Genomic DNA, 57,671 nt, shown 5'->3' on the forward strand with positions numbered 1-57,671 from the left:
CGAATTTCCCAGTTGTGGGATAGGCTTATCTTTCGGAAACATCAACGCTTCGAAATTAGGGTGGAAGTTTGAGGTGACAAACAGTTCATGATGCGCGTCGAAAACGGCAATACTTCGAACCAGTTTCGAGTTTTTGCGGTGAGCGTAGCTGATAAGGCGTCGGACTGCTTCACGGCTTTCTGTCAGTAGGTGAGATTCACTGGCAATCGCTAGCGGTTCGATGATGCTATTACCCGTGGTGATAACTTGTTTCTCAAGATCCTGGTAGCGGTTAAATGAGAAAAAGCCGCTCAGCAATAAGCCAATAATGAGAGTGGGAGCGAGAGTCAGCGTAATTACACGTGCTCGTAAGCCATATCTGGTCATGTTATCTAATTACATCGGAGTCTGGATATGGGAAAATAACGCATTATTTCTCAAGCGCACGATAAGCCTTGAGTAAAGAAGTGACGTCACCGAATAAACGGTAAGCATAATCAAGTCACTCGAATCACACAACGGCTGCAATCAAGAATAGTGAAGCCGTAGGGCAATTAGACACAAATCAGGCACAGAGCATGGCACGCATCTTTCAACCGAAAAAGAAAACCCAACTCAACACTCGTCACCAGCAGGTGCACGTTGAACGTTTGGATCATCATGGCGCGGGTATCGCCTACCTAAAGAGAAAGCCGCTATTTATTGATGGCGCGCTGCCCGGTGAGGAAGTGGTGACACAGCTGGTGGAAGAGAAAAGTAAGTTTGCCCGCGGTAAGCTGATCAAAATTTTGCAGCCAAGTGACACTCGTGCTGAACCATTCTGTCCGCATTACCATGAGTGTGGTGGTTGTGATTTACAGCATTTGGATTATGACCAACAATTGACGCACAAACAGCAGACGCTGCGTCAGTTGATGCGAAAATTTGCCGGCAGTGATATCGAGCTTGATGCTCCAGTATTGGGGGAGCAGCGACAGTACCGACGTCGTGCTCGTGTAAGTCTGTTGGTGGATAAAAAGACTCGCCAACTGCATTTTGGTTTTCGCAAAAAGCAAAGTAAACAGATTGCTCAGGTGACCGATTGCCCTGTGTTAGCTCCACAGTTGAACATTTTACTTCCGGAGATTTACGCGGAGTTAAAGCAATTTAAAAAGCCAGAGCAGCTTGGTCACGTTGAGCTGGTTTTAGGCGATAACGGGCCTTGTATTACGCTGCGCCACATGAGTAATTTGACTGAACCGGAAGTTGAGGCTTTGGTTAAGCTTGCTGAGCGTCATAGCGCCACGTTGTACCTGATGCCACAGACTGATCAGCTTGATTTAGTTACAGGCGAAACGCCGTTTTATGAAGAAGCGGGCGTAAAAGTGCCATTTACGCCCAATAACTTTATTCAGGTCAACCAAGCGGTAAATCAAAAAATGGTGGCGCAGGCTATCCAGTGGTTAGACCCGCAAGACTGCGATCGAGTGTTAGATTTGTTCTGTGGGCTGGGTAACTTTAGCTTGCCAATCGCTAAGTTGGCGAAATACGTTGTGGGTATAGAGGGGGTCGCTGAAATGGTAGAAAAAGCCACCAATAATGCATCCTTGAACCAAATCAACAACGCACAATTTTATCACGCTAACCTAGAGCAGGACTTTGACGGTCAGGTTTGGGCGGCAGAGAAGTTTGATAAAGTACTGCTAGACCCAGCGCGTGCCGGGGCAAGCGGGATCATCGATCAAGTTTCCGCTCTTGGGGCTCAGCGCGTGGTTTATGTTTCTTGTAATCCTGCTACCCTTGCAAGGGACAGTCAGAGCTTAATCGAACAAGGCTACAAATTAACCAAGCTAGGTATGCTCGATATGTTCCCGCATACCAGTCATTTAGAATCCATGGCTTTGTTTGAAAAGTCCTAGCAATAGGGCGTTGGCCCTTTACTTGTGGTGGGGTCAAAAAGTCAGCATAAAATGCTGACGAAAGAACTAATCTGGACGGTGTTAGTCAAACCACACGAATATAATAATTAGGACGATGAGATGGTTGCGGTAAGAAGCGCGCATTTAAATCAAAACGAACAGTTTGAACTCGAGCAATGGGTGGCTAGCCTGGGGCAAGAGAAAAACACAGCAACCCGCTTAATTGAGGTTTACAGAGACTGCCAAAACATTTTGGCCGATCACAAGCAAGCGGAATTGTTGCTGTGGCGTGGACGAGAAATGATCGAGATTCTGATCACCTTGTCGATGGATAAAGCGACCTTAGTGGCCGCGCAACTGTTCCCATTGGTTTCAAGTGGTGCTTTCAATAGAGAACTGCTGGAAGAAAAATACAGTAAAGAAATCATAAAGCTGATTGATGGCGTAGAGGAAATGGCTGCCATCGGTCAGCTTAATGTCTCGATGGATGGCGACGAGGCGTCGTCTCAGGTAGACAATGTGCGTCGCATGCTTCTAGCCATGGTTGATGATTTCCGCTGCGTTGTCATCAAGCTAGCAGAACGCATCTGTAACCTGATTGAAGTTAAGAAAGCGCCGGACGAAGTGCGTCGTGCTGCGGCAAAAGAGTGTGCCAACATTTATGCGCCTTTGGCAAACCGTCTTGGTATCGGCCAGCTAAAGTGGGAAATAGAAGATTACGCCTTCCGCTACCAGCAACCAGAAACCTATAAACAAATCGCGAAGCAGCTATCTGAGCGTCGTATTGTTCGTGAGCAGTACATCAAAGATTTTGTTGAAGATCTCACCGAAGAGATGAAAGCCTCCGGTATTAATGCGGAAGTGAGTGGTCGACCAAAGCATATCTACAGTATCTGGCGAAAAATGCAGAAGAAGAGTCTGGCGTTTGACGAGTTGTTTGACGTCAGAGCGGTACGTATTATCGCCGATAAGCTACAAGACTGTTATGCCGCTTTAGGTGTTGTCCATACCAAATATAAGCACTTGCCAAGTGAGTTTGATGACTACGTCGCGAACCCAAAACCTAACGGTTACCAATCCATCCATACTGTGATCCTTGGTCCAGAAGGGAAAACCATCGAGATCCAGATCCGAACCAAGCAAATGCATGAAGAGTCAGAGCTTGGTGTTGCCGCGCACTGGAAGTACAAAGAAGGTGCGAGCGCTCGTAGCGGCTACGATGAAAAAATCACCTGGCTGCGTAAACTTCTGGATTGGCAGGAAGAGATGTCCGACTCGGGTGAGATGTTGGATGAGCTGCGAAGTCAGGTCTTCGACGACCGCGTTTATGCCTTTACGCCTCGTGGTGATGTTGTTGATCTGCCAATGGGCGCGACGCCGCTGGATTTTGCTTATCATATTCACTCCGAAGTGGGTCATCGCTGTATTGGCGCTAAAGTTGGAGGCCGTATTGTACCGTTTACCCATAAATTGCATATGGGCGATCAGGTCGAGATCATCACCTCGAAAGAGCCCAACCCATCACGTGACTGGTTAAATCCTTCATTAGGCTTCGTTCATTCAGGTCGAGCTCGCGCCAAGATCAATGCTTGGTTCCGCAAGCAAAGTCGAGAGAAAAACCTAGAGGCCGGTCGTGAAATCCTAGAACACGAACTGGTCAAAATTGGCGCGACCATGAAAGATGCTGAGCATTACGCGCTTAAGCGGTTCAACGTTAGGACGCCTGATGAGTTGTTCGTTGGTGTGGGTAGTGGTGATTTACGTATTAACCAGGTCATTAACCACATCAATGCGTTGGTCAATAAGCCAACCGCAGAAGAAGAAGATCAGCAAGCGCTTGAAAAGCTTCAGGAAGCTGAGCATAAATCACCGTCCCAGAGCCGGCCGAAGAAAGACGCGGTAGTGGTGGAAGGGGTCGATAACCTAATGACACATCTTGCACGTTGTTGTCAGCCAATTCCAGGTGATGACATCAGTGGTTACATCACTCAAGGTCGCGGTATTTCAGTACACCGTAGTGACTGTGAACAGTTAGAAGAACTGCGTCACCACGCACCAGAGCGAATCATCGATACGGTCTGGGGCAGTGGTTTTGTTGGTTCATACATTCTAACAGTACGCATAGAAGCAATGGAGAGAGGTGGCTTACTTAAAGACATTACAACTCTATTTGCCAATGAGAAAATCAAAGTCACCAGTATGAAGAACCGTGTCGATTACCGTCGACAACTAGCCATCATGGACTTTGATCTCGAAGTGACCAATATCGAGGTGCTTTCGCGCGTTTCTAAGCGGGTTGAGCAAATAAAAGATGTTATGTCTGTAAAACGTCTCGGCTAGTTTTTACGTCACATTTGGCTTTTTATCTGCGTTAGCTGCTCTTATATCGCTCCATCACATAGCGGGCTATGCTCAGGAGTCTCATAAGTTTGCTGCCTTGCTAAAAGAGTCAACTGTTTAGTAAAAACGTACCAATGAATCAATTTAAGGTGAGTGGTTATGCTGCTCGCCTTTTTGTTTATAGGAAGAGTTTGTTTAAGGGACTCTTTGTATTGAGGAAAAACATATGAGTCATCCAATTGAGCAGTTAGAACAAATCATGGCGCAATTGCGTGATCCGGAGGGTGGGTGCCCTTGGGATTTGAAGCAGAGCTTCGATACCATCGTGCCGCATACGATAGAAGAAACCTATGAAGTTGTGGATGCGATTCAAAATCGAGACTGGTCAAATTTAAAAGAAGAGCTGGGTGATTTGCTGTTTCAGGTTATTTTTTATAGCCAACTGGCAAAAGAGCAGGATCTGTTTGATTTTTCAGACGTGGTTGAAACCGTGAATGAAAAACTGACCCGTCGTCATCCGCATGTTTTTTCCGATGCTGAGTTTGAATCCGATGCTGAAATTAATGCAAATTGGGAAGCGGAAAAGGCGAAAGAAAAAGCACAAGTAGGCAAACAAGAAGAAAGTATTCTAGACTCAATACCAAACTCTTTGCCTGCACTTTCGCGTGCTACAAAGATTCAGAAAAAATGCGCTAAATTTGGATTTGACTGGGACTCGCTTGGGCCTGTTGTGGAAAAGGTTCAGGAAGAAATTGATGAGGTAATGGAAGAAGCGATTCAAGTGGACCCAGACGAAGAGAAAGTAGAACTCGAACTGGGTGATTTGCTTTTTGCGACGGTGAACTTAGCCCGTCACCTTGGTAAAGACCCTGAAGTGGCTTTAGGTAAAGCGAATCTAAAGTTTGCGCGACGCTTTAAGAAAGTAGAGATGAAGGTGGCTCAATCCGGAAGGGGATTAAAAGATTGCTCGTTGATTGAGCTCGATAAATTCTGGGATGAAGTGAAAAAAGAAGAGTAGAGTGGGCGTCAAGTGACAGGACGCGGTTTTGAGACCAGTTTGACGAAGAAGATAAATATGCGCTCGTCTTCTCTTTGTTCACTTTGATTTGAAGCAAAAAATAAAAAATTGCGGTGTGATAGATTTCACGTTGTGGCGGTAAGGAGCTTCTGGTATATTTATCTCCCGTCCAGAAGCACTCCATTTCCCTCATTCAACCAATTTCAGGTTAAACATGACGACAAATTACATTTTTGTTACTGGCGGGGTTGTATCCTCTCTAGGTAAAGGTATTGCAGCAGCATCTCTTGCGGCTATTCTAGAAGCTCGTGGTCTTAAAGTGACTATGATGAAGCTTGACCCTTACATCAACGTTGACCCAGGCACTATGAGCCCGATTCAACACGGTGAAGTGTTCGTCACGGAAGATGGCGCTGAAACTGACCTTGACCTTGGCCACTATGAGCGTTTTATTCGCACTAAGATGACCAAGCGTAACAATTTCACAGCAGGTCGTGTTTATGCCGACGTACTTCGTAAAGAACGTCGCGGTGACTACTTAGGCGCAACAATTCAGGTTATCCCTCATATCACTAACGCAATCAAAGACCGCGTGATCGCTGGCTCTGAAGGTCACGATGTGGCTATCGTTGAAGTTGGCGGTACTGTTGGTGATATCGAATCGCTACCGTTTATGGAAGCGATCCGTCAGTTGGCGATCGAAGTTGGTCGTGAAAATGCTATGTTCATGCACTTGACGCTTGTTCCTTACCTAGCAGCCGCTGGCGAAGTAAAAACTAAGCCAACTCAGCACTCTGTAAAAGAGTTGCTATCTATCGGTATCCAGCCAGATATTCTAGTTTGTCGTAGCGATCGCATGATCCCAGCAAACGAGCGTAAGAAAATTGCACTTTTCTGTAACGTTCCTGAGAAAGCGGTAATTTCAATGAAGGATGTGGATTCTATCTACAAGATCCCTCAATTGATTAAATCGCAAGGTCTAGATGATCTTGTGTGTGCTCGTTTTGGTATTGACGCTCCTGAAGCTAACCTTTCTGAGTGGGAACAGGTTATTTACGAAGAAGCAAACCCAACTGGTGACGTCACTATTGGTATGGTAGGTAAATACATCGAACTACCAGATGCTTACAAATCAGTAAACGAAGCGCTTAAACACGCAGGCTTGAAAAACCGTCTAAACGTAACCATCAAATACGTAGATTCGCAAGACATTGAAACCAAAGGTGTAGAGCTATTAGAAGGCCTAGACGCAATCTTGGTTCCTGGTGGTTTCGGCGACCGTGGTGTGGAAGGAAAAATCCGTGCAGCTCAATACGCACGTGAGAACAAGGTTCCTTACCTAGGTATTTGTCTTGGTATGCAAGTTGCCCTAATCGAATACGCGCGTAACGTGGCGGGTATGGAAGGTGCACATTCAACAGAATTTAACAAAGAAACCAAGTACCCTGTGGTAGGTTTGATCACAGAGTGGGTAGACGAAGCCGGTAACGTGGAAGAGCGTACTGAAAAGTCTGACCTCGGTGGTACTATGCGTCTTGGTTCGCAGCTTTGTCACCTACAGAAAGGGACAAAAGCTTACGAGCTATACGGTAGCGCGACGATCCATGAGCGTCACCGTCACCGTTACGAAGTAAACAACAATCTTCGTCCGCAAATCGAGAAAGCTGGCCTGAAAGTTTCTGGTCTGTCTGCGGACAAGAAACTAGTGGAAATGGTTGAGAACCCAGCACACCCATGGTTTGTCGCGGCTCAGTTCCATCCAGAATTTACATCGACGCCTCGCGATGGACATCCATTGTTTGCAGGCTTCGTTAAAGCCGCGGGTCAATTCTCACGCGGCGAGTTCGAGAAGTAAGTAAAGGGATGCGGGCAGCGGCGAAGGTTGTGCTGCTGCCCTTTAAAATTGACATTTATATTTGAAACGAGAGGAAACATTAATGTCTAAGATCGTTAAAGTTCTAGGTCGTGAAATCATCGACTCACGTGGTAACCCAACAGTAGAAGCTGAAGTACACCTAGAAGGCGGTTTCGTAGGTATGGCAGCAGCTCCATCTGGTGCATCTACTGGTTCTCGCGAAGCTCTTGAGCTACGTGACGGTGACAAAGCACGTTTCCTAGGTAAAGGTGTTCTTAAAGCAGTTGAAGCTGTAAACGGCGCAATCGCTGAAGCTCTAGTTGGTAAAGATGCTAAAGACCAAGCTGCAATCGACGCAGTAATGATCGAACTAGATGGTACTGAAAACAAATCTAAATTCGGTGCTAACGCTATCCTAGCTGTTTCTCTAGCAAACGCTAAAGCTGCTGCAGCAGCTAAAGGCATGCCTCTATACGAGCACATTGCTGAACTAAACGGCACTCCAGGTCAATTCTCTATGCCTCTACCAATGATGAACATCATCAACGGTGGTGAGCACGCAGACAACAACGTTGACATCCAAGAGTTCATGATCCAACCAGTTGGCGCTAAAACTCTAAAAGAAGGTCTACGTATCGGTGCTGAAGTATTCCACAACCTAGCTAAAGTTCTTAAGTCTAAAGGCTACAGCACTGCAGTTGGTGACGAAGGTGGTTTCGCTCCTAACCTTAAGTCTAACGCTGAAGCTCTAGAAGTTATCGCAGAAGCTGTTGCAGCTGCTGGTTACGAACTAGGTAAAGACGTTACTCTAGCTATGGACTGTGCTGCATCTGAGTTCTTCGACAAAGAAGCTGGCATCTACAACATGAAAGGCGAAGGTAAAACTTTCTCTTCTGAAGAGTTCAACCACTACCTAGCTGAGCTAGCTAACCAATTCCCAATCGTTTCTATCGAAGATGGTCTAGATGAGTCAGATTGGGATGGCTTCAAGCACCAAACTGAACTACTAGGTGACAAGCTTCAACTAGTAGGTGACGATCTATTCGTTACTAACACTAAGATCCTTGCTGAAGGTATCGAGAAAGGCGTAGCTAACTCTATCCTTATCAAGTTCAACCAAATCGGTTCTCTAACTGAGACTCTAGCTGCAATCAAGATGGCTAAAGACGCAGGTTACACAGCAGTAATCTCTCACCGTTCTGGCGAAACTGAAGATGCAACTATCGCTGACCTAGCGGTAGGTACTGCTGCAGGTCAAATCAAGACTGGTTCTATGAGCCGTTCTGACCGTGTTGCTAAGTACAACCAACTTATCCGTATCGAGGAAGCTCTAGGTGAGCGCGCTCCTTTCAACGGTCTTAAAGAAGTTAAAGGTCAAGCTTAATTCTTATTGAATTAGTTTAGCTAAATAGCTTTTTGAAACCCTCGCTACGGCGGGGGTTTTTGTTTATTGGGGTATGTTTAAAAGCAGAGGCTTAAGAGCAATGAGCCGTTCTGACCGTGTTGCTGCTATACCTAAAAGAAAGCAACCAACTTATCCGTATCGAGGAAGCGCTAGGTGAGCGCGCTCCCCCTTTTTTCACAAGAAAGCGGTCTTAAAGAAGTTAAAGATCAAGCTTAATTCTTATTGAATTAGTTTAGCTAAATAGCTTTTTGAAACCCTCGCTACGGCGGGGGTTTTTGTTTATTGGGGTATGTTTAAAAGCAGAGGCTTAAGAGCAATGAGCCGTTCTGACCGTGTTGCTGCTATACCTAAAAGAAAGCAACCAACTTATCCGTATCGAGGAAGCGCTAGGTGAGCGCGCTCCCCCTTTTTTCACAAGAAAGCGGTCTTAAAGAAGTTAAAGATCAAGCTTAATTCTTAAATGAATAAAGTTTAGCTTTAAAGCTTTCTAAAAACGCTCCACTTCGGAGGGGTGTTTTTTTATCTGAAGAATCTTTATGTGAACACGATTCCAAAAGCTTTTCTTTACACTCTTTCATGTGAGGAGTCTGTGAGTCTTCCTTTCTGCCCTAGAGGCAGCACCGCATTTATGCTATATATAGCATCTTATCTAATTCCTTCCGGTACAGAATGTTAGCAACGATATGCGAATCTTTGTTATAGCCCTTACGTTACTGTTTGGCTTACTTCAATACACGCTTTGGTTCGGTAAGAACGGGGTGTCTGATTACTATGCAGTAGAAGATGAAATCGAAGTACAGCAGCAAGTAAACAGCAAGCTACAAGCTCGCAATAATGAAATGTTTGCTGAAATTGATGACCTAAGACAAGGGATTGATGCCATTGAAGAAAGAGCACGCCATGAACTTGGCTTAGTCAGAGATGGTGAAACTTTCTACCGAATTGTTGGTGAGGAAAACCAGTAAGATGTTGGATACTGTCCCGTCTCATATTGCTATTGTGCCCGCTGCCGGTGTCGGTAGTCGAATGAAAGCCGATCGTCCCAAACAGTATTTGTTGATTGATGGAAAGGCGGTGTTAGAGCATACCGTAGAGAAGCTTCTCTCCCATCCTAACATCGCGAAAGTCGTGGTGGCGGTGACCGAAGGTGACCCTTATTATCCAGAGTTATCCATAGCCCGTCATCCAGATGTGATTCGAGTAGCCGGCGGTAAAGAAAGAGCCGACTCGGTACTTTCAGGGCTAAACTATGTAAGTGCTCATCTTGTCAGTGAGTGGGTGCTGGTTCACGACGCTGCAAGACCGTGCGTTACGTTATCTGACATAGACCGTTTGATTAATGCGTGTGTTGAGCATCCCACGGGGGGCATTCTAGCGTCACCTGTGAGAGATACGATGAAACGTGCCAACTCAGTACAAAACATTGATCATACTGTCGACAGAGAAGCATTGTGGCATGCATTAACCCCACAAATGTTTAAAACTCAGCCCCTAAAAAATGCTCTGAGCGACGCTTTACAGCAAGGCATCGCCATTACTGATGAAGCCTCCGCTTTAGAGTGGAGGGGCGAAGCGCCCGCTTTAGTCCAGGGCAATGCGAGCAATATAAAAATTACTCAACCAGAAGATCTCGCATTAGCTGAGTTTTATTTAAGCCGTGAGCGCGGCGAGTAAGTAAGGATAGAAAATGATTCGAATTGGTCACGGTTTTGACGTACACAAATTTGGTGGTGAAGGCCCAGTTATTATCGGCGGTGTCTCTGTACCTTATGAACAAGGGCTTATCGCGCACTCAGATGGCGATGTGGCCTTACATGCGTTGAGCGATGCGTTGCTTGGTGCAATCGCAGCTGGTGATATTGGCCGTCACTTTCCTGATACTGATGACAAGTGGAAAGGCGCTGACAGTCGCGAGTTGCTGAAAGATGTTTACCGCCGGGTAAAAGAACAAGGGTATCGATTAGGTAATGCAGACATTACCATCATGGCTCAAGCGCCTAAAATGGCACCACATATTGAAGCCATGTGCGAAGCCATTGCTCAGGATCTTGAAACGGATATCGGTAATATCAACGTCAAAGCAACCACAACCGAACGACTGGGTTTTACCGGACGTAAAGAAGGTATCGCTACAGAAGCCGTCGTGCTTTTGTTTAAGCAACAATAATTAACTTGTTCCCTAATGCTGCAAGAGCAGTGGAATTGAATCATGTCAGACATTTTATCTTCATTGGCTTATCTTACGGGTAAGCCAGTCGCATCTGCGAAAATCAAAGCGCAACCAGAACACTTTCAGGTTAGCGAAGATCTCGGCTTTGCCTTTACTGGCGAGGGCGAGCATTTGATGGTGCGTATTCGTAAAACGGGTGAAAACACCAGCTTTGTTGCTAACGAGTTAGCGAAAGCGTGTGGTGTGAAATCTAAGGATGTGAGCTGGGCTGGCTTAAAAGACCGCCATGCGGTGACAGAGCAATGGCTGAGCGTTCATTTACCAAAAGGTGACACACCAGACTTTTCCGCGTTCTTAGCGCAATACCCAAATATTGAAATTCTGGCAACCGATCGTCACAACAAAAAGTTACGTCCGGGTGATTTGGTTGGCAATGGATTTGTCGTCACTTTGTCTGAAGTGACAGACATCGCGGATGTAGAGCGTCGTCTTGAAAAAATAAAACAAGTTGGTGTACCGAACTACTTTGGTGCTCAGCGCTTTGGCAACGATGGGAATAACCTGGAAGAAGCGCGTCGTTGGGGACGTGAAAACGTACGTACGCGTAATCAAAATAAGCGCAGTATGTACCTGTCTGCTGCGCGATCATGGATTTTTAACCGCATCGTCTCTACGCGTTTAGAACAGGATCTATTCGATAAGTTTATCGATGGTGATATCGCACAGACTTCAACAGGTAACGTCACGGTGGATGCGAGCAACATCGCAGATATGCAGGCTCAGTTTATCGACGGAGACGCGGCTATCACTGCTGCACTTGCCGGTGATAATGCATTGCCGACCCAAGCCGATGCTTTGGCATTAGAGCAACCGTTCTTGGATGAAGAGCCTGACTTAATGGCACTTATTCGTGGTAACCGAATGCGTCATGATCGCCGTAATATTGCATTAAAGCCGCAAGATCTTGCCTGGAGTGTTGACGGTAACAATATTACCCTGACTTTCTCATTAGATGCAGGCTCGTTTGCTACATCCATTGTTCGTGAGTTAGTCAACGAGGTAAAGGTAGAAAGAGAATACTAATGGAACAAGATTCACCAAACGCTAAGTCATTGCGAATTCTGATTAGCAATGACGACGGTGTTTATGCTCAGGGAATTCATGCTCTTGCAGATGAATTGAGAGACATAGCCGAAGTGACAATTGTTGCGCCAGACCGAAACCGTTCTGGTGCTTCAAACTCGCTGACCTTAGAACAACCACTTCGCGTAACCCAGATTGCACCAAACACTTATTCTGTTCAGGGAACACCGACGGATTGTGTTCATTTTGCTTTAAATGAGTTAATGAAAGATGACCTGCCAGACCTTGTTCTGACTGGTATTAATCATGGGGCAAATTTAGGTGATGACGTCCTGTATTCCGGGACTGTCGCTGCCGCAATGGAAGGGCACTTTCTCGGTGTTCAGTCTGTTGCATTTTCATTGGTTGGAAAGCGCCATTTTGAGTCTGCAGCAAAAATTGCTCGTAAGCTCGTACAACAACATCTCGCTATGCCAATTCCAACCAACCGCTTGTTGAACGTTAATGTCCCTGATCTTCCTTTGGAACAACTGGGCGAAATTGAAGTCACCCGTTTAGGTGCACGTCATCACGCAGAGAACATGATAAAGCAGAAAGATCCAAGAGGGCATGATATTTACTGGTTAGGGCCTCCTGGTAAAGAGCAAGATGCCGGTGAGGGCACTGACTTTTATGCAATTGAGCGCGGTCGGGTTTCTATTACCCCGTTGCAAGTTGATCTTACGGCTCATGAGTCACTGCGCGCTATGGATAGTTGGTTGAAGGAAGAGAAGTAATGAGTAACCCACATGCTGACCGGTTGATTGAATATCTCATCGCCAGTGGCATTAAAGATCAACGTGTTCTGGATGCGATTCATCACTTGCCGAGAGAACGGTTTGTCTCTCAAGCGATGATGCACCAAGCCTACGACAACAATGCGTTACCGATTGGTCAGGGACAAACGATTTCTCAGCCTTACATTGTTGCACGTATGACGGAGTTATTAGAGCTCGAGCCTTCCAGTAATGTATTGGAAATTGGCACTGGCTCTGGATATCAAACTGCGGTATTGGCTCAACTTGTTGAACGTGTTTACTCTGTTGAACGCATTAAGTCCTTACAGTGGGAAGCCAAGCGTCGCCTCAAGCAACTTGATATCTACAATATCTCGACTAAACATGGAGATGGGTGGCTTGGTTGGGAAGCGAAAGGTCCATTTGATGCCATTCTTGTCACTGCTGCTGCTGAAGTCATTCCCCAAGCACTTTTAGCGCAGTTGAAAGACGGCGGTAGGATGGTTATCCCTGTCGGTGAAACGGAACAACAACTATTGAAGATTGAACGTCAAGGAGCAGAGTATCTTTCTACCGTGGTGGAGATGGTTCGGTTCGTTCCTTTAGTGGCGGGTGATTTAGCGTAAGGGTTAAGGATAGGTGAGTAAGTTACTACGTCGTACTGGTATTAGCTTTATGTTGGTTGCGGGACTCTTCGGTTGCGCGGCCCACTCACCTGCGCCTGTTTCTAGCCTAAAAAAAGATTACTCAAACGTTGAACGGGGGAGCTATAGAGGGAGTTACTATGAAGTAAAAAAAGGAGATACACTTTATTTCATAGCATACGTCACGGATAAAGATGTAAATGATCTTGTTCGTTACAATGAGCTGTCCCAGCCTTATACTATTTACCCTGGCCAACGCCTAAAACTTTGGGCTCCGAAATATATTGCTCCTAAATATGGGCAAAAAGTGGAACCCGTTGTGGCACCTATAGTTACGAAGACTCCGGCTCCAGTGACTAAAATATCGACAGTATCTAAACCCGACACTTCAAGTAAAAGCTCTACCCCAAAAGTGCAGCCGACTAGTCCTAAAGTGGTGCAAAAACAGCCGCCGAAGAAGGTTGAACAATCCAAAACAAAGGAGTATGTTGGTTCAAAAGATAACCAAAATGTGAAGAAAAATCCGTCTACAACGACTGCTAAAAATGCCAACGTATCGAAGTGGTTGTGGCCAACAAAAGGGAGAGTAATCAAGAACTTTTCGGCGGGAGAACAGGGAAATAAAGGTATTGATATCGCAGGACAGCGTGGTCAGCCTATCGTTTCAACCGCAGCCGGCACTGTTGTTTATTCAGGCAATGCACTACGAGGTTATGGCAACCTAATTATAGTGAAGCATAATGACAATTATCTCAGCGCATATGCCCATAATGACAAGCTGCTGGTATCCGAAGGACAAAGTGTCAACAGTGGACAAAAAATCGCAACCATGGGTAGTTCTGGTTCGAAATCCGTCAAACTGCACTTTGAAATTCGCTACCAAGGTAAATCAGTGAATCCAAAACGCTATTTACCGTAAAACTTTGAAAAACAACTTGCGAAACCATTTAGCGACATAATGAGTTGTCATGTCTTGCTAACTCGCCAGGGGGAGGCGTTATGAGTATCAGCAACACAGTAACCAAAGTTGAAGAGTTTGAATTTGACGATGAGTCAGTGAAGACCGTTGCCAGTCAACTCGGAAAATCATCATCCACAGAAAGCAAAGCTGCTCCGCGTGAAGAATTTGATGCGAGCAACAAAAGCTTAGATGCAACCCAATTGTATTTAGGTGAAATTGGCTTCTCACCTCTACTCACCGCGGAAGAAGAAGTGCTGTATGCCCGACGTGCATTACGTGGCGATGAAGCTGCCCGTAAGCGCATGATCGAAAGTAACTTGCGCTTGGTGGTAAAAATTTCTCGCCGTTACAGCAACCGTGGTCTGGCGCTTCTGGATCTTATCGAGGAAGGTAACCTAGGCTTGATCCGCGCCGTTGAGAAGTTCGATCCTGAACGCGGTTTTCGATTCTCTACTTATGCGACATGGTGGATTCGACAAACGATCGAACGTGCGTTGATGAACCAAACCCGTACTATTCGTTTACCGATTCACGTTGTGAAAGAGCTGAACATTTATCTACGCACCGCAAGGGAACTTTCTCAGAAGCTCGATCACGAACCAACTGCCGAAGAGATTGCAGCGCAACTCGATATTCCAGTTGAAGATGTCAGCAAAATGCTTCGCCTGAATGAGCGTATAAGTTCTGTTGACACGCCAATCGGTGGTGATGGTGAAAAAGCACTACTCGATATCATTCCTGATGGAAATAACTCAGATCCGGAAGTTTCGACACAAGATGACGATATCAAGTCATCTCTGATTCATTGGCTTGAAGAGCTGAACCCGAAACAGAAAGAAGTGCTGGCTCGTCGTTTTGGTTTATTAGGTTATGAACCTTCAACGCTGGAAGAAGTAGGGCGTGAAATTGGACTCACTCGTGAACGCGTTCGCCAGATCCAAGTGGAAGGTCTACGTCGTCTACGCGAAGTATTGATTAAACAAGGTCTGACTATGGAAAACTTGTTTAACGTCGAAGATGATTAGTCGATATCATCTATAAATCAAAAAGATATGTGTAAGATGCCGTTCGTTTAATAGCGAACGGCATTTTTATCTTTCCACCTTATTGGACAGCAAATTAATTATCCTGCCATCCTGAACCATAATGAAGGCGTATGATTCAGGATCGACACTCAGAGTGCTTTATAGCAGACCTAATCCCTAATACTTCTCAACACTCTGATATGAGATTCCTAGTCTCGCTAAAGCTCGCTGGAATGACGATAGCGAGTGAGAACAGCAAAAGGTCATTAGCATAGTGGTTTATCGTATAGATATTTAAAGCATTTTTTTCAAACGATACAGCTCTTCAAGTGCCTGACGAGGTGTCATTTCATCGGGGTCGATGTTTGACAAGGCTTGCTCCACTTCACTTGGCTCAGGAATAAGGCTGAGCTGATTCGCCACATCGACCGCTCCCGGGCGAGGGGAGTCGTTACCATGACTTAACTGTTCAAGTTGAGATAACTTCGCGCGCGCATTTTTGATTACTGTTTTTGGGACACCAGCTAAACCAGCAACCGCAAGACCGTATGATTTGCTGGCTGCACCTTCTTGAACTGCGTGCATAAACGCAATGCTGTCTCCATGCTCGACCGCGTCTAAGTGGACGTTTGCCAGATTTGGCAACTGACTTGGTAGTTCAGTCAGCTCAAAGTAGTGGGTGGCAAACAGTGTCATCGCGCCGATTTGTGTTGCCAGCCACTCTGCACTTGCCCATGCCAAAGACAGACCATCATAAGTACTGGTGCCTCGACCAATCTCATCCATCAGGACTAAGCTGTTTTTCGTTGCGTTGTGCAGAATATTGGCGGTTTCCGTCATCTCAACCATGAACGTAGAACGTCCGGAAGCTAAGTCGTCAGAAGCGCCAATACGAGTGAAGATGCGGTCTAACGAACCAATCTGAGCCGATTCTGCGGGAACGTACGAACCGATGTGAGCCATCAGCGCGATCAATGCAGTTTGGCGCATGTATGTCGACTTACCACCCATGTTCGGACCCGTAATGATCAGCATCTTACGCTGTGGGTTTAGCTCTATTGGGTTGGCGATAAATGGGTCACTGGTGACTTGCTCTACAACAGGGTGGCGACCTGATTGGATCTGGATTCCCGGTTCTTTTACTAACGTTGGGCGGCAGTAATCGAGTGAATCAGCACGTTCTGCCAGGTTTTGCAGAACGTCCAACTGAGAAATCGCTGAAGCCAGATTTTGTAGCTTTTCAAGATTCGGCATCAAAAGATCAAACAGTCCTTCCCAAAGCTGCTTTTCTAACGCGAGTGCTTTTGACTTAGAGTTAAGCACTTTGTCTTCGTGTTCTTTCAGCTCAGGAATGATGTAGCGTTCTGCGTTTTTAAGGGTTTGGCGACGCACATAGTGTGGCGGTACCAAATGGCTTTGACCACGGCTAACCTGAATGTAGAAGCCATGCACATTGTTGTAACCCACTTTTAGCGTATCAATGCCATGACGCTCACGTTCGTCCGATTCGAGTTTTTCTAAGTATTCTGTTGCGCCATCAGCGAGTTTACGCCACTCATCCAGATCTTCATTATATCCCTCTGCAATAACGCCACCGTCGCGAATCACAACAGGCGGGTTTTCTTTGATTGCACGTTCGAGTAATTCGCACACATCATCGATTGGTGCTGCAAACTGAGCCAGCTTCACTAGGTATGGATGAGTCAGTGAGGTGGTAGTGGCTTCCAGCTCAGGCAGTTGCTGCATAGCATGACGCAGACGAGCCATATCACGTGGACGTGCTGAGCGTAACGCCAGACGCGCCAAAATACGCTCAATATCTCCAATCTGTTTTAAAGTTGGCTGAAGATCGGCAAACACGCCTTGATCTTTTATTTCACCAATTGCATCAAGACGGTTATTTAGTGTATCGACACAACGCATTGGCTGATGGAGCCAACGCTTGAGCATGCGGCTACCCATAGGGGTGGCACAGTGATCGAGAACTGCGGCCAACGTATTGTCTGTTGCGCCTGCAAGGTTTTGAGTAATTTCGAGATTACGACGAGTGGCGGCATCCAGAATGACAGAGTGATCCTGACGATCAAAAGTCAAAGAACGAATGTGTGGTAGCGCGGTACGCTGGGTGTCTTTTACATACTGGATCAAACAACCTGCGGCACATAATCCGAGTGAGGCGTGTTCTACGCCAAAACCAACTAAGTCTTTAGTACCAAACTGTTGGTTGAGCTGTTGCTTGGCGGTATCGAGTTCAAATTCCCATACCGGACGACGACGATTACCGTTGCGGCTCGACATCAAATGGACGGGTTCAAAATCTTCAGGAAACAGTAACTCACGTGGTGCGGTGCGTTGCAGTTCAGCCGCCATTGCCTCTTCGGTTTCTGGTTCCGTTAATTGAAAACGGCCTGAAGTGACATCCAGCGTCGCGTAACCAAACTTCCCGTTATGGTGATAAATCGCCGCAATCAAGTTATCGAGGCGCTCAGAGAGAAGAGCTTCGTCAGTGACGGTACCCGGAGTAACAATGCGTACGACTTTACGTTCTACTGGACCTTTACTGGTCGCGGGATCACCGATCTGTTCACAGATTGCGACAGACTCACCAAGCTGAACAAGTTTGGCCAAATAGCCTTCTACGGCATGAAATGGCACACCCGCCATAGGAATAGGCTCTCCTGCCGATGAACCACGCTTAGTCAATGAGATATCAAGCAGTTGAGAGGCTCGCTTAGCATCATCATAGAAGAGCTCGTAGAAATCGCCCATGCGGTAAAACAGCAAAATATCAGGGTTCTCAGCCTTTAGCTTGAGGTATTGCTGCATCATCGGAGTGTGTTTTTGTTCAGCTTTCACAGGTAAGTTCTTTTGTTTATTTCCGGAGCGGCTTAGGATACGTGAATCCCTATCAAGTAAAAAGAGACAAAGGGCATTTTGGCTATGGAAAGAACAACAAAATTAAGCGCAGATTTAGGTGTGTTACTTGGGCAGCACGGACATGTGATGACGACCGCGGAATCCTGTACCGGAGGCGGTGTGGCTGCCGCCATTACTGATATTGCAGGCAGCTCGGCTTGGTTGGATCGTGCCTTTGTGACTTACAGCAATGAAGCGAAAATGGAAATGCTGGGTGTTAATGCAAAGACACTGGATGAGTACGGTGCAGTCAGTGAGCCAGTTGTGATTGAAATGGTTCAGGGGGCGCTTGAGCATTCGAATGCAACAATAGGCGTCTCGATCAGTGGCATTGCCGGACCTGGTGGTGGCAGTGAAGAAAAACCGGTCGGGACGGTCTGTTTTGCATTCGCAGACAATCAACACTGGCTGTTGGTTGAAACCATGCATTTTAACGGTGACCGGGCAGCTGTTCGTGAACAAGCCGTGTTTCATGCACTGACTCGAATCTATCAGCATTTGGATGAGAAAATTTAAAAATACCTTAGCCCAGACGTGATAAGCTCTGCGGCAAAGTTATACGTAGATCAGCTAAAGTTTTTTCTATACAGGTATAGACACTGTATGAATCAACAGTATAATAACTTTCATTGCTGAGCGATTAACTGCTCAAGAAAAGTTTAATGACTATTCGTCGCCCAAAAAGATGAATAAATCGGAGAAAGTAATGGACGAGAACAAACAGAAAGCGCTCGCCGCTGCGCTAGGTCAAATTGAAAAACAATTCGGTAAAGGCTCTATCATGCGCCTTGGCGATAACCGCGCAATGGATGTAGAAACCATCTCAACGGGTTCTCTTTCTCTTGATATTGCTTTGGGTGCTGGTGGCTTACCAATGGGTCGTATTGTTGAAGTATACGGTCCAGAGTCTTCAGGTAAAACAACGCTGACGTTGGAATTGATTGCAGCAGCACAGCGTGAAGGCAAAACTTGTGCGTTTATCGATGCGGAACACGCTCTGGATCCTGTATACGCGAAAAAACTTGGCGTAGATATCGATGCGCTATTGGTTTCTCAGCCTGATACGGGTGAGCAAGCGCTGGAAATTTGTGACGCATTAGCGCGCTCTGGTGCTATCGACGTAATGGTTGTCGATTCAGTTGCTGCACTAACGCCAAAAGCGGAAATCGAAGGCGAAATGGGCGACAGCCACATGGGTCTTCAAGCGCGTATGCTATCTCAGGCGATGCGTAAGCTAACAGGTAACCTGAAGCAGTCAAACTGTATGTGTATCTTCATCAACCAAATCCGTATGAAGATTGGTGTGATGTTTGGGAACCCAGAAACCACCACTGGCGGTAACGCACTTAAATTCTATGCATCGGTTCGTCTTGATATCCGTCGTACTGGCGCAATCAAAGAAGGCGACGAAGTTGTGGGTAACGAAACTCGCATCAAAGTGGTTAAGAACAAGATTGCGGCTCCATTTAAAGAAGCAAATACACAGATTATGTACGGCCGAGGCTTTAACCGTGAAGGTGAGCTAGTGGATTTGGGTGTGAAGCACAAACTGGTTGAGAAAGCGGGCGCTTGGTACAGCTACAATGGCGACAAGATCGGTCAGGGTAAAGCAAACGCTTGTAATTACCTGCGTGAGCATACAGAAGTTGCTCAGACTATCGACAAGACACTGCGTGAGATGCTTTTAGCTCCGGCAGTAGCTGAGCCAGAAGGCGGTGAAGTGCCAGAGCAGAAAGAAGAAGAGTTTTAAATTCTACTCTGAGTAAAAGACATAAAAGCCCTGCGATGCGGGGCTTTGTTGTATCTGCTATATCTAAAGTTACCGGGCTGTTCATACCGTCTGTACAGGAAAAATAGGTTTAGGATCATCATGTACCAAAAGCGTCAAGCGCCAACCTTATCTAGCAAAGAAGCGGCTATTCAGTTATTGAGCCGTCGCGACCACGGACAGTATGAGCTATCTCAGAAGCTAGCTTTGAAAGGGTATGAAGAGTCCGATATCGAAGCCGCGATCAATTTTTGTTTGGACCACAACTATCTCGATGATCTACGTTACGCCAAAAGCCAGATTCGCCAACATGTCTATAAAGGTCATGGTGAACGCAGGATTCGCCAGGAATTAACTCAAAAGCGAGTAGCGGAATCGCTCATTGAGGAAGCGATGATGGAAGAGCCGCAAGACTGGTTTGAACTGGCAAGAATGGCGGCTGAAAAAAAGTTCAAAGGCATAAAAGCCAAAGACCAGAAAGAGTACGCCAAACAGGTGCGTTTTATGCAATATCGTGGATACAGTTTTGATCAAATAAGCTATGCACTGAGCTTTGACGAACACGATTGAGCGGGATTCTCCAGCATTTCTTTTTGTTTTTCTGCAAAATTATTCCTCTAAGACCTCTTTTCCGTAAGAAAACTAGTCGTAGCTGATTGCTTGATCTACAATACGGCGAAATTCTAACTCGACTATTTTCAGGAAGAGCTGCATGTACATGAGCACTGACGAGGTTCGTAACTCGTTCCTCAAGTTCTTTGAAAGCAAAGGACACCAAATCGTAGAAAGTTCATCGTTAGTACCACATAACGACCCAACCCTGCTGTTCACAAACGCGGGTATGAACCAATTTAAAGATTGTTTCTTAGGCTTGGAAAAACGAGCCTATACTCGAGCGACTACGGCTCAACGTTGTGTACGTGCTGGCGGTAAACATAATGACCTGGAAAACGTAGGTTTCACTGCTCGTCACCATACTTTCTTTGAAATGCTAGGTAACTTCAGCTTTGGCGACTACTTCAAAGAAGACGCGATTTCATTTGCTTGGGAATTTTTAACAGAGGTACTGAAACTGCCTCAAGAGCGTCTACTGGTTACCATCTACGAAACCGATGATGAAGCATTTGATATCTGGAACAAAAAGGTAGGCGTTCCAGCAGACCGTATCATCCGTATTGGTGATAAAGAAGGTGGTAAACCATACGAGTCAGATAACTTCTGGCAGATGGGTGACACAGGTCCTTGTGGTCCATGTACTGAAATTTTCTACGATCATGGTGAGCACATCTGGGGTGGTCGTCCTGGTACACCTGAAGAAGATGGTGACCGTTTCATCGAGATCTGGAACAACGTATTTATGCAGTTCAACCGTCATGCTGACGGTACTATGGAGCCGCTACCAAAACCATCTGTAGATACAGGTATGGGTATTGAGCGTATCTCTGCGATCATGCAAGGCGTTCACTCCAACTACGAAATCGACGTATTCCAAACTCTGATCAAAGCAGCGGCTGAAGTAGTTGGCTACGAAGATCTGTCTAACCAGTCTCTACGTGTTATCGCTGACCATATTCGTTCATGTTCATTCTTGATCGTTGATGGCGTCATGCCTTCAAACGAAGGTCGTGGTTATGTTCTGCGTCGTATTATCCGTCGTGCTGTTCGTCACGGTAACAAGCTCGGTGCACAAGGTACTTTCTTCTACAAACTGGTTGGTGTACTTGCAGAAGTCATGGGCAGTGCTGGTGAAGAACTGAAGCGTCAACAAGCGGTTGTAGAAAAAGTACTGCGTATCGAAGAAGAAAACTTCGGTCGTACGCTTGATCGCGGTATGACAATCTTGAACGAAGCGCTAGATAACCTCGATGGTAAAGAGCTAGACGGCGAAACGGTATTCAAGCTTTACGACACCTACGGCTTCCCTGCTGATTTAACTAACGACGTTGCTCGTGAGCGCGAGTTCACTATCGACGAAGAAGGTTTTGAGAAAGCAATGGAAGAGCAGCGTCAACGCGCTCGCGAAGCTGGCCAATTCGGTACAGACTATAACGCGACAATCAAAGTGGATGCGGACACTGAGTTCTGTGGTTACACAGGCACAAAAGGTTCAAGCTCTGTCGAAGCTATGTTCGTTGAAGGCAACGAAGTTGAATCACTGTCTGCAGGCGATAAAGCCATCATCGTACTAGGTGAAACGCCATTCTACGCTGAGTCTGGTGGTCAGTGTGGTGACGCTGGTGAGATTCGCACTGAGTCTGGCGTATTCCGTGTTGAAGACACTCAAAAGCTGGGCAACGCAATTGCACACTACGGTGTCATGGCTGAAGGCGTTCTTGCGAAAGGTGATGATGTTGCAACTATCGTTGACGCTGAGCGCCGAGCTGCAACTTCACTAAACCACTCTGCTACACACTTACTGCACGAGGCACTACGTCGCGTATTGGGCGAGCACGTGTTACAGAAAGGCTCTCTAGTTCGACCTGAAAACCTACGTTTTGACTTCTCACACCTTGAAGCGGTAACGGCAGCAGAGCTAAAAGAAGTGGAGCGTCTGGTTAACGCTCAAATTCGTCGTAACCACGCTATCGAAACCAATATCATGGACATCGAGTCTGCGAAGCAGAAAGGTGCGATGGCATTATTCGGTGAGAAATACGACGATGAAGTTCGCGTACTATCAATGGGTGACTTCTCGACAGAGCTTTGTGGTGGTATCCACGCATCTAGCACGGGCGACATTGGTTTGTTCAAGATTACGTCGGAAAGCGGTATTGCTGCGGGTATTCGTCGTATTGAAGCGGTAACAGGTGAAGCAGCTCTAGACGTGATAGAAGCTCAAACAGCTAAGTACGAAGAGAAACTGGCAGAATCTGCGCAAAAATCGAAATCGCTTGAAAAAGAAATTCAAAAGCTGAAAGACAAGATGGCTGCGGCAGAAAGTGCAAACATCATGGGTAAAGCGGTAGAAGTTAACGGTACAAAAGTATTGGTTGCGGCTCTAGAAGGTGCTGACAGCAAAAACCTACGTACTATGGTTGATGACATCAAGAACCAAATGGGCTCTGGTGTTGTACTTCTGGCTAACATCACGGGTGACAAAGTTGGTTTGATCGCTGGTGTAACTAAAGATCTGGTTGGCAAAGTCAAAGCGGGTGATTTAGTTAAAATGGTAGCAGAGCAGGTTGGTGGTAAAGGCGGCGGTCGTCCTGATATGGCGCAAGCTGGTGGTACTGACGTAGCGGCACTTCCTGAAGCAATCAAAACTGTTCAGCCTTGGCTAGAAGAGCGCTTGTAACAAGCTATAAATAACAAATATACGCTCAATCAATTTGTTTTGATTGGGCGTAATTTTTTTAAGTTGACCAAGTGGTTTAATGGACCAGAGATTAAGCTGGCCCACTAAGCTGCTTGGTTTTTCTTGTAACTACCACTTATATAAACAGAATGTATGTGGTCCGAATGAGACTTTGGTCTTGGGAAGGTGAAGACTGGTGAAAAAGCCCCTTATCGTGCAAAAGTTTGGCGGAACCTCTGTGGGTTCAATTGAAAGAATCCACCAAGTTGCTGAACACATCATTAAGGCGAAAAATGATGGTAATCAAGTTGTTGTCGTTGTGTCTGCTATGTCAGGCGAGACAAATAGGCTTATGGACCTAGCTAAACAGGTAGATAGCGTTCCTACAGCCCGAGAACTTGATGTTTTGCTCTCTGCTGGTGAGCAAGTGTCGATGGCACTGTTGGCGATGACACTGAACAAATTAGGTCATCCTGCACGTTCACTTACCGGAGCACAGGCGAGCATTGTGACGGATAACCAACACAATGACGCAACGATTAAGCACATTGATACCACGAACGTAATGTCACTGCTTGAGCAAGAGCAAATAGTTATCGTCGCGGGTTTTCAGGGTGTGAATGAAAATGGGGATATCACCACATTAGGTCGAGGAGGCTCAGATACGAGCGCAGTGACACTGGCAGGTGCACTACGCGCGGACGAGTGCCAAATCTTTACCGACGTTGATGGTATTTATACTTGTGACCCACGTGTAGTAAAAACGGCGCGAAAAATGGCGGTGATTGACTTTCCTTCAATGGAAGCAATGGCAAGCCGTGGCGCTAAAGTTTTACATTTACCTTCAGTGCAATATGCATGGAAGAACAATGTACCACTACGCGTGCTTTCTACATTCGATGTGAATGAAGGTAGTTTAGTTAAGGGAGAGACAGGCACACAAGCCATCTCTGGTATAGCTATTCAACGTGACCTTGCCATTATTGAAGTAGATAAAGAACATTTATCCAGTGCTACAAAGCAATGTCAGATGTTAGGTATCGAGCTTTGGAATGTGATCGAGGAAACAGAACGGGCAGGTATCATGATAAAACAAGATGCATGTGACAAGTTCGATCTGGTGTTCAGCGATAAAATCCGTAATAGTGAAATGGTAAGCCTGTTGACCGCAGTAGGGCTTGAGGCCAATGGAATGGTAGAGCATGCGTGCGATTTGCTGGCTGAGCAAGGCGTTGCGATCAACTTCTGCGCAACGAATGCACTCACCATGATGCTAGTATTATCACCTGACTGTGTGGATATGGCGGCAAACATTCTTCATAATGCTTACATTACGGCTAATGAAGCTTTAAGCATTCAACAAAAACATGCCCTATTAGGATAATTTTCGCTAACAAGGTAGTTTACGAAAATATAACTTTTGTTGGATAATAGCTTTGATAGTAAGAAAATTTAGAGATTACTCAAGGAGCATAGAATGCTAATTTTGACTCGTCGCGTAGGCGAAACACTGATGATTGGTGATGAGGTAACTGTAACTGTACTGGGTGTTAAAGGTAACCAAGTACGCATCGGCGTTAACGCTCCGAAGGAAGTATCAGTTCACCGTGAAGAAATCTACATGCGCATTCAAGCTGAAAAAGGTAATGGTAACGTTGCTTCAGGTAACTACTAAGACTCCTCTGTTACAGAGCTTAGTTTGAATGAAAAAGGCTAGCCAAGGGGCTGGCCTTTTTAGTTGATTGATAAATGTTATTTTTTTATCGAAGACTCTCTTTTTTTCATCATAATAGGGTGGTAAAGTTCGTTTAATAGTCACTTTGATTAAATCGGCAACGGTTAGGTGTTTTTGACGGTTTTTTTTAAAGAAAGTGTTTGACATATTTTCGGTAAAACGTAATATGTGCCTCCGCAAGACGGTGAGGTGGCCGAGAGGCTGAAGGCGCTCCCCTGCTAAGGGAGTATACGGTTTGTAGCCGTATCGAGGGTTCGAATCCCTCCCTCACCGCCATTCTTGCAAACTGAAAAGTGTATTACGCGTCCTTAGCTCAGCTGGATAGAGTACCTGGCTACGAACCAGGCGGTCGGAGGTTCGAATCCTCCAGGACGCGCCACTCTTTAGAACAAATAAAACGGTGAGGTGGCCGAGAGGCTGAAGGCGCTCCCCTGCTAAGGGAGTATACGGTTTGTAGCCGTATCGAGGGTTCGAATCCCTCCCTCACCGCCATTTATTGACGTAGCGGTCAATTTTTTTGTTCTTAAAGAAAGGCAGTGTGATACGCTTCACAAATTGCGCGTCCTTAGCTCAGCTGGATAGAGTACCTGGCTACGAACCAGGCGGTCGGAGGTTCGAATCCTCCAGGACGCGCCACTTTCAAATAAGTCTGACTTTTTTGAAAAAGAATTTAGGGTATTGCCCTGATATTGACTAAAGTTGATATCGAAACGTGTGCGTCCTTAGCTCAGCTGGATAGAGTACCTGGCTACGAACCAGGCGGTCGGAGGTTCGAATCCTCCAGGACGCGCCACTTATTGAGGGTAATGCCCTGATGTTGATTTCCTGTTTACAGGCATTGACGTCGAAAACTGCGCGTCCTTAGCTCAGCTGGATAGAGTACCTGGCTACGAACCAGGCGGTCGGAGGTTCGAATCCTCCAGGACGCGCCACTTATTGAGGGTAATGCCCTGATGTTGATTTCCTGTTTACAGGCATTGACGTCGAAAACTGCGCGTCCTTAGCTCAGCTGGATAGAGTACCTGGCTACGAACCAGGCGGTCGGAGGTTCGAATCCTCCAGGACGCGCCACTTATTGAGGGTATTACCCTGATGTTGATTTCCTGTTTACAGGCATTAATATCGAAAACTGCGCGTCCTTAGCTCAGCTGGATAGAGTACCTGGCTACGAACCAGGCGGTCGGAGGTTCGAATCCTCCAGGACGCGCCACTATTTCTTTGAAAATGAAAGACAGGGTAATGCCCTGATATTGATCTCCTGTTTACAGGCATTGATATCGAAAACTGCGCGTCCTTAGCTCAGCTGGATAGAGTACCTGGCTACGAACCAGGCGGTCGGAGGTTCGAATCCTCCAGGACGCGCCACTATTTCTTTGAAAATGAAAGACAGGGTAATTCCCTGATATCGATTTCCCGTTTACAGGCATTGATATCGAAAACTTCGCGTCCTTAGCTCAGCTGGATAGAGTACCTGGCTACGAACCAGGCGGTCGGAGGTTCGAATCCTCCAGGACGCGCCATTTATTAAAAACCTCGCATCTGCGAGGTTTTTTTGTTTAGCTTCATACAGTCATCTCTGCTTACTTTCTCCTCACTCATTTTTTTGTGCGCCAGCCTGAAAGTCGTTGATTTATTTCGTTGAGTTATTGCTAATCCATTGGTTCTGACCTATTCATTTATAATCGCCAAAGAAAAGGAGGTTATTATGATACGGAACACTCTGTTGGGAAGTACTCTTGGCTTAGTATGTATGGTTCCCATGGCTCAAGGGGCGGAAGGTGATGAGCTTCCGCAACGAGCCCAAACGGTTAGTGACGTTTTTGAACGGCCAGGCGTCCTTACCCCTAAAGGAAGCTGGTCATTTGATACTTCTCTTAATTACACGCAAAACTCTTCAAATAAGGTCTCAGTGGTTGGTTACACCATCTTACCGACGTTAATTGTTGGACGTATTGAGGTAAGTGATTCTGACCGAACGACGATTACTGCAGGCCTCACTACTCGTTATGGCTTAACCAATGCGACAGAGTTAGAACTTCGTATTCCCTACGTCTATCGCAACGATCAAGTCGCAACGCGTCCTATTCAAGATGGTGCGAACCAAGAAATCGTAAATACCACCGTTGATGGTGGAGGGCTGGGGGATGTTGAGCTTGCTCTAAGGCATCAGTTCAACTTTGAATCAGTCCCTTATTGGATTGGTGGTTTAAGAGTTAAGTCCGATACAGGTCGCTCTCCCTACGATGTATCTATTGAACCAGACAGTAACGCGTTCAGTGATGTGCCAACAGGATCGGGCTTTTGGAGCATTGAACCAAGTCTTACTATGATCCATCCCGCTGATCCTGCAGTTTTATTTGCAAGTCTCAGTTATATTTACAATTTTGAAGATGATGTCTCAATTGGAGAAGGCGAAGAGGAACAAAAGGTAGAAGTTGAACTTGGTGATACCATTGCATTGTCGGGAGGTATGGGCTTTGCGGTCAATCCAGACCTGTCTTTTTCTCTCGGCTTGAGCCATAAGACCATACTGAAGAGTAAGATAAATGGCAGTTATTCAGAAGATGCCAAATTGCTGCAGTTGGATTCATTCATCTTTGGTATAAACTATGCGTTTAGTGAGAGTTCTTCGCTCAATGTCAGTGCTCAAGCGGGATTAACTGAAGATACGCCAGATTTCCAACTAACCATTCGAGTCCCTTATAATATTTAATCTAGGCTCGGAATAAGAAATAGAAAGGAATTAAAAGCGGCTTATGTGATCAGACCTTTCGACCAAGAATGGCTCCCCACAAAGGAGCCAATCACGTACAAACAAACTAGCAGAATTCTTTGTTATATTGACCTTGCACCAGTTGTAGTAAACAACTGTTCAAACTAGCTTATTATACCAAGCTACATAAGTATCTGATCACTCTTGCTAATTAATACCGCTGACAACTGTGTTATAGGTTTTGTTTTACAATTAGAATCACGAGTGAAGGAAATCTATACCTGACCTGCTTGCTTTAATCGGTTTTACTGCGTAATAATTATCTAGATTGGTATTAAAGTGGATTAATATCTTATTAACTAAAAAAAGAAAAGCCACCGCTTAATATCATTCCTAGTGAAAACTAGATTTGATGACGATGACTTTTACCGATCTCAGAGTATCTGTCTGTTACTTTTTAACACTTTAAATGTGAACTAAAAAGTGGCACCTTTACTGCTACTGTAGAAGGTGCACTCGTCACTAGTCAAGATGATTAAGTAAGGCATCTTCCAGCCGACTGTTCGCTTGAATTTGTTGAATCACTCCACTAACTTGCGCATCTATGTCGATAATAGTGCTCAGCCCTATGACGCTGTTATCGGTTGTATTCTGAATAATATTAACAATACTTGAATTGATAAATTCGGAGTTAATAATATCCGATTGTTGGAAGTTAGGGATTTGTGGCATACCCGTTATCTGGTCCGAGATGGTTTCATCTTCGATGCTGTTCCCTTCTCCAATCTGAACTATGTTAATCAAACTTTGATCTAAGGCACCTTGGTTTGCATTGATGTTGGATAAGTTGCCATTTTCAATGACTAAATTAGCGATGCTGGAATTGAAAATGTCTTGTCCATTGATGCTTGTAATGACGCTCAAACCAATGTTGATAACGTAGTCGCTGGTGACCTGAAATCCACCTCGATATTGCTCGAGCGAACTTTGAGGTAATGGTTCTAATCCTTTTAGTTCAATAACTTCTCTTGCACTCACTGCTTGACTAAAGCAGTGTGTCAATATAAGTAGGCTCAGTGCGACTAGGTTCTTTTTAAGGAACAGAATCTGATTTAAAAATAGACCCTTTTTGAAAAACATGTTATCCAGCCTTAACCGTTCGTTAGTTTTCACCTGATACTGAAGTTTTCACCTGATACTGGTACGGTGGTACTAAAGATCCCTAATGAGTCTCGTGACACTCCTGTATCTAACGGTGAGCGTTGATAAACGGCAAATTTGTCGTCTGTGATGAAACTAGAGCGTCCGGCTTTAGCTTCGCTACGCACGAGTAGAACAATGCCTTGGTAAAACTTCTGAAATTGTTCAAGCTTCATGACCATAGTGCCCCTTGAAGGATCGCCTAAAATGACGGAATGACTATTAATGCCTTTGATAACGACAAAGTGCAAATAGCCATCAAAGTTAACCAAAGTTATCCCTGGTACACCAAGATCGCGGACTTTTTCTATGCTCACCTGAAAACCGTCTGAACGTAAACCGATCGACTCTAGGTAGAGCTTCATGTCAAGTAAAGAAAAGCCTTTCTCTTTAATCTGTTTTTTGTCACCTCGCTCATACATTGATTTAAAAATCTCTTGTTCTGATGATTTGGTGTCGTAGTGATAATTCAGTAGTGATGCCAAAGCCGCAGAGCCACAGCTGAAGTCATACTGTTGACGAAAGATATCGCCAAACACCATCTCTTTGTAGCTTTTTACCGGTACCGAATAGTGTGCTCGGGAAGGTAAAAACTCTAACGAATTGGCTGATACCGAAAAGAAAATGAGTATCAGCCAAGAATAGTTACGCAAAAGGTTCATATTATCTACTTGAGTGTTAGATTAACGACGGTTGCGTTCTGGATAACGACATTGTTCCCGGTATTTTGAATCACACTAGAAATCCCAGAACTCCCTGCAAACGCTCCTGGCGCAAGAATGTTATTTCCGCTCACTGTATTTAACGCGAGATTATCTGACGAAATACCGGTCATATCTGTGTCTGAGTAAATCGAGTCGATCTCTATTTCTACTAGACGACCCCCTCTCGATTCACTCAGAACATTCGTACCAATCACTTCTTCGTCAGATAATTCTAGGTCGTCAGCGAATGCAGAAACGGCAATGATCATACTCAAGGTAAAGACTGCCAAACGCATCGCGATCTCCAAGTTATAAATGACTATTCACCAGTAAATAGGTTTGCATTGGTTACGACAGATTGTTGCACAAGTGAGTTTGAACCAGCGATTTGACCCACAGTAGTAATACCAGCTACACCATCCATACCATCTAGGCTGTTGATATTGGTAACGTCGACATAGGCTTCGTCATCCCATGCTGTATTAATTACCAGACCAGCAGCAGTACCGCTTAGAGTCGAACTTGCTACGACCATATCAGTACTAACAGATAGTGTGTTGTAGCTGTTGCTAGTATTGTAGCTGTCGTCAGTACTGTTATCGTTAAAGCTGTCATCAATACCTACGTTCAACGTGTCACTGTTATCAGTGTAATCGTTATCGTATGATTTAAAGCTATCTGCAATACCAATACCTAAGTCATTGTCATTAGAAGTATTGGTGGTTGTATTGGTTGTAGTATCGATGTCATCATTAAAGCTACCGTTGAGACCGACATCAGTACTGTTATCAGTGTTGTCTGTAGCTTTAAAGCTATCGTTGACACCGAGATCAGTACTGTTATCAGTAGCTTTGAAACTGTCATTGACAACGTTAGTTGTGTTTAGGCTGTCATCCCACTGCGCATTACCGTCACCGTCGTCGACCCCATTAAAAGCTAAAGATGAGCCACTAAATAGAAGTGCAGATACTGCGATAGCTAATCCTGTTTTGCTAAGAATCATAATGATTACTCCATTTTCATTTTTGAAAAGACTGTACAACTTCTGTTTGCTTACTAATGATTTCTGATTGCTTCCTGATGTTCTCTAGGGCAGCGTTGATATTATAGATAAGATAATTCGCGAGCATTTTGGGGGGAGGAAGGGTTTACAGATAAAATGGGCCTGAATTGTAGTGGAAATTGTTTGTAATCATTTAGTTATATAAGCCTCGAACGATAGTGCATAATAAGTATGAAAGTAAATTTATATTAAGGCTTAAATAGTATGAGTTCTTTGGTATCAGCAGTAGGTAGGAATTTATGGGGTATTTTTGTTTGTAAATATGAGTAGGGTTGAATTTTAGTATTAAAAATTAATGGGTTGATAAAATGTAAGTGGGTAAATGGTTGGTCATGGCTGAGTGTCTTTTAATACTTTTTAATGACTCAATTGTTTTATTTTAGGCCTCATCCTCATTATCATCTGCTATAGTTCCTCGTATTAAATCTCTTGTTATAAAGAGGCAGGAGAAAAGCAAGGCACCTTAAATTTCATTAAAAAAACCAATGTAATTAATTAATTAAGAATAAGTGGTGGAAATTATGGGAACTAAACACCTATTCATACTTTCAGAAGATAACTTGCAGAGCAGACTTATCGAAGAGCAGTTATCTCTAATACCTAACGTGAATGTAAAAACGCTGCTACCTGAGGATGTTGTTTTTAATTGTCACTCCTTAAATGTTGACCTGGTTCTGATGGATTATGACTTTATTCATCAATTAGAGTTGAGCAATCAAATACCTGATTTTGATGTACTTGGCTGGCCATTAATGATCCATAATGTCCCTAACCAGGGCGTTCATGCGAATATACTGCGTTGGACTTTGCTGAAAGGCGTGTTACTTCGAAATGCCCCCGTCACTGCTATTCGTGACTGTGTGGAACATATTTTCAATGGTGGCTTATGGTTACCGAGAAGCTATCTAGAGAAGCTGGTTAACGATTATCGTTGTGCCAACTCAAATAAAGATTCTCAACATGACATGTTGACATGCAGAGAGCGGCAAATCTTAGCGCTACTTGTCTATGGCGTATCGAACCAAAAAATCGCGGAACATTTGTTTTTATCGGAGAGTACCGTGAAAAGCCACATATACAAGCTGTACAAAAAGCTTGATGTCCACTCTCGACATGACGCGGTAAAGTTAGCTCGCTTGAATGGCGGGTTGACTGCGCAGTAAGTGGAGAAGATCAATCTAAATAATTTTAATTTTAACTTAAATAAGCAGTTGAACACTTTTACTGGTTAAAATCGCTAATAGGCGATGTTGCTAAGGGCATAGGCTTTCTGCCTTAATAACTCTTGGCTGCAATGGCATGTTGTTGTTAGCGACTTTTCTGACACGATACTGTGATGTGTCTTTTATTTTGCATTTCTGTTAATTCCTTAACATCCCCTTCTTTTGGTTTGCACCCGAAATGTGATCTGGGTAGTGAATGAATAATCAATTGTAGGGATTACTACAAACCTTCCTTAAACAAAATTGACAAAGTTTAACCAGTCGAGATAATCCTTTGGTCGGGAAATGACACAATTAAAGTCCTGTGCCTGTCAGGATGACAACGAAAGGAATCAACATGACTAATATAGGAAGCCTGCTAGTAGATGCGGCCACTCTCATGATTACGGGGATGGCGGTCGTGTTTATTTTCCTCACTATTCTTGTTTTTCTCGTGAGGCTCATGTCGAGATTAGTACCAGAAGAAGTACTAGAGCCGATCGCTACACCAAAAATAAATACCAATAATCAATCAACCTCTTCCGCTGTTAGTCCACAAATCGTGGCGGCGATATCGGCTGCGATTCATCAACATCGCACCTCTGTCGCGAAGTAGCCGAAATAGGATTAAAAAGGAGTTTAAGAGTATGTCTAAACCACTAGCGATTACGGATGTGGTCCTGAGGGACGCCCATCAATCATTGTTTGCTACGCGAATGCGTATCGACGATATGCTGCCTATTGCGGCTGAACTGGATAAGATTGGTTATTGGTCTTTAGAGACTTGGGGTGGGGCAACGTTTGATTCGTGCATTCGATTCCTTGGAGAAGATCCGTGGGAGCGTCTGCGCGAGCTGAAAAAAGCGATGCCAAATACACCAATGCAAATGTTACTACGTGGTCAGAACCTTTTAGGATACCGCCATTATGCTGATGATGTAGTAGAGAAGTTTGTTGAGCGTGCGCATGCCAATGGTATGGATGTTTTCCGTATTTTTGATGCGATGAATGATGTGAGAAACTTCCAAAAAGCCGTTAAAGCGACTGTGGATGTTGGTGCTCATGCACAAGGGACCTTGTCTTACACAACTAGCCCTGTACACAACGCAGACACGTGGGTTGACTTAGCAAAACGTCTGGAAGACTTAGGCTGTCATTCTTTGTGTATCAAGGATATGTCGGGTCTTCTAAAACCTTATGAAGCCGAAGAGCTGATTACGCGTATCAAAGCGTCGTGTGATGTGCCACTTGCGCTGCATTGTCATGCAACTACTGGCCTATCGACCGCAACTGCAATTAAAGCGGTTGAAGCGGGTGTGGACATTCTTGATACTGCGATTTCATCGATGAGTAGTACCTACGGCCATACGCCAACAGAAACTGTGGTTGCAATGCTGCAGGGTACAGAGCGTGACACTAACCTGAAACTGGAAGAGATTGAGCCAATTGCCGCTTACTTCCGCGAAGTTCGGAAGAAATACGCGAAGTGGGAAGGTCAATTAAAAGGCGTAGACTCTCGTATCCTGATTGCTCAGGTTCCTGGTGGCATGTTAACCAACATGGAAGGCCAGCTTAAAGAACAGGGCGCTGCCGATCGTCTTGATGAAGTACTAGAAGAGATTCCTCGTGTTCGTGAAGATCTTGGTTTCATTCCATTGGTAACACCAACTTCGCAAATTGTCGGCACTCAGGCGGTTATCAACGTACTGACTGGCGAGCGCTACAAGAGCATTACCAAGGAAACTGCGGGTCTGTTGAAGGGTGAATACGGCCAAGCGCCAGCTTCAATAAACGCAGAGTTACAAGCTAAAGTTCTGGAAGGTAAAGAGCCTATCACTTGCCGCCCGGCTGATTTGCTAGAGCCAGAAATGGAAGCGCTGACAGTTGATCTGATGGATAAAGCGAAATCTGAAGGCATCAAACTGGCGAGCGAAAGAGTTGATGACGTATTAACTTACGCACTATTCCCTCAAGTTGGTCTTAAATTCCTGAAAAACCGTGGTAACCCTGAAGCGTTTGAGCCAGCTCCTACCTTAGAATCTGCTCAACCTGCTCCGGCACCAGTTGCTCAAGCATCAGCAGGCGGCGTAGAAACATACAGTGTTCGTGTTGACGGACAAGTTTATGAAGTAGAAGTAGGACCGCAAGGTGAGCTGACGTCGGTAACACCTTCAGCAGCGCCAGCGAAAGCAGCGGCTCCAGCAGTACCACCAGCTAACACTTCTGCTGAGTCAGTTCCAGCTCCACTCGCTGGCAACATCTTTAAAGTCAATGTACAGCCAGGTGCTGAAGTTGCTGAAGGTGACGTGCTACTGATCTTAGAAGCAATGAAGATGGAAACGGAAGTTCGAGCTGCGCGTGGTGGTGTCGTTCAGGAATTAAATGTCAAAGAAGGTGATGCCGTGACCGTAGGTGCACCTCTTCTTAGCCTGGCATAAGGGAGTATCATGGACGGATTGATGACCCTATGGTTAGAAACAGGGATCGCTAACTTTCAGTTTGGCCAAATCTGTATGATGTTGGTTGGCTGTACTCTGCTGTTTTTGGCGATTCGAAAGGGTTTTGAACCCCTGCTTCTACTTCCAATTGGTTTTGGTGCGATTTTAGCTAACATTCCTAATGCGGGTTTCACCGAACCGGGTGGTTTGCTGTACTACGTCTACTACATCGGGATTGAGTCGGGTGTATTCCCGCTGTTGATCTTCATGGGCGTTGGCGCAATGACGGACTTTGGTGCGTTGATTGCCAATCCAAAAACGCTTTGGTTAGGCGCTGCGGCGCAGTTCGGTATTTTTGCAACGCTATTTGGCGCAATTTTGCTTAACTATGTACCTGGCATGGAGTTCTCCATGGCAGACGCATCGTCAATTGCGATTATTGGCGGCGCTGATGGCCCAACCGCAATCTTCCTGGCAAGTAAACTGTCCCCAGACTTACTCGGTGCGATTGCAGTTGCGGCATACAGCTATATGGCGTTGGTACCGATTATTCAGCCACCAATCATGAAAGCGCTAACCACTCAGGAAGAACGTCAGGTGAAAATGGCTCAGCTGCGCCATGTCGGTAAGTGGGAAAAGGTGATTTTCCCGATGGCAGTGCTTCTGATGACGATTCTGTTTTTACCTTCTGCAACGCCTCTGGTCGGGATGTTCTGTTTAGGTAACTTGATGCGTGAAGCTGGGGTTGTAGACCGTTTATCTAAGACGGCACAAAACGAGCTGATCAATGTCGTGACCATCTTCCTTGGTCTTGGTGTTGGCTCTAAGTTACAAGCGGATAAGTTCCTCAACTTAGAAACGCTTGGTATTCTGGCTTTGGGTGCGGTCGCTTTCAGTATCGGCACAGCAGCTGGCGTACTAATGGCGAAGTTACTCAACAAGTTCTCGAAAGAAGACATCAACCCACTGATTGGTGCGGCTGGAGTTTCTGCTGTACCAATGGCGGCGCGAGTGGTGAACAAAGTGGGCTTGGATGCAAACCCGCAAAACTTCTTGTTGATGCACGCTATGGGTCCTAACGTAGCGGGTGTTCTTGGCTCTGCAGTAGCGGCGGGTATTCTGCTTGCACTGGTCGGTTAGTGTGTAGGTAACCCACGAACGCAGTGAGTGCGTCGGGGATTAAATTATCCGCTTACAGCCATTAACTTAGCTAAACAAAATGGTTTATAGTCAAAGGGATGCTTCGGCATCCCTTTTTTATATCAATCACAGTAAAAAAGTGGTCAGAAATAGCGTAGGAAAAAGGCTTGAGAACAAGGCACCATTTTTCGATAAGTAGTTATTCTACATTCAAAAATGGTAACGCAGTTATCGAGTATTTTAACAAGCTAGAATGAGCAATTATTTACTACGATTGGTATCACTTCTAAGGAATGGTTTATGGAACACAAACAGATAGTTATCACTGAATTTGGAGATGCAAGCGTACTTGCGATTCAACACGCCCCAACACCGTCACCACAGTCAGGTGAAGTGTTAATAAAAGTCTCTTTTTCCGGTATTAACCCTATTGATGTAAAGACTCGTGCAGGTCTGGGCTGGGCTGCAGAACAAAACAAAGATAACCTGCCTTGGGTTCCGGGATACGATGTTTCAGGTGAAGTCGTATCATGTGGTGAGCAAACTTCCCGTTTTGCTGTTGGAGATAAGGTTGCTGGTTTCATTGGTTTTCCAGTAAGAGGTGGCGGATACAGTCAGTATGTCTGTGTGCCTGAAGCAGAGCTGAGCCACGTTCCAAGTAATGTCAGTTTGGAATCGGCGGCAGTACTTCCTCTTGCCGGCCAAACCGCGGCTCAGGCACTGGAGAAAGCTAACGTCACAGAAAGTGATCGTGTTTTAGTGCTTGCTGGTGCGGGTGGCGTAGGACACATTGCGGTGCAACTGGCTGTGGCAAGCAAGGCTGAGGTTTTTACAACCTGCAGTGAACGAAATGTCGATTATCTCACTTCACTTGGTGCCCATGCAGTGAACTATCAACTAGGGCCAGTGTCAGAACGTGTTGAAGACATAGATGTTTTAATTGATTTAGTGGGTGGAGATGCGGCTCTGGACGCTCTCAAATGTCTAAAGCCTAATGCTAGGATTGTTACTATTCCTACGATTACCGCGGAGCAGATTTGCGAACAAGCGAAACAGTTGGGCTTAGAAGCGAATGGTATGTTGGTTGAGCCTAAGCCAGAGCAGTTAGATTCATTGCTGTACATGGCGGATGTAGGGCTACTCAAAACAGAGGTTCAACATGTGTATCCAATGGACGAGGTCGTCGCAGCTCATGAACAAGTGGAGTCTGGGCGCACTCGAGGCAAGGTTTTGCTTGATATGACATGTTAGAAGCATTCAATGCTGGCTTTGAGAACATTGCGCTGTGGTTTTCTGGGTCAGCATTATGGGTGCTTTTCATGACAGGTTTTCTCAGTGCTACCTTACTTCCTGGTGGCTCTGAGGCTGGTCTCATTGCTACTCTCTCTCTAAATCAATATTCCGTCTTTTCCATCATCACTGTAGCTACGATTGGTAATACCCTGGGCGGTTTGACCAACTACTGGCTTGGATTATGGATTCCAAATAAAACCCAGGATGAAAAACATGGCCATACTGCATTAAAGTGGCTAGCAAAATATGGTTACTGGGCTTTATTTTTCAGCTGGTTACCTATTATTGGTGACCCGCTGTGCTTAGCGGCAGGATGGTTACGGATGAAATTCCTGCCGTGTGTAATGTTAATATTATTTGGAAAGGCCGCTAGATACAGTCTTCTAGCCGCCATCTATCTTGGATTATTTTAAGGAAAGTACATGAGAATGTTTTGGGTTGGCGCGTGTTCACTGCTAGTGATCACGGGTTGTGCATCACAATCCCCTGTTTCTTCACTGCCAGAGGGGGTTACTTTCGTCGAGTCATCACAAGCGGAAGAAGGCAAAGTTAAAATCCCATACCAAAAATACAAGCTTGATAATGGATTGACCGTCATTCTCGCACCAGAAGATTCAGATCCGCTGGTTCACGTTGATATGACTTATCATGTTGGCTCTGCCCGTGAAGAAATCGGTAAGTCTGGGTTTGCGCACTTCTTTGAGCATATGATGTTCCAGGGCTCAGAGAACGTTGCTGATCAAGAGCATTTCAAAATCATCACTGAGGCTGGTGGAACACTCAACGGAACGACCAACCGAGATCGCACTAACTACTTTGAAACTGTGCCAGCCAATCAGCTGGAAAAAATGCTTTGGCTCGAATCTGATCGTATGGGCTTTTTGCTTGATGCGGTATCACAGCATAAGTTTGAAATTCAACGCTCAACGGTTAAGAACGAACGTGCTCAACGTTATGATAACCGCCCATATGGTTTGATCTGGGAACGCATGTCAGAAGCGTTGTATCCAGAAGGCCACCCATATTCATGGCAAACCATCGGTTATGTAGAAGATTTAGATCGCGTTGACGTGAATGATCTGAAAGCCTTCTTCTTACGTTGGTATGGCCCAAATAACGCCACGCTGACGATAGGTGGCGATCTGGATGTTGAAAAGACGCTGACTTGGGTTAACAAGTACTTTGGCTCTATTCCTCGTGGTCCCGAAGTTGAGAATGCGCCAAAACAGCCCGCAACACTGGCTGAAAGCAAATACATTACGTTAGAAGATCGTATTCAGCAGCCAATGGTGATGATCGCGTGGCCAACGACTTACGATGGTGAAGCAAGCCAAGCGTCACTGGATACCTTATCCGAAGTACTTGGCGGCGGGACCAACAGCTTACTTTATCAAGATCTGGTGAAAACCCAGAAAGCGGTTGATGCAGGTTCATTTCATGATTGTGCGGAGCTGGCATGTACCTTCTTTGTCTATGCGATGGGAGACTCTGGCGACAAGGGAGATTTATCTAAGCTGTACCAAGACCTGGCTCAATCTTTAAATAAATTTGCTGAAACCGGTGTAACGGAAGATCGTTTGGAACAGCTCACTGGTAAGGCAGAAGCCGATGCGATTTTTGCCTTGCAAAGTGTCAAAGGTAAAGTGACTCAGTTAGCCTCTAACGAAACGTTCTTTGGCCAGCCAGACTTAATTGAAAAGCAGCTAGAACAAATTCGAGCTGTGACCCCGGATTCCGTTGATAAAGTTTACCGTGATTTTATTCAGGGTAAGTCTAAAGTGACGCTGAGTGTGGTACCGACGGGTAAAACGGATTTGGCTGTCAAACCAGCAACTTTTGTTACGCCTGAGCGCACACTCCCTGAATATAAAAAGATCACTGATGATCAACTCGCTTACCGCCGAGCGACGGATGATTTTGACCGTTCTGTGCAGCCACCAATGGGTGAACCGGTGAAAGCCACTATGCCAGATCTATATGATGTCCATTTCGACAATGGTTCTGAGCTTCTAGGCGCTGTGAGCGATGAAACGCCTACCGTTATGATGCAATTCAGCTTGCCTGCAGGCACGCGTTATGTGGAGAAAGGCAAAGAAGGGTTGGCACAGCTCACCGCATCAATGCTTCAGGAAGGCACGACAAAACGCACTATGGAAGAGATTCAGGCTGAGCTCGATAAACTGGGCAGTGTTATTTCCGTCGATGCAACCGGATATACCACCAATATCAGTGTTTCTGCTTTGGAGAAAAACCTAGCGCCAACCTTAAAGATCGTCGAAGAGATGTTGCTGTCTCCTGCTTTCAAACAAGAAGATTTTGAACGCGTGAAACAGCAAGCGCTGGAAGGACTGGTTTATGAGCATCAAAGCCCGAGCTGGATGGCTTCGCAAGCAAGCCGTCAGGTACTTTACGGTGATTCCATTTTCGCTCGCCCTAAAGACGGCACTCAAGCGGGGATGAAAGCTCTGACACTCAATGATATCCGCGAGTTTTACACAACGCACTACACGCCACATGGTGCTCAGATCACGGTTGTCGGCGATGTGAGCAAACAAGATATCGAGCAAAAGTTAGCGTTCTGGACGAACTGGCAGGATGATGCAGCACCGCTGTATGCTCCACAAAGTATACCAGCGTTAGGCCAGCAGAAAGTTCACCTTGTGGACAAACCGGGAGCGCCGCAAAGCGTAGTTATGATGGTCCGTCAAGGCGTGCCATACGATGCGACGGGGGAGTTTTTCCTAGGTCAGTTGGCTAACTTCAATTTATCGGGTAACTTCAATAGCCGCATCAACCAAAACTTACGTGAAGACAAGGGGTACACGTATGGTGCGTATGGTTACTTCTCTGGTAACCCTGAAACTGGATCTGTTGTATTTACCGCACAAGTCCGTGCTGATTCGACCGTTGCTTCAATTATAGAGATGAAAAATGAACTGAATGAATTCTCTCAAGCCGGTATGACGGATGATGAGTTGAACTTTATGCGTCAGGCGGTGGGGCAAAAAGATGCTCTAAAGTATGAAACTCCGACACAAAAAGCGGAGCTCATCAGTAACATCTCTAAATACAACCTCGATAAAGACTATCTTCAGCAGCGAAATGCGATTGTAGAAACAGTGGACAAGCAGACACTAAATACATTGGCACAGAAGTGGTTTGACCCTAATGATTATCAAATCATTGTAGTTGGCGATGCTAAATCACTTCGCCCTCAATTAGAAAAGTTGGGGAAAGACGTAGAAGAGCTTGAAATCATTCGATAGAGTACACATCTAATAGCGGAGGGCGTGCTCTCCGCTATACATCTAGATAAGTAACTTTTCATGGGTTCTTTATCTAGATGAACTGAATATCAATAACTTAGCTTTCACTTGCTTCGGATGGCAAGTGGCCTGCTCCTAACATAAGCGAACCTCATTTTGACTGATTTTGCTGCGCGACTGGAAAAAGTTGCATCAAACCCAGAAGTATTTAAGCAGTTTGGACGCGGTGTTGAGCGTGAAACTTTACGCTATCGTCAGGATGGACAGCTAGCAACAACACCTCATCCAGAGGGGTTGGGCTCAGCGTTCACGAACCAATGGATTACTACGGACTTTTCTGAATCACTATTGGAGTTTATCACTCCGGTTTCTCATGATATTCCGGAGCTAATGGCCCAACTGAAAGATATCCACCACTTTACTCAAACGAAAATGGCTGAAGAAAAAATGTGGCCACTTTCGATGCCATGTTATGTCGCCAGTGAAGAGAATATTAATCTCGCACAGTATGGTTCCTCTAACTCAGCACGAATGAAAACACTCTACCGAGAAGGGCTAAAACGCCGTTACGGGAGTTTGATGCAGATCATCTCAGGAGTGCACTTCAACTTCTCATTCCCTGAATCGTTTTGGGATGCCCTGTATGGCGAGCAGGATGAAGAAGCTCGTCAGGAAACGAAATCTGATGCGTACTTTGCCCTCATTCGTAATTACTATCGTTTTGGTTGGATGATTCCATATTTCTTCGGTGCTTCACCTGCGCTGTGTGGATCGTTTATTCAGGGGCGGGAAACGGATTTGCCGTTTGAAAGTTTGGGTGGCACTTTATTCCTGCCGAAATCGACTTCTTTGCGTCTGAGTGATCTCGGATACACGAATAATGCACAGAGCACGCTAAAAATAGGCTTTAATAGTATTGATCAGTACCTAGAAGGTTTAAGTGATGCTATTCGTCGTCCGTCAGAAGAGTTTGCAAAAATTGGCGTGAAAGTGGATGGTGAGTACCGTCAACTTAACTCAAATATTTTGCAGATTGAGAACGAATTGTACGCGCCAATTCGCCCTAAACGCGTGGCAAAAAGTGGAGAGAAACCATCAGAAGCATTGAAGCGTGCTGGCGTTGAATATATTGAAGTTCGCTCTCTTGATGTGAACCCATTCAGCCCAGTAGGTATCACAGAAGAACAAGTGCGCTTCCTGGATCTGTTCCTGACTTGGGCAGCCTTGTCTGATTCAGACCCGATGGATAACTGCGAGCTGGAGTGCTGGCGTGATAACTGGAACAAAGTCATTGTTTCTGGTCGTGAAAAAGGCTTGATGCTTCAGATCGGTTGCCAAGGTGAGCGCCTGCCTCTGCAAGAGTGGGCACATCGTGTGTTTGCCGAGCTACGCCAAATTGCCGTGATGATAGACGAGGTAACTGGTGGCAGTGCTTACCAACAGGTTTGCGATAAGCTAACTGGCTGGATTGAGGAGCCTGAACTAACGACTTCAGGTCAATTATTGGAACTAACAAAAGAGTTAGGCGGCTTAGGTAAAGTGGGTTGTTCATTAGGTATGAAGCATCGTGAAGACAATCTGCATCACGGCTACCAATATTACTCACAAGAAATAATGGAGCAGGAAGTCGCTGCATCTGTTGAAAAGCAAAAGCAAGCAGAGCTGAGTGACACGATGTCTTTTGATGACTTTTTAGAAGACTATTTTGCTTACTTAAAGTAATAACGCAATAGTAAGGATTGGGTGGGATTGAATATTAAGCCTCTAGTGGTGTCGGTGTTAGGTTGTGTGTTGCTCGCTGGATGTGCGACGGCACCACCGAAGCAGCAAGATAATCTATGTGAGATATTCCGCGAGAAATCTGGCTGGTATGATGATGCGAAAGATATGGAAGAAGAGTGGGGTACTCCGATCCATGTCGCGATGGCAATCATTAAGCAAGAGAGTGGCTACCGACACGACGCAAAACCACCCAAAGATTATGTGCTGGGCTTTATCCCTTGGGGTAGAGTCAGTAGTGCCTATGGCTACGCCCAAGCGCAAGATCCCGCATGGGACGATTTTCAAGAGTCGACCGGGCAAGGTGGATCGCGTACTAACTTTGACGACGCTATGATGTTTGTCGGTTGGTATACCCACGAAACCCGTCGCCAGCTTGGTATCTCTTTATGGGACCCATATAACCAGTATCTTGCCTATCATGAGGGGAGAGGCGGTTATCAGCGCGGAACCTATAAAAGGAAGCCTAGCTTAGTTAAAGTCGCGCGACGTGTAGAACAAACCGCGAAGAATTATGGCTGGCAGCTGAAACAATGTCGTCAGGAACTGGAAGACAACAGCAGCTGGTTCTTTTAACCCTCATAGGGATAAACAGAAATCAAACCAATACCGTAAGGTGTTGAGATTACAATCAGGAGAGATGTAATGCCTTTACTCGATAGTTTTACTGTGGATCACACTCGTATGAATGCACCAGCTGTGCGAGTTGCGAAAACCATGCAAACCCCAAAAGGGGACACCATTACTGTCTTCGATTTACGCTTTACTGCACCAAACAAAGATATCCTTTCTGAGAAAGGTATTCATACACTAGAACACCTTTACGCTGGCTTTATGCGTAGCCATCTAAACGGTGACAGTGTTGAGATTATTGATATTTCACCAATGGGGTGTCGCACTGGCTTCTACATGAGCCTGATCGGTACACCTTCAGAACAGCAAGTCGCAGACGCTTGGATTGCATCAATGGAAGATGTACTGAAAGTAGAAAGCCAGAACAAAATTCCTGAGCTGAATGAATACCAATGTGGCACTGCGGCAATGCACTCATTGGATGAAGCAAAACAAATTGCGAAAAACATTCTGGATGCGGGTGTGTCAGTGAATAAAAATGATGAGCTAGCTTTACCTGAGTCGATGTTAAAAGAACTGCGTATCGACTAAGACCCGAGTTGTCTTATCAAGTGTTTTAACCAAAAGAGCCTGACAACGTCAGGCTCTTTTTTCATCGTGAAGAAGCTAATGGCGAGTAAGTTAGTTACTGCCTTTCTTCCGTTTAGGGTAGACGCGCACTAACTTAATTCGATTCTCATCAATCTCGACAATTTCCATCGGATGACCGGACACTTGCACACTTAGGTGGCTTTCAGGAATATCTTCTAAGTGCTCTAGAATTAAGCCGTTTAACGTACGAGGGCCATCAGTCGGAAGGTGCCATTTGAGACCTTTATTGATGTCACGAATATTGGTGCTGCCTTCGATTAAGAAACTGCCATCACCTTGTGGGCTGATTTCATCAGATAAGCTTGGTGAGATCGAAGTGGTAAACTCACCGATGATCTCTTCCAGGATATCTTCAAGCGTAACCAAGCCAATAATGTCACCATACTCATCAACGATAAGACCAATGCGCTGTTTATTGCGCTGGAACTTCAGCATCTGCACGTTCAGAGGCGTACCTTCAGGAATGTAGTACACTTCATCAGCTGCACGCAGTAATGTCTCTTTGGTGAACTCGTTCTTTTCCAGCATTAGGCGGTAAGCCTCACGCAAACGCAGCATGCCGACCACTTCATCGATTTGATCGCGGTAAAAAACGATACGGCCATGTGGTGAGTGCGTTAACTGACGAACGATAGACTTCCAGTCGTCGTTGATGTCGATACCAGTAATTTCATTACGTGGCACCATAATATCGTTTACCGTGACGTGCTCAAGGTCCAGAATGGACACCAGCATATCTTGGTGGCGACGAGGGATAAGGCCGCCGGCTTCGTTTACTACTGTACGTAATTCTTCTGAACTGAGGTGATCTTCGACCGAGTGATCCGCTTTTACCCCGAGCAGGCGAATGAAGCCATTGGTAATGAAGTTAACTAACAGCACAAGTGGTGAAAGTAACTTCATCAGAATGGTTAACAGAATACTGCTGGTATAAGACACACGCTCTGGATACAGAGCGGCAATGGTTTTTGGCGTCACTTCGGCAAACACTAAAACCACCATGGTGAGCGCACCCGTCGCAATCGCCACACCCATATCACCGTACAGGCGCATGCCAATAATAGTCGCAATCGCCGAAGCGAGAATGTTGACAAGGTTATTGCCTATAAGGATTAGACCGATCAGACGATCAGGGCGGTCTAATAATTTTTCGACACGCCTTGCCCCCTTATGCCCATTTTTGGCTAAGTGTTTCAAGCGATAACGGTTCAGTGACATCATCCCTGTTTCTGAACCGGAAAAGTAACCTGATATGACGATAAGACACGCGAGTAGCGCAAATAAGATACCCGTAGATATGTCGTCCAAAACGTTGCAGTTCCTTGTAAGTATTGGGTTATTTTAAAAGCTATGTATGACGGTTAAGTCATAGAGTTACGGTACTGTATTTGATTTAACTTTGAATATAAAGGACATATCAGTGCCTTAATTCAAAATGATCTCTCTTACAAAGCGGCTACCGAAATAAGCTAGGGTGAGTAATGTTGCTCCCGCTACGGCAAACCAGGTTACTTTTCTTCCGCGCCAACCATTTTGATAGTGGCCCCACAATAAGATTGAATAGACCACCCAAGCGATGAAAGAAAGAATGGCTTTATGCGCTTTTCCTTCTGCGAACATATCTTGCACAAATACGTAGCCTGTAATAAGCGTAGCCGTCAGCAGTAAATTACCAATTAGAATAATTTTAAACAGCTGACGTTCAACCATGAGTAATGGCGGTAAATTAGGGTTGATTGCCAGAGATTTTTTGGTTTTCAGTTTGTGGTCAAGCCAAGCCAGTTGCAGCGCATACAACGCGCCAATACTTAGTGTGGCATAAGAAAACAGAGCAAAAGAAATGTGTATAAGTAACTTAGGGTCGTTTTCTAAATGTTTGATGAAGGTGCTCGGTAAAAAAGCCGCGGCAGATAGGTTGATAGCAGCAAAGCTATAAACGACGGGCAACAGAAACCAAAGCCGATTCTTTAGCATCGAAACGCTCATCACCAGAGAGATGATGAAACTGATAAGAGAGGCGACATTGAGAATACTAAAGTTCTGACCTGAACCATCGAGGATCAGATCACTCAATAACCACGCATGGAAAACAAGCGCACAGGCAGCGCTGGCAAATACGGTTTTTGCTTTGATGACTGACTGTTGTGAAAGTCCGGGTATGATCGTCGCAATCGCTAATACGTAAAGTATGGCGGCCGCGATGGCAATTACGCTATCCATGAATCCTAAATGTTGTTGTGCACAATAGAGAAATTATACCTTGCATTACTCTTTGCGGCTACGCTCTATGCGACAACAATCGCGATAGATGAGAGATTGAAATTAATAAGTTACCCCACCATATAGAAATAGAGATAATAATAGAGCAGCGGTACGGGTATGACTCAGACCTTGGCTAAGGTATACTCACCCTAATTAATCGCCATTTTAGCGAAGAGACAAAGATGTTTGAGAATTTAACGGATCGATTATCCAAAACGCTGAAAAATATCAGTGGCAAAGGTCGTCTGACAGAAGACAACATTAAAGAAACCCTACGTGAAGTACGAATGGCGCTCTTGGAAGCGGACGTTGCGCTTCCTGTTGTTCGTGAATTTGTAAACCGCGTTAAAGAAAAAGCGGTTGGTGTAGAAGTTTCTAAATCTCTGACTCCGGGTCAAGAGTTTATTAAGATCGTTCAAACCGAGCTTGAAGCAGTAATGGGTGAGTCTAACGAAGCTCTGAACCTAGCTGCTCAGCCGCCAGCAGTACTTTTGATGGCCGGTCTACAAGGTGCGGGTAAAACCACATCGGTAGGTAAGCTATCCAAGCTGTTAAAAGAGCGTGATAAGAAGAAAGTACTGGTTGTGTCTGCCGACGTTTACCGTCCTGCGGCGATCAAACAGCTAGAAACACTGGCATCAGACATCGGTGTCGATTTCTTCCCGTCGTCTCCAGACCAAAAGCCTATTGATATTGCGAACGCAGCCATCGACCACGCGAAGAAGAAATTCTACGACGTTCTGATTGTCGATACCGCAGGTCGCCTGGCGATTGATGAACAGATGATGGGTGAGATTAAAGATCTTCACTCTGCGATCAACCCGGTTGAGACACTGTTTGTTGTTGATGCAATGACAGGTCAGGATGCGGCGAATACCGCTAAGGCCTTTGGTGATGCACTGCCACTGACGGGTGTGATTCTAACCAAAGTTGATGGCGATGCACGTGGTGGTGCGGCGCTATCGGTTCGTCATATCACGGGTAAACCAATTAAATTCCTCGGTGTTGGTGAGAAAACTGACGCACTAGAACCCTTCCACCCAGATCGCGTGGCATCACGTATTCTTGGCATGGGTGACGTTCTGTCTTTGATTGAAGACCTGCAACGTAACGTTGACCAAGAAAAAGCAGAAAAACTAGCGAAAAAGTTCAAAGAGAAGAAAGGCTTCGACTTAGAAGACTTCCGTGAACAGCTAGACCAGATGCAAAACATGGGCGGTATGATGGGCATGATGGATAAACTGCCAGGCATGTCTCAGCTACCTGACAATGTCAAAGATAAAGTCGATGACAAGATGTTTAAGCAGATGGAAGCGATCATCAGCTCTATGACGATGAAAGAGCGTCAACGCCCAGAAATCATCAAGGGTTCGCGTAAGAAGCGTATTGCTGCAGGTTCAGGTGTGCAAGTTCAGGACGTAAACCGTCTGCTAAAACAGTTCACCCAGATGCAGAAGATGATGAAGAAAATGCAGAAAGGCGGCATGAAAGGCATGATGCGCAACATGCAAGGTATGATGGGTGGCATGGGCGGAGGCGGTGGCTTCAATCCATTTGGTCGATAATTGCCCACACACGCTATAGTTTCAGGGTGTTAGCTACATCACAAACTTTAATTTCCATTTATGTTGGTGAAAAAGTAACTAAACCCCTTGCATTGCTCCGGTAGAAGAGTAAAATTCCGGAGCTTTATTTTGGCACGAGCCCCAAATCGTTCAATTACTGAATGGTTCTTGGGGTTAATTTTATTTTTGAGAAAGCAAAGAGGACGACATGGTAACCATTCGTTTGGCACGTCACGGCGCTAAGAAGCGTCCATTTTATCAAATCGTAGTAGCGGACAGCCGCAACGCTGCAACTGGCCGTTTCATCGAGAAAGTTGGTTTCTTTAACCCAACTGCTAAAGGTCAAGAAGAAGGTCTACGTCTAGACCTAGACCGCGTTAACCACTGGGTTGGTCAAGGCGCGTCTGTATCTGACCGCGTTGCTAAGCTAGTTAAAGACGCTCAAAAAGCGGCTTAATTTTTTACTGTTAGAAGTAGAAACTAGTTTATGTCGATGAAAGGTAAAGAAACAATGAGCAACGAAAAGATTGTTGTAGGCAAGTTTGGTGCTACTTACGGCATTCGAGGTTGGCTTAAGGTTTTTTCCTACACAGACAATGCTGAAAGCATTTTCGATTACAGTCCTTGGTACATTAACCAAAAGGGCAAATGGGTTGAGTACAAAGTAGAAAGCTGGAAGCGCCATAATAAAGGTATGGTGGCTAAGCTGGAAGGCATGGATGTTCGTGAAGACGCGCATTTAATGACGAACTTTGAAATTGCTATTGACCCAGCGGTACTACCTGAATTGTCAGAAGATGAATTCTACTGGCGTGAATTGTTTGGGATGCAAGTAGTAACCACTAAAGGTTACGATCTGGGTGTCGTTACTGACATGCTAGAAACTGGCTCAAACGATGTTCTGGTGGTTAAAGCAAATCTTAAAGATGCTTTCGGGCAAAAGGAACGATTAATCCCGTTCCTTGAAGAGCAAGTGATCATTAATGTTGATCGCGAAGCTCAACGGATCGAAGTTGACTGGGATCCTGGATTCTAATCTCCAAAATTACAGAGCGAGATAAACATGTGGGTTGGCGTTATTAGCCTTTTTCCTGAAATGTTCCGTTCTGTTACTGATTATGGAGTAACAGGTCAAGCGGTTAAAAAAGGTCTTTTGTCGATTGAGACTTGGAATCCTCGAGATTTCACTCACGACAAGCATCGAACAGTCGATGACCGACCTTACGGTGGTGGCCCAGGTATGTTAATGATGGTTCAGCCTTTGCGCGATGCCATTCATACCGCTAAGCAAGCCTCACCGGGTAAGACGAAAGTCATTTACCTCTCTCCTCAAGGTCGTAAGCTCGACCAGCAAGGGGTTGAAGAGCTGGCAACAAATGAGAATTTACTTCTTATCTGTGGCCGTTATGAAGGGGTAGATGAGCGCATCATACAATCCGAAGTTGACGAAGAATGGTCGATCGGGGATTTTGTGATGACGGGTGGTGAGATACCAGCCATGACGTTAATTGATTCGGTTTCTCGGTTTATACCGGGAGTTCTAGGAGATTTTTCGTCAGCAGAAGAAGACTCTTTTGCTAATGGTTTGCTAGATTGCCCTCACTATACGCGTCCTGAAGTATTGGATGGCAAAGAAGTACCAGCGGTACTGTTGTCAGGTAATCACAAGGACATTCGTCAATGGCGACTCAAGCAGTCGCTGGGCCGAACTTGGCTAAGAAGACCAGAGCTCCTGGAAAACCTAGCTCTGACTGACGAACAGGAACAATTACTTGCCGAGTTTATTAGTGAGCATAAAGCCGTTAACGAACAGAATGCAAAGTAACCTAATTTATTTAGTATCAGTTTATTCTAGGAATTTTAAAAATGAGTAACATCATCAAAGCTCTTGAAGAAGAGCAAATGAAATCAGACCTACCTAAATTTGCACCAGGTGACACTGTTGTTGTTCAAGTTAAGGTAAAAGAAGGTGACCGTGAGCGTCTACAGGCTTTCGAAGGCGTTGTAATCGCAATCCGTAACCGTGGTCTACACTCTGCTTTCACTGTACGTAAGATCTCTAACGGTGAAGGTGTTGAGCGTACGTTCCAAACACACTCTCCAATCGTTGATAGCATCGAAGTTAAACGCCGTGGTGCAGTACGTCGTGCCAAGTTGTACTACCTACGTGAGCGTTCTGGTAAGTCTGCTCGTATCAAAGAGAAACTTGCTAAGAAGTAATGCTATAACTAGCGTTCTCATTAAACGGAGTCCATTGGGCTCCGTTTTTTTATTTTGTGTATTTAGCTTGCTCTTTTTCACCCGAGCTGTGTTGTCGGTGCTCATGTACTGGCGTACACTCCGCGCCTCCGCCTTGCTCGAATAAAAAATAGCTTCGCTAAATCATCAAAATAATCAGGGTAGAAAAAGGGGACTAATGAATACCGATTGCAGAACGTAACGGTTAAAATTCGTTATTCTGGACAGCGACGAAGAAGCGTGATTCAGGATCTACTCCTCACGTGCTGAATTCGAAGGTGCCTGTTTCAGCTGGATCATTGTTTTGAACAGATTCCTGATGTCGCTAAGGCTCCTCGGAATGACGGGGAAGCGAGACGGAATACAGAAATTATCTCTGGCAGAATACAGTAAGGTTCTAGGGATTAGGAAACTAAATCCTAGGTATGGTTGTTTTGAAATATGGACGGCTAAATGCTACAGGTTAACATAGTCATCCTGAACAGCGACGAAGAAGCGTGATTCAGGATCTACTCCTCACGTGCTGAATTCGAAGGTGCCTGTTTCAGCTGGATCATTGTTTTGAACAGATTCCTGATGTCGCTAAGGCTCCTCGGAATGACGGGGAAACGATTCAGGATCTAGAACCTAGTATTGATCTTCTGACCAGCCGTCACTGTCTGACATGTCTGGTGCGCCTGGAATAGTGTTCTCTTCGTCTGCCCATTCACCAAAATCAATCATCTGGCATTTTTTGCTACAAAATGGTCGGTGAGGGCTTTGCTCTCCCCATTCTACGTCGGCTCCACATTGAGGGCATTGAACGATAGTAATTTTAGACATGGATTGTTCGTCCCTTTGTGCTCTGTTTACTAATAAATATATAGATAATAAGAAGGGTATGGAAATTGTAGTTGAGTGAATTTAGGCTAGCTACATACCGCTAATTCAAACTCGACATCTTGAGTGCAAGCTTGACCACTTTCAAACGACATAAACTTAATCGCAAAGCGGTTTTTATGCCCTGAAATCATTGGGTAAACGCCATGCTCCATAGGGATATGGAGTCTCAGAATATTCGCTTCATCAGCATCGCTCTGGAAGAAGCCCGCACGGCCGATTTGGGCTTTAAATTGCCCGGTTTCTCGGGTTAACTTTAGCCATAAGTTCAACGCATCCGAAAGCGGCTTCAAGCTATCCAGCCATTTTTGTGCATCCTGCTTTTTACGATCAAGTGGTAAATGCAGCCAGTAGTGCAAAGCGGGTAAATCAAAACAACAAGAACCACCAGGCAGATTAAACCTTTGTCTGATCGAACTTAAAAAACGATCATCTTTAAGTGCCTGACCAAACCTTTCTGCGCGCATTAATTGTTTGTGCACCACGTCGATATCATTGAGTAAGGATGTCAGTGCCTCTTGATCGACACCTTCCACATGGAGCCAGTGTCGATAACTCAAACGCTGTTTTTCAAGATCTTTGGCCAGTTCACTTTTCAGTTGTAGCTGCTCGAAGATCTCGACCATATCAAACAACGCACGGAAAAATAACTGGTACTGGTGATTTTCAACAAAACCAGAGGCCAAGTGAGCCTGACGCAGCAGAGACTCTACTCTTAGATAAATACGAGTTTTCTCATTTAACGGATGTTCAAATTTGTGCGTGGTCATCGACATAAGCCTTGGTGAATTTCATTCTAATTTTGCAGATTTTTCTTACACATGGCTAGGTACTTTTCATGCAAATCTGTGATTTGAAGCAAAAGATCTTGGTCATCTGGGTTATTTTTAACCACATCGTCTGCCATATCGAGCCTTTGTTGCCTTGATGCCTGGGATACAAGTATCGCACGGGCTTGTTCTTCGCTGACATTATCACGTTTCATCGTACGAGATATTTGCGTTTCAGGATCGACATCCACTACCAGAACACGGTCACACAGGCTTTCTAACTGGTTTTCTACCAGTAGCGGCACTACCAGAAGCGCATAATCAGAGGTGACTTGCTGTAAGTCCTCTACCATTTTTTCGCGAATGATCGGGTGCAATAGTTTATTAAGCCAGTCTTTTTCATCTGGATTTGAAAAGATCTTCTCTCTTAACTTCGCCCGATCGAGCATTTGATCGTCACGAACAATATCGCTACCAAAGTGCTCCATAATTGCTGTCAGTCCCGGTGTTCCGGGTTCGACGACTTCTCTTGCAACAATATCTGCATCAACGATGTCGATTTTAAATTGCTGCTTGAACAGATTCGCCACGGTGGTTTTACCGCTGGCGATACCGCCTGTTAAGCCAATAACCAAAGCCATTTACGCTCCTAGAATTGATGTGAAATACCAATTTAGAATTTGATCACCCCAGAGTAAGCTAACCCATCCGGCAATCGCTAAGTAAGGACCGAAAGGGAAGGCCTTTTCGATCCCTTTCTTCTGCAATCGTAGCTGAATTATTCCAAATATGACGCCTACGATAGAAGAAAGCAAAATGATCATTGGTAAAGCTTGCCAACCCAGCCATGCGCCAAGCGCTGCGAGTAGCTTAAAGTCGCCATAGCCCATGCCTTCCTTGCCAGTGAGCAACTTAAAGCCCCAATAAACAGACCAGAGACATAAATAGCCAGCGATTGCACCGATCACGGCATCTTGCAGACTAACAGGACTGACTTCGAACAATGCTAGAGCAATGCCAGCCCAAGTTAATGGCAATGTTAATTGATCGGGGAGCAGCATGGTATCGAGATCGATAAATGTCGCTGTGATCAGAATGAAAGTAAAGAATATTAGCGCAATAGTGAAATAGCTGAAGCCAAAATGAAATGCAACGTAGCCGGAGCAGGCTGCAGTCAGTATTTCTACAAGTGGGTATCTGGCGCTGATCGGTGCGCTACAGTTGTGGCATTTACCTTTTAGAAGTAGCCAACTGATCACTGGGATGTTATCGCGAATACGAATCGGAGTACCGCACTGTTGGCAAGAGGAGCGGGGTACGCTTAATGTGAGTGCTTCTTTGGGTGATTCAATATTATATTCAGGAAAAGACTCAGCACATTCACGGCGCCATTCCAGCTCCATGATTTTTGGCAGGCGATAGATAACGACATTAAGAAAACTTCCCACGATCAAACCAAAAACCACGGCGAATATCACGAATAACCATGGGTAGTACTGAAATACTTCCATATTTGTCTCTTGAGTGGTGCATCAAACGGCAAGGTGCTGTTTTGAGGATTAATTTACAGCCCCCATTTTAGCCCAATACGCTCATTAAGTTAAAGATTGGCAGGTACATTGCTGTCACTAATCCGCCAACGACCACACCAAGAAAAACGATAATCAGCGGCTCGAGAATCTTACTCAGGTTATCGACGGTATTGTCTACTTCGAATTCATAGATGGTCGCCACTTTATTGAGCATCTCATCGAGCCTACCTGATTCTTCTCCAATCATTACCATTTGTAGTACGAGTTCCGGGAAAACATCACAGTTACGCATCGCGACATACATTGGCATACCAGCTGCTGTATCACGATAGACCTCTTCTACTGCTAGCTGATAGTGCAGGTTTCCTGATGTTTTTGAGGTGGTTTTTAAGCTGGTCAGGATTGGGATACCAGCACTAAAGCTGGTGGCCAGGGTTCGGCTAAATTTAGCAATCGCAGCCTTGGACAACATTGCGCCAAGAACGGGAACTTTCAATATGGCTCGATCCATCATCAAGCGAAAGGAATCAGAACGTTTTACCAGTATTCTTGCTGATATAACTAGGCTAAGTGTCCCAAGAGCGATGAATGAACCCCAATTTTGCATCCACGCAGACAAGTCTAGTACTTGTCTGGTAAACCAAGGTAATTCAGCACCAAAGCCGACGAACATTTTTTCAAACTCGGGAATAACTTGCGTGAGCATGAGATAGGAAACGCCCAACGCAACCAAAATGACCATCATTGGGTAGATTAGGGCTTTTATGACTTTGGCTCTGAGTTCCTCGCTTTTCTCACGATAAGTGGCCAGTCGTTCAAATACTTCCGCCAAGTTACCTGACAGTTCTCCGGTCGAGATTAGATCAGTATATAGCGAGTCAAAGTGTGAGCTGGCGGTGCGCATCGCTTTAGACATAGGCGTGCCCGCTTCAACCGCCCTAGTTATGCTCATTAAAATAGACTTCATCTCGGCTTTTTTATGGTTATTGGAGACCAGTTTCAAAGCCTGAACGAGTGGGACGCCTGTAATCAGCATGGTAGAGATTTGTCGAGTGAAAACGGTGATGTCTTTGCCTTTTATGCGATGGCTGAGTTTGGTTAAAAAGGAAATACTGCTTTTTTTCAGTTTTTTTATTTTTATATGCTGGGCGTTGAGGCGTTCGCGCACTTCCACTTCGCTCATGGCCAGCGTTTTCCCTGAGGTCTTTTTTCCTGCGCTATTAATGCCTTTCCAGCGGAAGTTCTTGAGTTGTGGGGTCGTCGTTTTCATAGGCTAAATGGCTGCTAGTTCAAAGTGAAATTAAAAGTAGAGCACGCGCTGCAGTTCGCTAAAGCTTGTGACGCCTTGCTTAAGCTTTTCTATACCTGACATTTGTAGTGTGCTCATCCCGTTATGGATGGCGAGTTTTTCGAGTTGATGTACAGAGGCACCTTTAATCAGTGCTTCGGATAGGGTTTCATCGAAACGCATCACCTCATAGATGCCAGTTCGTCCCGAATAGCCGTGTGTACAGTGGTTGCAGCCATTGGGGTTAGCTTGATAAATCTGGTCAGTTGCTTGAATGCCAATATGTTGTAATGCGGTGGTAACCTCTTGAGGCTTTTTACAGTGCGGGCAAAGCTTACGGGCTAAGCGCTGGGCAATAATAAGGCTGAGCGAAGAGGCGAGGTTAAAGCTTTCAACGCCCATATTCGTTAGGCGGATAACGGTTTCCGCGGCTGAATTGGTGTGGAGCGTCGACAAGACTAGGTGTCCGGTTTGTGATGCCTTAATCGCAATTTCTGCCGTGTCCAGATCGCGGATTTCTCCCACCATGACCACATCAGGGTCTTGACGCAGGAAAGAGCGCAGTGCCTCAGCGAAACCAAAGCCTATCTTAGGCTGAACCTGAACCTGATTAATTCCGGAGAGGTTGATTTCGACCGGGTCTTCAGCCGTAGATATATTTATCTCTGGTTTATTGAGTATGCTCAGCCCTGTGTACAACGAGACGGTTTTGCCGCTCCCAGTTGGGCCAGTCATTAAAATCATGCCTTGTGGGCGACGAAGAGCATCTAAATACAGCTGCTTTTGCTGGTCACTGTAGCCTAGTTTGTCGATATCCAGTGATGCGGAGCTGCTGTCGAGCAGTCGTAATACGATCTTTTCTCCGAACAGGGTGGGTAAGGTGGACACTCGCATATCAATGGCAGTGTCTTGATTGAGTTTCAGCTTGATACGTCCGTCTTGTGGCAAACGCCTTTCGGCAATATCTAGTTTGGACAGAATTTTGATCCGTGCTGATAAGCGCCGACTTAAATGGCTTGGCGGCTGCTGAGTCTCAATTAGAATACCGTCGCAGCGTAGGCGAACCCGATACATTTTTTCGTAAGGCTCAAAGTGGATATCGGATGCGCCTTTACGCACCGCGTCGAGCAAAATCTGGTTGATATAGCGACTAACCGGTGAGTCGTCCAGGCTTAAGTCTTCGATGTTGTCGATTTCATCTGCGCCCACGTCAACCAGATTGGCTAACTCTTCTTGGTTGATCTCTTTTAAGCCTACTTTTTCCTGGCCAAGAGAGCGACCGTATAAACGGCGAATCGCGGCATCAAGTTCAGCAAAATCTGCGATGACAAGGTCGACTTGTAATCCGGTAGCAAAGCGAAAATCATCTTCAGCTTGTTGATTCGTGGGGTCTGCAACCGCTAATAATAACGTTGAAGGCGTGCGGTGGAGTGGGAGCGCGTAATGACGTGTGATTAACTCCCTAAGACCAAGTTGTTGACAAAGAGAAGCGTACTCATATTGAGATAACTCAGGCCGATTTAAACCAAAGAGAGAACTTAAGTGCTCAGCGAACTCGCTTGATGTAAATAATCCAGAACTCACTAACGCTTCCGGCATCGAAGTACCAGAAGCGTTGACTTGCTCTATTAACGACTCTTCTTGGGCTGCATTGAGTAAGCCCGCTTGGCGAAGAATTGTTGAGAGGTTGCGCTCCATAGCTTACAAGTTAGCATCTTGTTCACATGACTTTGGAAGGAGTTTTTTTGCAGGGGTTGCCTGGCACTTCCATTTACCCCCAGTTTCTCTCTTAAGCGCTATTTTCGCATTATTAACGTCTGGACTATTTCCTGTAGCAGCGAAAGTAAGAAGTATATTACCTTTTTCTTTGTCAAATGAGATAGTTCCATTTTGGGGTTGAATTACCCCAAGGTCCTCAGTTTTTTGACCTGCCGCAGAGTTGTCCGGGAAAGACCCATTTGTTACCATATAATCTTCTACATTTGTTCGTATAGAGGTAATTGTGGCTAAACCAGCTCCCAGCTCAGACTTAGCTACATAGTTTTGATATTGAGGAATGGCGATAGCAGCTAAAACACCAATCACCGCCACCACAATCATCAATTCAATCAGCGTAAAACCTTGCTGTTTTTTGTGTTTATTTGACTTCATTTTCTCTTCCTTCTCATGAGATAGATAATGCTGTTGCATTGGCACAAGATTATGGAGAGTAAGAAGTGGTGAAAACTGGTAGGCTGCGGGTGATCGAGTCAGATAGATATCTTTAATGCTCAATTACATTCGATATGCAATGAATTGCGATTGGTTTGGCTTTTTACGGATAAAAATAAAGGGCCAAAGAGCCCCTTATTTAATGTTTGTTTTGTAACTTGTTGAATTTACTGGTTTAATATGGTTTTTGTCAATTGGTTATTTGAAGCGCATCGAAAGGTCCATCGCTTTTAGGTGCTTGGTTAGCGCGCCGACAGAGATGTAATCTACGCCAGTTTCTGCGTATTCTGCGATGGTGTCTAAGGTGATGTTGCCAGAGTTTTCTAATGCTGCGCGACCTGCGTTGATTGCTACTGCTTCACGCATCATCTCTTTGGTAAAGTTATCCAGCATGATGATATCTGCACCCGCTTCAATCGCTTCTTTTAGCTCGTCTAAGCTCTCTGTTTCTACTTCGACTGGTTTGCCAGGGTTCAATTCTTTTGCTGTTGTGATCGCTTGAGTGATGCCGCCACAGGCAATGATGTGGTTTTCTTTAATTAGGTAGGCATCGAATACGCCGATACGATGGTTGAAGCCACCGCCACAAGCGACGGCGTATTTTAGAGCGCTGCGCAGACCCGGGATAGTCTTGCGCGTATCTAACAGACGGCACTCCGTGTGCGCGATCTTTTCTGCGTACACGGACGTTGTGGTCGCACAACCAGAAAGCGTCTGAATAAAGTTCATCGCGTTACGCTCGCCAGTAAGCAAGTCACGAGCAGGGCCGGATAAGGTACAAAGTGTCTGGTTTGGTTCAACCTTGTCACCGTCTTGTACATGCCACTCGATAGTCACTTTACCGCCCAGCTGTTTAAATACTTCATCTGCCCAAGCCTGACCGCAGAACACACCGTGCTCACGAGTGATGATCGTCGCCGTATTGACGGCATCTGCGGGGATTAGAGATGCGGTGATATCGTTATTGATATCCACTGTGCCGCCGAGGTCTTCTTTTAAGGTATCGGCGACCGAGCGAGCGATCTCCAAAGGAAGTTGTTGTTTCAGGTATTCCAGGCGTTCTTGGCTGTTGTGTGTGTTCTTCATCGCAAATCTAGTCTTGAAAGGGAGATGGCAACGAATGATACTCTCCGGTGTCAATAATTTCAGCAGTTAATTTGCAAAGTATAGAGGTTGATATGCCCCCAATAATCGAGAATGGCTGGTTGACGCAAGCAAAGCATGTCCCGTCGCCTTTTTTTGATGCTCGTTCAGACACAAATGATATCTCTCTGCTTGTTGTGCATAACATCAGTTTACCGCCCGGCCAGTTTGGCGGCCCCTATATAGAGGACTTTTTCTGCGGCAAATTGGACCCGAAAGTGCATCCATTTTTTGAAGTAATTCACAAAATGGGGGTTTCGGCTCACTGCCTTATTAAGAGAAATGGCGAGATTGTACAGTTTGTGTCCTTTCTTGATAGAGCATGGCATGCAGGGCACTCAAGTTTTGCCGGACGAGCTGGATGCAATGACTATTCGATAGGTGTTGAACTGGAAGGGACTGAGTTTATCGCTTACACAGACGAGCAATATCAGTCACTTGCGGGTTTATCTCAAGCGATCATGTTGCAATACCCTGACGTTACCCCCCAACGAATTACTGGCCACCAATACATCGCGCCGCTGCGAAAAAGTGATCCTGGCTTAAGCTTTGACTGGGTGAAGTATCGACGACTGATTTGAAATGAACTTGTGATAAATATGTAAATTAAAAAGGCTAGAATCAATAAGGTATGGGCTTATCCATGCCTTTTTTTATACAAAAAATAATATCTTTTGTTGAAAATTAACTACATTTTCGCGTGTTTATATACAGCGGAGGTCGATATTTGTGCTGATCATTATGTCATTTTATGTTTTTACTTTTCATATCTGCTAGCACGTCAATCACCCGCTTGTTTTATTATTGTAATTGGTAAGACCAATTTTATTGCTGTTTTAACCGCCAATTGTTATCAGAGTGTTTTGGCTAGGCTTGTTCTATGATTTAGGTCA

52 protein-coding genes and 10 tRNA genes (1 of these 62 cut by a window edge) are annotated in these 57,671 nt (G+C 45.3%); 46 read left to right on the plus strand and 16 right to left on the minus strand.

Features of this window, described 5'->3' with window-relative positions:
* A protein-coding gene (gene barA / locus OO774_RS02500) for a two-component sensor histidine kinase BarA (protein ID WP_264904307.1) crosses the window boundary here: on the minus strand, window positions 1–366 show its 5' end (the start). Its footprint begins 2,436 nt before the window's first position; the window shows 366 of its 2,802 coding nt (coding positions 1–366); the start codon lies at window positions 364–366; its stop codon lies off the left edge, out of view.
* 191 nt (window positions 367–557) lie between these two features.
* Here barA and rlmD point away from each other — a divergent pair, with 191 nt between their 5' ends.
* The 13 genes from rlmD (at window position 558) to rpoS (ending at window position 15,154) form a co-directional block, all read left to right on the plus strand.
* Window positions 558–1,877 carry a 23S rRNA (uracil(1939)-C(5))-methyltransferase RlmD gene (rlmD, locus tag OO774_RS02505; RefSeq protein WP_264904309.1) on the plus strand — a complete coding sequence of 440 codons (1,320 nt, stop codon included), beginning with the start codon at window positions 558–560 and terminating at the stop codon, window positions 1,875–1,877.
* A 120-nt stretch (window positions 1,878–1,997) separates the two neighbouring features.
* Window positions 1,998–4,217, plus strand: coding sequence for a GTP diphosphokinase (relA, locus tag OO774_RS02510; protein ID WP_264904311.1), 2,220 nt, complete (start codon window positions 1,998–2,000; stop codon window positions 4,215–4,217).
* 226 nt (window positions 4,218–4,443) lie between these two features.
* Complete coding sequence (gene mazG, locus OO774_RS02515; RefSeq protein WP_264904313.1) at window positions 4,444–5,235, plus strand: nucleoside triphosphate pyrophosphohydrolase; 792 nt, start codon at window positions 4,444–4,446, stop codon at window positions 5,233–5,235.
* 214 nt (window positions 5,236–5,449) lie between these two features.
* Window positions 5,450–7,090: a CTP synthase gene (locus OO774_RS02520; RefSeq protein WP_264904315.1), complete on the plus strand. Its 1,641-nt coding sequence runs from the start codon at window positions 5,450–5,452 to the stop codon at window positions 7,088–7,090.
* 82 nt (window positions 7,091–7,172) lie between these two features.
* Complete coding sequence (gene eno, locus OO774_RS02525) at window positions 7,173–8,474, plus strand: phosphopyruvate hydratase (RefSeq protein ID WP_182032042.1); 1,302 nt, start codon at window positions 7,173–7,175, stop codon at window positions 8,472–8,474.
* Between the two features lie 704 nt (window positions 8,475–9,178).
* On the plus strand, window positions 9,179–9,460 hold the full coding sequence (ftsB, locus tag OO774_RS02530) for a cell division protein FtsB (protein WP_014232984.1): 282 nt from the start codon (window positions 9,179–9,181) through the stop codon (window positions 9,458–9,460).
* Window position 9,461: 1 nt separating this feature from the next.
* Window positions 9,462–10,169 carry a 2-C-methyl-D-erythritol 4-phosphate cytidylyltransferase gene (gene ispD, locus OO774_RS02535; RefSeq protein ID WP_264904319.1) on the plus strand — a complete coding sequence of 236 codons (708 nt, stop codon included), beginning with the start codon at window positions 9,462–9,464 and terminating at the stop codon, window positions 10,167–10,169.
* 13 nt (window positions 10,170–10,182) lie between these two features.
* Window positions 10,183–10,662: a 2-C-methyl-D-erythritol 2,4-cyclodiphosphate synthase gene (gene ispF / locus OO774_RS02540; protein ID WP_264904320.1), complete on the plus strand. Its 480-nt coding sequence runs from the start codon at window positions 10,183–10,185 to the stop codon at window positions 10,660–10,662.
* A gap of 42 nt (window positions 10,663–10,704) precedes the next feature.
* Window positions 10,705–11,748, plus strand: a complete 1,044-nt coding sequence (gene truD, locus OO774_RS02545; protein WP_264904321.1) for a tRNA pseudouridine(13) synthase TruD — start codon at window positions 10,705–10,707, stop codon at window positions 11,746–11,748.
* Window positions 11,749–11,777: 29 nt separating this feature from the next.
* On the plus strand, window positions 11,778–12,524 hold the full coding sequence (surE, locus tag OO774_RS02550) for a 5'/3'-nucleotidase SurE (RefSeq protein WP_264906047.1): 747 nt from the start codon (window positions 11,778–11,780) through the stop codon (window positions 12,522–12,524).
* Window positions 12,524–13,150 carry a protein-L-isoaspartate(D-aspartate) O-methyltransferase gene (locus OO774_RS02555; protein WP_264904324.1) on the plus strand — a complete coding sequence of 209 codons (627 nt, stop codon included), beginning with the start codon at window positions 12,524–12,526 and terminating at the stop codon, window positions 13,148–13,150. Before surE ends, OO774_RS02555 begins: the two co-directional genes overlap by 1 nt.
* 13 nt (window positions 13,151–13,163) lie before the next feature.
* The gene (locus tag OO774_RS02560; protein ID WP_264904326.1) at window positions 13,164–14,087 is read left to right on the plus strand and encodes a peptidoglycan DD-metalloendopeptidase family protein; all 924 of its coding nucleotides are present in this window, start codon (window positions 13,164–13,166) and stop codon (window positions 14,085–14,087) included.
* An 80-nt stretch (window positions 14,088–14,167) separates the two neighbouring features.
* The gene (gene rpoS / locus OO774_RS02565) at window positions 14,168–15,154 is read left to right on the plus strand and encodes an RNA polymerase sigma factor RpoS (protein WP_264904328.1); all 987 of its coding nucleotides are present in this window, start codon (window positions 14,168–14,170) and stop codon (window positions 15,152–15,154) included.
* A 294-nt stretch (window positions 15,155–15,448) separates the two neighbouring features.
* On the opposite strand, the gene mutS is transcribed toward rpoS, so the two are convergent.
* On the minus strand, window positions 15,449–18,010 hold the full coding sequence (gene mutS, locus OO774_RS02570; protein WP_264904329.1) for a DNA mismatch repair protein MutS: 2,562 nt from the start codon (window positions 18,008–18,010) through the stop codon (window positions 15,449–15,451).
* An 84-nt stretch (window positions 18,011–18,094) separates the two neighbouring features.
* Here mutS and pncC point away from each other — a divergent pair, with 84 nt between their 5' ends.
* The 17 genes from pncC to OO774_RS02655 all read left to right on the plus strand — a co-directional run bounded on the left by pncC (window position 18,095) and on the right by OO774_RS02655 (window position 27,581).
* Window positions 18,095–18,586: a nicotinamide-nucleotide amidase gene (gene pncC, locus OO774_RS02575; protein ID WP_264904330.1), complete on the plus strand. Its 492-nt coding sequence runs from the start codon at window positions 18,095–18,097 to the stop codon at window positions 18,584–18,586.
* A gap of 190 nt (window positions 18,587–18,776) precedes the next feature.
* Entirely contained in the window at window positions 18,777–19,820 is a 1,044-nt protein-coding gene (gene recA / locus OO774_RS02580; RefSeq protein WP_264904332.1) for a recombinase RecA, read from the plus strand.
* Window positions 19,821–19,940: 120 nt separating this feature from the next.
* Complete coding sequence (gene recX, locus OO774_RS02585) at window positions 19,941–20,408, plus strand: recombination regulator RecX (protein WP_264904334.1); 468 nt, start codon at window positions 19,941–19,943, stop codon at window positions 20,406–20,408.
* Between the two features lie 142 nt (window positions 20,409–20,550).
* On the plus strand, window positions 20,551–23,133 hold the full coding sequence (gene alaS, locus OO774_RS02590) for an alanine--tRNA ligase (protein ID WP_264904336.1): 2,583 nt from the start codon (window positions 20,551–20,553) through the stop codon (window positions 23,131–23,133).
* A gap of 196 nt (window positions 23,134–23,329) precedes the next feature.
* Entirely contained in the window at window positions 23,330–24,517 is a 1,188-nt protein-coding gene (locus OO774_RS02595; RefSeq protein ID WP_264904337.1) for an aspartate kinase, read from the plus strand.
* A gap of 93 nt (window positions 24,518–24,610) precedes the next feature.
* Window positions 24,611–24,808 (plus strand): carbon storage regulator CsrA, encoded by a 198-nt coding sequence (csrA, locus tag OO774_RS02600; RefSeq protein ID WP_004415691.1) that lies wholly within the window; start codon window positions 24,611–24,613, stop codon window positions 24,806–24,808.
* A 243-nt stretch (window positions 24,809–25,051) separates the two neighbouring features.
* Window positions 25,052–25,144: transfer RNA gene (locus tag OO774_RS02605), tRNA-Ser, on the plus strand.
* A 26-nt stretch (window positions 25,145–25,170) separates the two neighbouring features.
* A tRNA-Arg gene (locus OO774_RS02610) sits at window positions 25,171–25,247 on the plus strand.
* A gap of 20 nt (window positions 25,248–25,267) precedes the next feature.
* Window positions 25,268–25,360: transfer RNA gene (locus OO774_RS02615), tRNA-Ser, on the plus strand.
* Between the two features lie 67 nt (window positions 25,361–25,427).
* A tRNA-Arg gene (locus OO774_RS02620) sits at window positions 25,428–25,504 on the plus strand.
* Window positions 25,505–25,584: 80 nt separating this feature from the next.
* Window positions 25,585–25,661 (plus strand) — tRNA-Arg (locus OO774_RS02625).
* Window positions 25,662–25,723: 62 nt separating this feature from the next.
* Window positions 25,724–25,800, plus strand: a tRNA-Arg gene (locus OO774_RS02630).
* Between the two features lie 62 nt (window positions 25,801–25,862).
* A tRNA-Arg gene (locus OO774_RS02635) sits at window positions 25,863–25,939 on the plus strand.
* 62 nt (window positions 25,940–26,001) lie between these two features.
* Window positions 26,002–26,078: transfer RNA gene (locus OO774_RS02640), tRNA-Arg, on the plus strand.
* A 78-nt stretch (window positions 26,079–26,156) separates the two neighbouring features.
* Window positions 26,157–26,233 (plus strand) — tRNA-Arg (locus OO774_RS02645).
* A gap of 78 nt (window positions 26,234–26,311) precedes the next feature.
* Window positions 26,312–26,388 (plus strand) — tRNA-Arg (locus tag OO774_RS02650).
* Between the two features lie 185 nt (window positions 26,389–26,573).
* Complete coding sequence (locus tag OO774_RS02655; protein WP_264904379.1) at window positions 26,574–27,581, plus strand: transporter; 1,008 nt, start codon at window positions 26,574–26,576, stop codon at window positions 27,579–27,581.
* Between the two features lie 522 nt (window positions 27,582–28,103).
* Here OO774_RS02655 and OO774_RS02660 read toward each other — a convergent pair.
* Genes OO774_RS02660 through OO774_RS02675 form a run of 4 tightly spaced genes read right to left on the minus strand, consistent with a single transcriptional unit; the run spans window position 28,104 to window position 30,488 of the window.
* The gene (locus OO774_RS02660; RefSeq protein ID WP_264904380.1) at window positions 28,104–28,721 is read right to left on the minus strand and encodes a hypothetical protein; all 618 of its coding nucleotides are present in this window, start codon (window positions 28,719–28,721) and stop codon (window positions 28,104–28,106) included.
* 29 nt (window positions 28,722–28,750) lie between these two features.
* The gene (locus OO774_RS02665) at window positions 28,751–29,443 is read right to left on the minus strand and encodes a C39 family peptidase (protein WP_264904381.1); all 693 of its coding nucleotides are present in this window, start codon (window positions 29,441–29,443) and stop codon (window positions 28,751–28,753) included.
* A 5-nt stretch (window positions 29,444–29,448) separates the two neighbouring features.
* Window positions 29,449–29,781: a carbon storage regulator gene (locus OO774_RS02670; RefSeq protein WP_264904382.1), complete on the minus strand. Its 333-nt coding sequence runs from the start codon at window positions 29,779–29,781 to the stop codon at window positions 29,449–29,451.
* A 23-nt stretch (window positions 29,782–29,804) separates the two neighbouring features.
* Window positions 29,805–30,488 carry a hypothetical protein gene (locus OO774_RS02675; RefSeq protein ID WP_264904383.1) on the minus strand — a complete coding sequence of 228 codons (684 nt, stop codon included), beginning with the start codon at window positions 30,486–30,488 and terminating at the stop codon, window positions 29,805–29,807.
* Window positions 30,489–31,069: 581 nt separating this feature from the next.
* On the opposite strand from OO774_RS02675, the gene OO774_RS02680 reads away from it, so the two are divergent.
* From OO774_RS02680 to luxS, 10 genes are all read left to right on the plus strand, one after another.
* On the plus strand, window positions 31,070–31,711 hold the full coding sequence (locus OO774_RS02680; RefSeq protein ID WP_264904384.1) for a response regulator transcription factor: 642 nt from the start codon (window positions 31,070–31,072) through the stop codon (window positions 31,709–31,711).
* Between the two features lie 397 nt (window positions 31,712–32,108).
* Window positions 32,109–32,366, plus strand: coding sequence for an oxaloacetate decarboxylase subunit gamma (locus OO774_RS02685; RefSeq protein ID WP_264904385.1), 258 nt, complete (start codon window positions 32,109–32,111; stop codon window positions 32,364–32,366).
* A 31-nt stretch (window positions 32,367–32,397) separates the two neighbouring features.
* Window positions 32,398–34,188 (plus strand): sodium-extruding oxaloacetate decarboxylase subunit alpha, encoded by a 1,791-nt coding sequence (gene oadA, locus OO774_RS02690; protein WP_264904386.1) that lies wholly within the window; start codon window positions 32,398–32,400, stop codon window positions 34,186–34,188.
* A 9-nt stretch (window positions 34,189–34,197) separates the two neighbouring features.
* On the plus strand, window positions 34,198–35,328 hold the full coding sequence (locus OO774_RS02695) for a sodium ion-translocating decarboxylase subunit beta (RefSeq protein ID WP_264904387.1): 1,131 nt from the start codon (window positions 34,198–34,200) through the stop codon (window positions 35,326–35,328).
* A 300-nt stretch (window positions 35,329–35,628) separates the two neighbouring features.
* Window positions 35,629–36,579, plus strand: a complete 951-nt coding sequence (locus tag OO774_RS02700; protein ID WP_264904388.1) for an NADP-dependent oxidoreductase — start codon at window positions 35,629–35,631, stop codon at window positions 36,577–36,579.
* Window positions 36,573–37,034 carry a YqaA family protein gene (locus tag OO774_RS02705; protein ID WP_264904389.1) on the plus strand — a complete coding sequence of 154 codons (462 nt, stop codon included), beginning with the start codon at window positions 36,573–36,575 and terminating at the stop codon, window positions 37,032–37,034. The genes OO774_RS02700 and OO774_RS02705 overlap by 7 nt, the downstream gene beginning before the upstream one ends.
* 9 nt (window positions 37,035–37,043) lie before the next feature.
* Entirely contained in the window at window positions 37,044–39,887 is a 2,844-nt protein-coding gene (locus OO774_RS02710) for a pitrilysin family protein (RefSeq protein ID WP_264904390.1), read from the plus strand.
* Window positions 39,888–40,043: 156 nt separating this feature from the next.
* Window positions 40,044–41,609 carry a glutamate--cysteine ligase gene (gene gshA / locus OO774_RS02715; RefSeq protein ID WP_264904391.1) on the plus strand — a complete coding sequence of 522 codons (1,566 nt, stop codon included), beginning with the start codon at window positions 40,044–40,046 and terminating at the stop codon, window positions 41,607–41,609.
* Window positions 41,610–41,636: 27 nt separating this feature from the next.
* Window positions 41,637–42,242: a hypothetical protein gene (locus tag OO774_RS02720; RefSeq protein WP_264904392.1), complete on the plus strand. Its 606-nt coding sequence runs from the start codon at window positions 41,637–41,639 to the stop codon at window positions 42,240–42,242.
* A 69-nt stretch (window positions 42,243–42,311) separates the two neighbouring features.
* Window positions 42,312–42,830: an S-ribosylhomocysteine lyase gene (gene luxS, locus OO774_RS02725; RefSeq protein WP_014232962.1), complete on the plus strand. Its 519-nt coding sequence runs from the start codon at window positions 42,312–42,314 to the stop codon at window positions 42,828–42,830.
* 90 nt (window positions 42,831–42,920) lie between these two features.
* Here luxS and OO774_RS02730 read toward each other — a convergent pair whose 3' ends face one another.
* Together OO774_RS02730 and OO774_RS02735 are read right to left on the minus strand one after the other, a co-directional pair.
* Complete coding sequence (locus OO774_RS02730; protein ID WP_264904393.1) at window positions 42,921–44,198, minus strand: CNNM domain-containing protein; 1,278 nt, start codon at window positions 44,196–44,198, stop codon at window positions 42,921–42,923.
* Between the two features lie 117 nt (window positions 44,199–44,315).
* On the minus strand, window positions 44,316–45,110 hold the full coding sequence (locus OO774_RS02735; RefSeq protein WP_264904394.1) for an inner membrane protein YpjD: 795 nt from the start codon (window positions 45,108–45,110) through the stop codon (window positions 44,316–44,318).
* A gap of 224 nt (window positions 45,111–45,334) precedes the next feature.
* Here OO774_RS02735 and ffh point away from each other — a divergent pair, with 224 nt between their 5' ends.
* From ffh to rplS, 5 genes are all read left to right on the plus strand, one after another.
* Window positions 45,335–46,717 carry a signal recognition particle protein gene (gene ffh, locus OO774_RS02740; protein WP_264904395.1) on the plus strand — a complete coding sequence of 461 codons (1,383 nt, stop codon included), beginning with the start codon at window positions 45,335–45,337 and terminating at the stop codon, window positions 46,715–46,717.
* A 208-nt stretch (window positions 46,718–46,925) separates the two neighbouring features.
* Window positions 46,926–47,174 (plus strand): 30S ribosomal protein S16, encoded by a 249-nt coding sequence (gene rpsP / locus OO774_RS02745; RefSeq protein ID WP_005379962.1) that lies wholly within the window; start codon window positions 46,926–46,928, stop codon window positions 47,172–47,174.
* A gap of 30 nt (window positions 47,175–47,204) precedes the next feature.
* Window positions 47,205–47,753, plus strand: coding sequence for a ribosome maturation factor RimM (rimM, locus tag OO774_RS02750; protein WP_005379964.1), 549 nt, complete (start codon window positions 47,205–47,207; stop codon window positions 47,751–47,753).
* Between the two features lie 27 nt (window positions 47,754–47,780).
* Entirely contained in the window at window positions 47,781–48,542 is a 762-nt protein-coding gene (gene trmD, locus OO774_RS02755; RefSeq protein ID WP_264904452.1) for a tRNA (guanosine(37)-N1)-methyltransferase TrmD, read from the plus strand.
* A gap of 41 nt (window positions 48,543–48,583) precedes the next feature.
* A complete protein-coding gene (rplS, locus tag OO774_RS02760) occupies window positions 48,584–48,937 on the plus strand; it encodes a 50S ribosomal protein L19 (RefSeq protein ID WP_005379971.1) in 354 nt (117 codons plus the stop codon).
* A 645-nt stretch (window positions 48,938–49,582) separates the two neighbouring features.
* On the opposite strand, the gene yacG is transcribed toward rplS, so the two are convergent.
* The 8 genes from yacG to nadC all read right to left on the minus strand — a co-directional run bounded on the left by yacG (window position 49,583) and on the right by nadC (window position 56,721).
* Window positions 49,583–49,777: a DNA gyrase inhibitor YacG gene (gene yacG / locus OO774_RS02765; RefSeq protein ID WP_264904458.1), complete on the minus strand. Its 195-nt coding sequence runs from the start codon at window positions 49,775–49,777 to the stop codon at window positions 49,583–49,585.
* A gap of 86 nt (window positions 49,778–49,863) precedes the next feature.
* The gene (gene zapD, locus OO774_RS02770; protein ID WP_264904461.1) at window positions 49,864–50,604 is read right to left on the minus strand and encodes a cell division protein ZapD; all 741 of its coding nucleotides are present in this window, start codon (window positions 50,602–50,604) and stop codon (window positions 49,864–49,866) included.
* 26 nt (window positions 50,605–50,630) lie between these two features.
* Entirely contained in the window at window positions 50,631–51,245 is a 615-nt protein-coding gene (gene coaE / locus OO774_RS02775; RefSeq protein ID WP_264904463.1) for a dephospho-CoA kinase, read from the minus strand.
* A complete protein-coding gene (locus tag OO774_RS02780) occupies window positions 51,246–52,115 on the minus strand; it encodes an A24 family peptidase (RefSeq protein WP_264904464.1) in 870 nt (289 codons plus the stop codon).
* A 67-nt stretch (window positions 52,116–52,182) separates the two neighbouring features.
* Window positions 52,183–53,406, minus strand: a complete 1,224-nt coding sequence (locus OO774_RS02785; RefSeq protein ID WP_264904466.1) for a type II secretion system F family protein — start codon at window positions 53,404–53,406, stop codon at window positions 52,183–52,185.
* Between the two features lie 30 nt (window positions 53,407–53,436).
* Window positions 53,437–55,122, minus strand: a complete 1,686-nt coding sequence (gene pilB / locus OO774_RS02790) for a type IV-A pilus assembly ATPase PilB (RefSeq protein WP_264904468.1) — start codon at window positions 55,120–55,122, stop codon at window positions 53,437–53,439.
* Window positions 55,123–55,125: 3 nt separating this feature from the next.
* A complete protein-coding gene (locus tag OO774_RS02795; protein ID WP_264904470.1) occupies window positions 55,126–55,575 on the minus strand; it encodes a pilin in 450 nt (149 codons plus the stop codon).
* A 258-nt stretch (window positions 55,576–55,833) separates the two neighbouring features.
* Window positions 55,834–56,721, minus strand: a complete 888-nt coding sequence (nadC, locus tag OO774_RS02800) for a carboxylating nicotinate-nucleotide diphosphorylase (protein ID WP_264904472.1) — start codon at window positions 56,719–56,721, stop codon at window positions 55,834–55,836.
* Between the two features lie 92 nt (window positions 56,722–56,813).
* Between nadC and ampD the strand changes: the two genes are divergently transcribed.
* Entirely contained in the window at window positions 56,814–57,359 is a 546-nt protein-coding gene (ampD, locus tag OO774_RS02805) for a 1,6-anhydro-N-acetylmuramyl-L-alanine amidase AmpD (RefSeq protein WP_264904474.1), read from the plus strand.
* The last annotated feature ends 312 nt before the right edge of the window (window positions 57,360–57,671 follow it).

Source organism: Vibrio sp. STUT-A11 (assembly GCF_026000435.1).
Classification (GTDB): Bacteria; Pseudomonadota; Gammaproteobacteria; order Enterobacterales; family Vibrionaceae; genus Vibrio.

Bases quoted from the DNA above. Each gene is read 5' to 3' on its own strand.
- rlmD (WP_264904309.1), top strand. From the start codon at position 558: ATGGCACGCATCTTTCAACCGAAAAAGAAAACCCAACTCAACACTCGT.
- relA (WP_264904311.1), top strand. From the start codon at position 1,998: ATGGTTGCGGTAAGAAGCGCGCATTTAAATCAAAACGAACAGTTTGAA.
- mazG (WP_264904313.1), top strand. From the start codon at position 4,444: ATGAGTCATCCAATTGAGCAGTTAGAACAAATCATGGCGCAATTGCGT.
- OO774_RS02520 (WP_264904315.1), top strand. From the start codon at position 5,450: ATGACGACAAATTACATTTTTGTTACTGGCGGGGTTGTATCCTCTCTA.
- eno (WP_182032042.1), top strand. From the start codon at position 7,173: ATGTCTAAGATCGTTAAAGTTCTAGGTCGTGAAATCATCGACTCACGT.
- ftsB (WP_014232984.1), top strand. From the start codon at position 9,179: ATGCGAATCTTTGTTATAGCCCTTACGTTACTGTTTGGCTTACTTCAA.
- ispD (WP_264904319.1), top strand. From the start codon at position 9,462: ATGTTGGATACTGTCCCGTCTCATATTGCTATTGTGCCCGCTGCCGGT.
- ispF (WP_264904320.1), top strand. From the start codon at position 10,183: ATGATTCGAATTGGTCACGGTTTTGACGTACACAAATTTGGTGGTGAA.
- truD (WP_264904321.1), top strand. From the start codon at position 10,705: ATGTCAGACATTTTATCTTCATTGGCTTATCTTACGGGTAAGCCAGTC.
- OO774_RS02555 (WP_264904324.1), top strand. From the start codon at position 12,524: ATGAGTAACCCACATGCTGACCGGTTGATTGAATATCTCATCGCCAGT.
- rpoS (WP_264904328.1), top strand. From the start codon at position 14,168: ATGAGTATCAGCAACACAGTAACCAAAGTTGAAGAGTTTGAATTTGAC.
- pncC (WP_264904330.1), top strand. From the start codon at position 18,095: ATGGAAAGAACAACAAAATTAAGCGCAGATTTAGGTGTGTTACTTGGG.
- recA (WP_264904332.1), top strand. From the start codon at position 18,777: ATGGACGAGAACAAACAGAAAGCGCTCGCCGCTGCGCTAGGTCAAATT.
- recX (WP_264904334.1), top strand. From the start codon at position 19,941: ATGTACCAAAAGCGTCAAGCGCCAACCTTATCTAGCAAAGAAGCGGCT.
- alaS (WP_264904336.1), top strand. From the start codon at position 20,551: ATGTACATGAGCACTGACGAGGTTCGTAACTCGTTCCTCAAGTTCTTT.
- csrA (WP_004415691.1), top strand. From the start codon at position 24,611: ATGCTAATTTTGACTCGTCGCGTAGGCGAAACACTGATGATTGGTGAT.
- OO774_RS02655 (WP_264904379.1), top strand. From the start codon at position 26,574: ATGATACGGAACACTCTGTTGGGAAGTACTCTTGGCTTAGTATGTATG.
- OO774_RS02660 (WP_264904380.1), bottom strand. From the start codon at position 28,721: ATGTTTTTCAAAAAGGGTCTATTTTTAAATCAGATTCTGTTCCTTAAA.
- OO774_RS02665 (WP_264904381.1), bottom strand. From the start codon at position 29,443: ATGAACCTTTTGCGTAACTATTCTTGGCTGATACTCATTTTCTTTTCG.
- OO774_RS02670 (WP_264904382.1), bottom strand. From the start codon at position 29,781: ATGCGTTTGGCAGTCTTTACCTTGAGTATGATCATTGCCGTTTCTGCA.
- OO774_RS02675 (WP_264904383.1), bottom strand. From the start codon at position 30,488: ATGATTCTTAGCAAAACAGGATTAGCTATCGCAGTATCTGCACTTCTA.
- OO774_RS02680 (WP_264904384.1), top strand. From the start codon at position 31,070: ATGGGAACTAAACACCTATTCATACTTTCAGAAGATAACTTGCAGAGC.
- OO774_RS02685 (WP_264904385.1), top strand. From the start codon at position 32,109: ATGACTAATATAGGAAGCCTGCTAGTAGATGCGGCCACTCTCATGATT.
- oadA (WP_264904386.1), top strand. From the start codon at position 32,398: ATGTCTAAACCACTAGCGATTACGGATGTGGTCCTGAGGGACGCCCAT.
- OO774_RS02695 (WP_264904387.1), top strand. From the start codon at position 34,198: ATGGACGGATTGATGACCCTATGGTTAGAAACAGGGATCGCTAACTTT.
- OO774_RS02700 (WP_264904388.1), top strand. From the start codon at position 35,629: ATGGAACACAAACAGATAGTTATCACTGAATTTGGAGATGCAAGCGTA.
- OO774_RS02705 (WP_264904389.1), top strand. From the start codon at position 36,573: ATGTTAGAAGCATTCAATGCTGGCTTTGAGAACATTGCGCTGTGGTTT.
- OO774_RS02710 (WP_264904390.1), top strand. From the start codon at position 37,044: ATGAGAATGTTTTGGGTTGGCGCGTGTTCACTGCTAGTGATCACGGGT.
- luxS (WP_014232962.1), top strand. From the start codon at position 42,312: ATGCCTTTACTCGATAGTTTTACTGTGGATCACACTCGTATGAATGCA.
- OO774_RS02735 (WP_264904394.1), bottom strand. From the start codon at position 45,110: ATGGATAGCGTAATTGCCATCGCGGCCGCCATACTTTACGTATTAGCG.
- ffh (WP_264904395.1), top strand. From the start codon at position 45,335: ATGTTTGAGAATTTAACGGATCGATTATCCAAAACGCTGAAAAATATC.
- rpsP (WP_005379962.1), top strand. From the start codon at position 46,926: ATGGTAACCATTCGTTTGGCACGTCACGGCGCTAAGAAGCGTCCATTT.
- rimM (WP_005379964.1), top strand. From the start codon at position 47,205: ATGTCGATGAAAGGTAAAGAAACAATGAGCAACGAAAAGATTGTTGTA.
- trmD (WP_264904452.1), top strand. From the start codon at position 47,781: ATGTGGGTTGGCGTTATTAGCCTTTTTCCTGAAATGTTCCGTTCTGTT.
- rplS (WP_005379971.1), top strand. From the start codon at position 48,584: ATGAGTAACATCATCAAAGCTCTTGAAGAAGAGCAAATGAAATCAGAC.
- yacG (WP_264904458.1), bottom strand. From the start codon at position 49,777: ATGTCTAAAATTACTATCGTTCAATGCCCTCAATGTGGAGCCGACGTA.
- zapD (WP_264904461.1), bottom strand. From the start codon at position 50,604: ATGACCACGCACAAATTTGAACATCCGTTAAATGAGAAAACTCGTATT.
- coaE (WP_264904463.1), bottom strand. From the start codon at position 51,245: ATGGCTTTGGTTATTGGCTTAACAGGCGGTATCGCCAGCGGTAAAACC.
- OO774_RS02780 (WP_264904464.1), bottom strand. From the start codon at position 52,115: ATGGAAGTATTTCAGTACTACCCATGGTTATTCGTGATATTCGCCGTG.
- OO774_RS02785 (WP_264904466.1), bottom strand. From the start codon at position 53,406: ATGAAAACGACGACCCCACAACTCAAGAACTTCCGCTGGAAAGGCATT.
- pilB (WP_264904468.1), bottom strand. From the start codon at position 55,122: ATGGAGCGCAACCTCTCAACAATTCTTCGCCAAGCGGGCTTACTCAAT.
- OO774_RS02795 (WP_264904470.1), bottom strand. From the start codon at position 55,575: ATGAAGTCAAATAAACACAAAAAACAGCAAGGTTTTACGCTGATTGAA.
- nadC (WP_264904472.1), bottom strand. From the start codon at position 56,721: ATGAAGAACACACACAACAGCCAAGAACGCCTGGAATACCTGAAACAA.
- ampD (WP_264904474.1), top strand. From the start codon at position 56,814: ATGCCCCCAATAATCGAGAATGGCTGGTTGACGCAAGCAAAGCATGTC.